General features: G+C 64.1%; 56 protein-coding genes (2 of these 56 only partly in view). 27 read left to right on the top strand and 29 right to left on the bottom strand.

Features of this window, described 5'->3' with window-relative positions; genetic code table 11:
- The 3 genes in view from ACFC2Y_RS05250 to ACFC2Y_RS05240 are tightly spaced (at most 54 nt apart) and all read left to right on the top strand, a layout consistent with a single transcriptional unit that may run on beyond the window.
- Window positions 1-970 carry the 3' portion of an amidoligase family protein gene (locus ACFC2Y_RS05250; RefSeq protein WP_375174301.1) on the top strand. Its footprint begins 2 nt before the window's first position, so only the last 970 of its 972 coding nucleotides appear in the window; the start codon is cut by the window's left edge — 1 of its three bases falls inside, at window position 1; it ends in the stop codon at window positions 968-970.
- Window positions 967-1,680 carry a gamma-glutamyl-gamma-aminobutyrate hydrolase family protein gene (locus ACFC2Y_RS05245; protein ID WP_375174302.1) on the top strand — a complete coding sequence of 238 codons (714 nt, stop codon included), beginning with the start codon at window positions 967-969 and terminating at the stop codon, window positions 1,678-1,680. The genes ACFC2Y_RS05250 and ACFC2Y_RS05245 overlap by 4 nt, the downstream gene beginning before the upstream one ends.
- 54 nt (window positions 1,681-1,734) lie before the next feature.
- Window positions 1,735-2,634, top strand: coding sequence for a cation diffusion facilitator family transporter (locus ACFC2Y_RS05240; RefSeq protein ID WP_375174303.1), 900 nt, complete (start codon window positions 1,735-1,737; stop codon window positions 2,632-2,634).
- A 4-nt stretch (window positions 2,635-2,638) separates the two neighbouring features.
- On the opposite strand, the gene ACFC2Y_RS05235 is transcribed toward ACFC2Y_RS05240, so the two are convergent.
- Window positions 2,639-3,178 carry an invasion associated locus B family protein gene (locus ACFC2Y_RS05235; RefSeq protein ID WP_375174304.1) on the bottom strand — a complete coding sequence of 180 codons (540 nt, stop codon included), beginning with the start codon at window positions 3,176-3,178 and terminating at the stop codon, window positions 2,639-2,641.
- 155 nt (window positions 3,179-3,333) lie between these two features.
- Here ACFC2Y_RS05235 and ACFC2Y_RS05230 point away from each other — a divergent pair, with 155 nt between their 5' ends.
- Window positions 3,334-4,317 (top strand): asparaginase, encoded by a 984-nt coding sequence (locus ACFC2Y_RS05230; protein WP_375174305.1) that lies wholly within the window; start codon window positions 3,334-3,336, stop codon window positions 4,315-4,317.
- A 4-nt stretch (window positions 4,318-4,321) separates the two neighbouring features.
- Here ACFC2Y_RS05230 and ACFC2Y_RS05225 read toward each other — a convergent pair whose 3' ends face one another.
- Together ACFC2Y_RS05225 and ACFC2Y_RS05220 are read right to left on the bottom strand one after the other, a co-directional pair.
- Complete coding sequence (locus tag ACFC2Y_RS05225) at window positions 4,322-4,510, bottom strand: hypothetical protein (RefSeq protein ID WP_375174306.1); 189 nt, start codon at window positions 4,508-4,510, stop codon at window positions 4,322-4,324.
- A gap of 29 nt (window positions 4,511-4,539) precedes the next feature.
- Window positions 4,540-4,833, bottom strand: coding sequence for a hypothetical protein (locus tag ACFC2Y_RS05220; RefSeq protein ID WP_375174307.1), 294 nt, complete (start codon window positions 4,831-4,833; stop codon window positions 4,540-4,542).
- 162 nt (window positions 4,834-4,995) lie between these two features.
- Here ACFC2Y_RS05220 and ACFC2Y_RS05215 point away from each other — a divergent pair, with 162 nt between their 5' ends.
- The gene (locus ACFC2Y_RS05215; protein ID WP_375174308.1) at window positions 4,996-6,567 is read left to right on the top strand and encodes a tetratricopeptide repeat protein; all 1,572 of its coding nucleotides are present in this window, start codon (window positions 4,996-4,998) and stop codon (window positions 6,565-6,567) included.
- 3 nt (window positions 6,568-6,570) lie between these two features.
- Here ACFC2Y_RS05215 and ACFC2Y_RS05210 read toward each other — a convergent pair whose 3' ends face one another.
- From ACFC2Y_RS05210 to ACFC2Y_RS05180, 7 genes are all read right to left on the bottom strand, one after another.
- Window positions 6,571-7,884, bottom strand: a complete 1,314-nt coding sequence (locus tag ACFC2Y_RS05210; protein WP_375174309.1) for a M16 family metallopeptidase — start codon at window positions 7,882-7,884, stop codon at window positions 6,571-6,573.
- On the bottom strand, window positions 7,881-9,272 hold the full coding sequence (locus ACFC2Y_RS05205; protein WP_375174310.1) for a M16 family metallopeptidase: 1,392 nt from the start codon (window positions 9,270-9,272) through the stop codon (window positions 7,881-7,883). The genes ACFC2Y_RS05210 and ACFC2Y_RS05205 overlap by 4 nt, the downstream gene beginning before the upstream one ends.
- Before the next feature lie 125 nt (window positions 9,273-9,397).
- Complete coding sequence (locus tag ACFC2Y_RS05200; RefSeq protein WP_375174311.1) at window positions 9,398-9,943, bottom strand: DUF3035 domain-containing protein; 546 nt, start codon at window positions 9,941-9,943, stop codon at window positions 9,398-9,400.
- Between the two features lie 52 nt (window positions 9,944-9,995).
- The gene (lspA, locus tag ACFC2Y_RS05195; RefSeq protein WP_375174312.1) at window positions 9,996-10,463 is read right to left on the bottom strand and encodes a signal peptidase II; all 468 of its coding nucleotides are present in this window, start codon (window positions 10,461-10,463) and stop codon (window positions 9,996-9,998) included.
- 12 nt (window positions 10,464-10,475) lie between these two features.
- Window positions 10,476-12,077, bottom strand: a complete 1,602-nt coding sequence (gene purH, locus ACFC2Y_RS05190) for a bifunctional phosphoribosylaminoimidazolecarboxamide formyltransferase/IMP cyclohydrolase (RefSeq protein ID WP_375174313.1) — start codon at window positions 12,075-12,077, stop codon at window positions 10,476-10,478.
- A gap of 26 nt (window positions 12,078-12,103) precedes the next feature.
- The gene (locus ACFC2Y_RS05185) at window positions 12,104-13,843 is read right to left on the bottom strand and encodes a heparinase II/III family protein (protein WP_375174314.1); all 1,740 of its coding nucleotides are present in this window, start codon (window positions 13,841-13,843) and stop codon (window positions 12,104-12,106) included.
- A gap of 100 nt (window positions 13,844-13,943) precedes the next feature.
- On the bottom strand, window positions 13,944-15,380 hold the full coding sequence (locus ACFC2Y_RS05180) for an RsmB/NOP family class I SAM-dependent RNA methyltransferase (RefSeq protein ID WP_375174315.1): 1,437 nt from the start codon (window positions 15,378-15,380) through the stop codon (window positions 13,944-13,946).
- Window positions 15,381-15,446: 66 nt separating this feature from the next.
- Between ACFC2Y_RS05180 and ACFC2Y_RS05175 the strand changes: the two genes are divergently transcribed.
- The gene (locus ACFC2Y_RS05175) at window positions 15,447-15,629 is read left to right on the top strand and encodes a DUF1674 domain-containing protein (protein ID WP_375174316.1); all 183 of its coding nucleotides are present in this window, start codon (window positions 15,447-15,449) and stop codon (window positions 15,627-15,629) included.
- Window positions 15,630-15,645: 16 nt separating this feature from the next.
- On the opposite strand, the gene dapB is transcribed toward ACFC2Y_RS05175, so the two are convergent.
- Complete coding sequence (gene dapB / locus ACFC2Y_RS05170) at window positions 15,646-16,455, bottom strand: 4-hydroxy-tetrahydrodipicolinate reductase (protein WP_375174317.1); 810 nt, start codon at window positions 16,453-16,455, stop codon at window positions 15,646-15,648.
- Between the two features lie 84 nt (window positions 16,456-16,539).
- Between dapB and rbfA the strand changes: the two genes are divergently transcribed.
- From rbfA to rpsO, 6 genes are all read left to right on the top strand, one after another.
- Window positions 16,540-16,935, top strand: coding sequence for a 30S ribosome-binding factor RbfA (gene rbfA, locus ACFC2Y_RS05165; RefSeq protein WP_375174318.1), 396 nt, complete (start codon window positions 16,540-16,542; stop codon window positions 16,933-16,935).
- Window positions 16,922-17,677, top strand: coding sequence for a phosphodiester glycosidase family protein (locus ACFC2Y_RS05160; RefSeq protein ID WP_375174319.1), 756 nt, complete (start codon window positions 16,922-16,924; stop codon window positions 17,675-17,677). The genes rbfA and ACFC2Y_RS05160 overlap by 14 nt, the downstream gene beginning before the upstream one ends.
- A 63-nt stretch (window positions 17,678-17,740) precedes the next feature.
- Entirely contained in the window at window positions 17,741-18,646 is a 906-nt protein-coding gene (gene truB / locus ACFC2Y_RS05155) for a tRNA pseudouridine(55) synthase TruB (protein ID WP_375174320.1), read from the top strand.
- Window positions 18,643-19,188, top strand: coding sequence for a DUF1643 domain-containing protein (locus ACFC2Y_RS05150; protein WP_375174321.1), 546 nt, complete (start codon window positions 18,643-18,645; stop codon window positions 19,186-19,188). Before truB ends, ACFC2Y_RS05150 begins: the two co-directional genes overlap by 4 nt.
- Window positions 19,189-19,258: 70 nt before the next feature.
- Window positions 19,259-20,242 carry a calcium-binding protein gene (locus ACFC2Y_RS05145; RefSeq protein ID WP_375174322.1) on the top strand — a complete coding sequence of 328 codons (984 nt, stop codon included), beginning with the start codon at window positions 19,259-19,261 and terminating at the stop codon, window positions 20,240-20,242.
- Between the two features lie 164 nt (window positions 20,243-20,406).
- Window positions 20,407-20,676, top strand: a complete 270-nt coding sequence (gene rpsO / locus ACFC2Y_RS05140) for a 30S ribosomal protein S15 (protein ID WP_375174323.1) — start codon at window positions 20,407-20,409, stop codon at window positions 20,674-20,676.
- Between the two features lie 67 nt (window positions 20,677-20,743).
- Here the strand turns inward: rpsO and ACFC2Y_RS05135 are convergent, their stop codons facing one another.
- Complete coding sequence (locus ACFC2Y_RS05135) at window positions 20,744-22,162, bottom strand: PQQ-dependent sugar dehydrogenase (RefSeq protein WP_375174324.1); 1,419 nt, start codon at window positions 22,160-22,162, stop codon at window positions 20,744-20,746.
- 182 nt (window positions 22,163-22,344) lie between these two features.
- On the opposite strand from ACFC2Y_RS05135, the gene ACFC2Y_RS05130 reads away from it, so the two are divergent.
- The 4 genes from ACFC2Y_RS05130 to ACFC2Y_RS05115 all read left to right on the top strand — a co-directional run bounded on the left by ACFC2Y_RS05130 (window position 22,345) and on the right by ACFC2Y_RS05115 (window position 27,132).
- Window positions 22,345-23,064: a sterol desaturase family protein gene (locus ACFC2Y_RS05130; protein ID WP_375174325.1), complete on the top strand. Its 720-nt coding sequence runs from the start codon at window positions 22,345-22,347 to the stop codon at window positions 23,062-23,064.
- 200 nt (window positions 23,065-23,264) lie between these two features.
- Window positions 23,265-25,397, top strand: coding sequence for a polyribonucleotide nucleotidyltransferase (gene pnp / locus ACFC2Y_RS05125; protein ID WP_375174326.1), 2,133 nt, complete (start codon window positions 23,265-23,267; stop codon window positions 25,395-25,397).
- 185 nt (window positions 25,398-25,582) lie between these two features.
- Complete coding sequence (locus ACFC2Y_RS05120; protein ID WP_375174327.1) at window positions 25,583-26,302, top strand: glycosyltransferase family 25 protein; 720 nt, start codon at window positions 25,583-25,585, stop codon at window positions 26,300-26,302.
- Window positions 26,299-27,132, top strand: coding sequence for an alpha-1,2-fucosyltransferase (locus ACFC2Y_RS05115; RefSeq protein WP_375174328.1), 834 nt, complete (start codon window positions 26,299-26,301; stop codon window positions 27,130-27,132). The genes ACFC2Y_RS05120 and ACFC2Y_RS05115 overlap by 4 nt, the downstream gene beginning before the upstream one ends.
- A gap of 3 nt (window positions 27,133-27,135) precedes the next feature.
- On the opposite strand, the gene ACFC2Y_RS05110 is transcribed toward ACFC2Y_RS05115, so the two are convergent.
- From ACFC2Y_RS05110 to ACFC2Y_RS05070, 9 genes are all read right to left on the bottom strand, one after another.
- The gene (locus ACFC2Y_RS05110; protein WP_375186413.1) at window positions 27,136-27,549 is read right to left on the bottom strand and encodes a PaaI family thioesterase; all 414 of its coding nucleotides are present in this window, start codon (window positions 27,547-27,549) and stop codon (window positions 27,136-27,138) included.
- A 6-nt stretch (window positions 27,550-27,555) separates the two neighbouring features.
- Window positions 27,556-28,590, bottom strand: a complete 1,035-nt coding sequence (locus ACFC2Y_RS05105; protein ID WP_375174330.1) for a phosphotransferase family protein — start codon at window positions 28,588-28,590, stop codon at window positions 27,556-27,558.
- Window positions 28,591-28,602: 12 nt separating this feature from the next.
- Window positions 28,603-29,268 (bottom strand): histidine phosphatase family protein, encoded by a 666-nt coding sequence (locus tag ACFC2Y_RS05100; RefSeq protein WP_375174331.1) that lies wholly within the window; start codon window positions 29,266-29,268, stop codon window positions 28,603-28,605.
- Between the two features lie 106 nt (window positions 29,269-29,374).
- Window positions 29,375-30,577 (bottom strand): acetyl-CoA C-acyltransferase, encoded by a 1,203-nt coding sequence (locus ACFC2Y_RS05095; RefSeq protein WP_375174332.1) that lies wholly within the window; start codon window positions 30,575-30,577, stop codon window positions 29,375-29,377.
- Window positions 30,578-30,595: 18 nt separating this feature from the next.
- Window positions 30,596-31,528, bottom strand: a complete 933-nt coding sequence (locus ACFC2Y_RS05090; protein ID WP_375174333.1) for an SDR family NAD(P)-dependent oxidoreductase — start codon at window positions 31,526-31,528, stop codon at window positions 30,596-30,598.
- Between the two features lie 3 nt (window positions 31,529-31,531).
- Entirely contained in the window at window positions 31,532-31,993 is a 462-nt protein-coding gene (locus ACFC2Y_RS05085) for a MaoC family dehydratase (RefSeq protein ID WP_375174334.1), read from the bottom strand.
- 2 nt (window positions 31,994-31,995) lie between these two features.
- Window positions 31,996-32,829: an SDR family oxidoreductase gene (locus tag ACFC2Y_RS05080; RefSeq protein ID WP_375174335.1), complete on the bottom strand. Its 834-nt coding sequence runs from the start codon at window positions 32,827-32,829 to the stop codon at window positions 31,996-31,998.
- The gene (locus ACFC2Y_RS05075; protein WP_375174336.1) at window positions 32,829-33,953 is read right to left on the bottom strand and encodes an acyl-CoA dehydrogenase family protein; all 1,125 of its coding nucleotides are present in this window, start codon (window positions 33,951-33,953) and stop codon (window positions 32,829-32,831) included. The genes ACFC2Y_RS05080 and ACFC2Y_RS05075 overlap by 1 nt, the downstream gene beginning before the upstream one ends.
- A 12-nt stretch (window positions 33,954-33,965) precedes the next feature.
- A complete protein-coding gene (locus ACFC2Y_RS05070) occupies window positions 33,966-35,171 on the bottom strand; it encodes an acyl-CoA dehydrogenase family protein (RefSeq protein WP_375174337.1) in 1,206 nt (401 codons plus the stop codon).
- 142 nt (window positions 35,172-35,313) lie between these two features.
- Between ACFC2Y_RS05070 and ACFC2Y_RS05065 the strand changes: the two genes are divergently transcribed.
- The 5 genes from ACFC2Y_RS05065 to ACFC2Y_RS05045 all read left to right on the top strand — a co-directional run bounded on the left by ACFC2Y_RS05065 (window position 35,314) and on the right by ACFC2Y_RS05045 (window position 40,311).
- Window positions 35,314-36,549: a branched-chain amino acid ABC transporter substrate-binding protein gene (locus ACFC2Y_RS05065; RefSeq protein WP_375174338.1), complete on the top strand. Its 1,236-nt coding sequence runs from the start codon at window positions 35,314-35,316 to the stop codon at window positions 36,547-36,549.
- Between the two features lie 81 nt (window positions 36,550-36,630).
- On the top strand, window positions 36,631-37,563 hold the full coding sequence (locus tag ACFC2Y_RS05060; RefSeq protein WP_375174339.1) for a branched-chain amino acid ABC transporter permease: 933 nt from the start codon (window positions 36,631-36,633) through the stop codon (window positions 37,561-37,563).
- Window positions 37,560-38,828 carry a branched-chain amino acid ABC transporter permease gene (locus ACFC2Y_RS05055; RefSeq protein ID WP_375174340.1) on the top strand — a complete coding sequence of 423 codons (1,269 nt, stop codon included), beginning with the start codon at window positions 37,560-37,562 and terminating at the stop codon, window positions 38,826-38,828. The genes ACFC2Y_RS05060 and ACFC2Y_RS05055 overlap by 4 nt, the downstream gene beginning before the upstream one ends.
- Window positions 38,825-39,607, top strand: a complete 783-nt coding sequence (locus ACFC2Y_RS05050; RefSeq protein WP_375174341.1) for an ABC transporter ATP-binding protein — start codon at window positions 38,825-38,827, stop codon at window positions 39,605-39,607. The genes ACFC2Y_RS05055 and ACFC2Y_RS05050 overlap by 4 nt, the downstream gene beginning before the upstream one ends.
- On the top strand, window positions 39,604-40,311 hold the full coding sequence (locus ACFC2Y_RS05045) for an ABC transporter ATP-binding protein (protein WP_375174342.1): 708 nt from the start codon (window positions 39,604-39,606) through the stop codon (window positions 40,309-40,311). The genes ACFC2Y_RS05050 and ACFC2Y_RS05045 overlap by 4 nt, the downstream gene beginning before the upstream one ends.
- A 98-nt stretch (window positions 40,312-40,409) precedes the next feature.
- Here the strand turns inward: ACFC2Y_RS05045 and ACFC2Y_RS05040 are convergent, their stop codons facing one another.
- The 3 genes from ACFC2Y_RS05040 to ACFC2Y_RS05030 all read right to left on the bottom strand — a co-directional run bounded on the left by ACFC2Y_RS05040 (window position 40,410) and on the right by ACFC2Y_RS05030 (window position 43,012).
- Complete coding sequence (locus ACFC2Y_RS05040) at window positions 40,410-41,264, bottom strand: DMT family transporter (RefSeq protein WP_375174343.1); 855 nt, start codon at window positions 41,262-41,264, stop codon at window positions 40,410-40,412.
- A gap of 83 nt (window positions 41,265-41,347) precedes the next feature.
- The gene (locus ACFC2Y_RS05035; RefSeq protein ID WP_375174344.1) at window positions 41,348-42,514 is read right to left on the bottom strand and encodes an MFS transporter; all 1,167 of its coding nucleotides are present in this window, start codon (window positions 42,512-42,514) and stop codon (window positions 41,348-41,350) included.
- 3 nt (window positions 42,515-42,517) lie between these two features.
- The gene (locus ACFC2Y_RS05030) at window positions 42,518-43,012 is read right to left on the bottom strand and encodes a PaaI family thioesterase (protein ID WP_375174345.1); all 495 of its coding nucleotides are present in this window, start codon (window positions 43,010-43,012) and stop codon (window positions 42,518-42,520) included.
- Between the two features lie 74 nt (window positions 43,013-43,086).
- On the opposite strand from ACFC2Y_RS05030, the gene ACFC2Y_RS05025 reads away from it, so the two are divergent.
- Window positions 43,087-43,554 (top strand): MarR family winged helix-turn-helix transcriptional regulator, encoded by a 468-nt coding sequence (locus ACFC2Y_RS05025; protein ID WP_375174346.1) that lies wholly within the window; start codon window positions 43,087-43,089, stop codon window positions 43,552-43,554.
- A gap of 89 nt (window positions 43,555-43,643) precedes the next feature.
- On the opposite strand, the gene ACFC2Y_RS05020 is transcribed toward ACFC2Y_RS05025, so the two are convergent.
- A complete protein-coding gene (locus tag ACFC2Y_RS05020) occupies window positions 43,644-45,287 on the bottom strand; it encodes a long-chain fatty acid--CoA ligase (protein WP_375174347.1) in 1,644 nt (547 codons plus the stop codon).
- Between the two features lie 244 nt (window positions 45,288-45,531).
- Here ACFC2Y_RS05020 and ACFC2Y_RS05015 point away from each other — a divergent pair, with 244 nt between their 5' ends.
- The gene (locus tag ACFC2Y_RS05015; RefSeq protein WP_375174348.1) at window positions 45,532-46,497 is read left to right on the top strand and encodes an NADPH:quinone oxidoreductase family protein; all 966 of its coding nucleotides are present in this window, start codon (window positions 45,532-45,534) and stop codon (window positions 46,495-46,497) included.
- Window positions 46,498-46,580: 83 nt separating this feature from the next.
- Here ACFC2Y_RS05015 and ACFC2Y_RS05010 read toward each other — a convergent pair whose 3' ends face one another.
- The 4 genes from ACFC2Y_RS05010 to ACFC2Y_RS04995 form a co-directional block, all read right to left on the bottom strand.
- Complete coding sequence (locus tag ACFC2Y_RS05010) at window positions 46,581-47,402, bottom strand: IclR family transcriptional regulator (protein WP_375174349.1); 822 nt, start codon at window positions 47,400-47,402, stop codon at window positions 46,581-46,583.
- 48 nt (window positions 47,403-47,450) lie between these two features.
- Window positions 47,451-49,130 carry a long-chain-fatty-acid--CoA ligase gene (locus ACFC2Y_RS05005; protein WP_375174350.1) on the bottom strand — a complete coding sequence of 560 codons (1,680 nt, stop codon included), beginning with the start codon at window positions 49,128-49,130 and terminating at the stop codon, window positions 47,451-47,453.
- On the bottom strand, window positions 49,127-49,897 hold the full coding sequence (locus ACFC2Y_RS05000; protein WP_375174351.1) for an SDR family NAD(P)-dependent oxidoreductase: 771 nt from the start codon (window positions 49,895-49,897) through the stop codon (window positions 49,127-49,129). The genes ACFC2Y_RS05005 and ACFC2Y_RS05000 overlap by 4 nt, the downstream gene beginning before the upstream one ends.
- A gap of 84 nt (window positions 49,898-49,981) precedes the next feature.
- Entirely contained in the window at window positions 49,982-51,535 is a 1,554-nt protein-coding gene (locus ACFC2Y_RS04995; protein WP_375174352.1) for a class I adenylate-forming enzyme family protein, read from the bottom strand.
- Between the two features lie 148 nt (window positions 51,536-51,683).
- Here ACFC2Y_RS04995 and ACFC2Y_RS04990 point away from each other — a divergent pair, with 148 nt between their 5' ends.
- The 4 genes in view from ACFC2Y_RS04990 to ACFC2Y_RS04975 are tightly spaced (at most 23 nt apart) and all read left to right on the top strand, a layout consistent with a single transcriptional unit that may run on beyond the window.
- Window positions 51,684-52,907, top strand: a complete 1,224-nt coding sequence (locus ACFC2Y_RS04990; RefSeq protein ID WP_375174353.1) for an acyl-CoA dehydrogenase family protein — start codon at window positions 51,684-51,686, stop codon at window positions 52,905-52,907.
- Between the two features lie 4 nt (window positions 52,908-52,911).
- A complete protein-coding gene (locus ACFC2Y_RS04985; RefSeq protein WP_375174354.1) occupies window positions 52,912-53,676 on the top strand; it encodes an SDR family NAD(P)-dependent oxidoreductase in 765 nt (254 codons plus the stop codon).
- A gap of 18 nt (window positions 53,677-53,694) precedes the next feature.
- On the top strand, window positions 53,695-53,880 hold the full coding sequence (locus ACFC2Y_RS04980; protein WP_375186412.1) for a hypothetical protein: 186 nt from the start codon (window positions 53,695-53,697) through the stop codon (window positions 53,878-53,880).
- A 23-nt stretch (window positions 53,881-53,903) separates the two neighbouring features.
- Window positions 53,904-54,205 carry the 5' portion of an FMN-binding negative transcriptional regulator gene (locus ACFC2Y_RS04975; RefSeq protein WP_375174356.1) on the top strand. The gene runs 118 nt beyond the window's last position, so 302 of the gene's 420 nt are visible here — the first part of the coding sequence; it begins with the start codon at window positions 53,904-53,906; the stop codon falls past the right edge of the window.

Below are 54,205 nucleotides of genomic sequence, written 5' to 3'. Positions count from 1 at the left end.
GACACAAGCTTTTCCGCCACTCCCCCGCGCGACGGACAGTGAGGGAAACGCCAGGCTGACCGGTGTGGAGATCGAATTTTCCGGCCTGGATGCGGACAGGGTGGCGGAGATCGCCTGCCAGACCCTGGGCGGCCGGGCAAAACAGGTGGACAGCCACGCCTGGACAGTTGCCGAGACCGAAATCGGTACGCTCGACATCTATCTCGATACGGCGCTGCGACATGCGGAGAACTCTGCGCTGAAGCGGATCGGCCTGGACATCGGCAAGGAGGTCATTCCGGTCGAGATCGTGACGAAGCCGCTGGACCTGGATGGGCTGGCGGCGCTGGACAGGCTGCGGGCGGCCCTGCGCGATGCGGGGGCCGCGGGGACGCGGGCCGGGCTGGCCTACGGGTTCGGCGTGCATCTCAACCCCGGGATTGCCAGCGCGGATGCCAGCGGGATCACCGCCCCGCTGCTGGCCTATGCGCTGATCGAATCCTGGATGCGGGAGGCGCATCCGATTGATTTCAGCCGCCGCATCCTGCCCTTTACCGATCCCTACCCGACCCGGCTGGTCGAGGCGCTGTGTCATGCGGGGATCGTTGACCCGGGGGCGATGGCGGAGATCTATCTGACGCATGCGCCGAGCCGGAACTACGGGCTGGACATGCTGCCGATCCTTGCCTGGATGGACGAGGATCTGGTGCGCCGGATGCTGGGGGCGGGCGGTTCTGTCTCCGCCCGGCCCGCGTTCCACTTCCGTCTGCCCGACTGCCGCATAGACGAGGCTGATTGGTCTCTGCATCATGAATGGCTGCGCTGGCGGCTGGTTGAACAGCTGGCGGAGGACCGGGATCTGTTGGGCCGAATGATGGCAGAGTGGCAGGAAATGCATGGCTCGGTCGTTCTGCGCCGCGCGCCCTGGGCGGAACGCTGCGGCGCGCTGATGGAGGACGCGGGACTGATCGAAGAGCGGAGCGTCACATGACCCGGCCGCTGATCGGCGTGACCACGTCTTCTCGGTCGGGCTGGCGCATCTTTCCGCTGGTTGCGCTGAATATCTGGTTCGCCGGAGGACGTGCCGTGAGATGGGGGGCGGGGCGCCCTTCCGACGTGGCGGGGATCAACGGCATCGTGATCGGGGGAGGTGACGATATTTCGCCCGATCTCTACGGCGGGGAGATCGTGGCCGCTGCCCGTCTGGACCCGGACCGTGACGCGCTGGAGCAACGGCTGGTCTGCGAGGCGCTGGACCAGGGCAAGCCGGTGCTGGGGATCTGCCGAGGTTCGCAGATGATCAACGTCGCCCTGGGGGGGACGTTGGACCAGAATGCCTATGAAACCTTCGCACAGAGCCGAAAATTCCGCACCATCCTGCCCCGCAAGACGGTGCATGTGCGGCCGGGCACGCGCCTGATGGATATCGCCGGGCCGGAGGAGATGACGGTCAACGCGCTGCATTCGCAGGCGGTCGACGAGTTGGGCGACGGGTTGCAGGTGGCGGCGCGGGATGAGGGTGAGATGATCCAGGCGGTGGAGCGGGTGGTCGATCCCTTCATGCTGGGCGTGCAATGGCATCCGGAGCATCTGATCTACGCACATCGGCAGCGCGCCATCTTTCGCGCGCTTGTCGGGGCGGCGCGGGCAGGAATGCAGGCCGGGGATCAGATCGCGGCGGCGCGCCGGTCGACCGCTTAGCCTGCGCCGGTTTGCGCGGTTGCATCCACACCTGATCACAGGTCAGATCACCCCATGCCGCATGATCATCACCATCACATCCCCGCTGAGGGGGGCGACCGGAACCTCTGGGCCGCGATCGCGGTCAATGGCGGACTGACGGTGGCGCAGGTCGTGGCCGGTCTGATGTCCGGCTCGCTCGCTCTGATCGCGGATGCGGTGCACAACCTGTCGGATGCGATTTCGCTGGTCCTGGCGCTGGCGGCGCGGCGCATCGCGCGGCGTCCGGCGGACGCGGCGATGACCTTCGGCTACGGGCGGGCGGAGGTGGTCGCGGCGCTGATCAACTACACCACGCTGATCACGCTGTCGGTCTGGCTGGCGGTCGAAGGTGTGGGGCGGCTGATCTCACCTCAGCCGGTGGACGGCTGGATCGTGGTAATCGTGGCCGGCTTTGCGTTTGTGGTGGATGCGGTGACGGCTTTGCTGACGCTGCGGATGGCGCGGACAAGTGTGAACATCCGCGCGGCCTTTCTGCATAACCTCGCCGATGCGCTTGGCTCTGTCGCGGTGATCGTCGCGGGGACGCTGATCCTGCTTTACGACTGGCGGCTGATCGACCCGCTGGTGACGCTTTTGATCGCCGCCTACATCTTGTGGCACGCCGCGTCGGAGATCATGCCGGTGATCCGCATCCTGATGCTGGGCAGCCCTGCAGACCCGGGGGCGGAGGAGGTTCTGGCGGCTTTGCGCGATGTGCCGGGGGTGGTTGATGTCCACCATTTGCACCTGTGGCGGATGCAGGAGCATGAGATCTCGCTGGAGGCACATGTGGTGCAGGAAGACGGGGCTGGGGACGCGGTGCGCCAGAAACTGAAAACGCTCCTTTCGGAGCGCTTTCATATCCATCATTCGGTGATCGAGATCGAACCGGTGGACGCGGCCTGCGAGGACGTTCCCGCGATCGGCCATTAACCGCCTATTTGCAGCGGCCCTGCGCGTCCGTCACGGCAGCGGTGTACCCGGAGAGCGAGAAGGTGTCCTTCGTTGTGGTCCCGCGCGAGGAGCGCCCGGTGACGATGGCATTCGCGCCGGCCTTCATTGCGGCGACGATCTTTGCATCCTCGCCCTTGTTCTCCGGCCAGGCCCATTCGCCCTGGGTGATCAGTTCGAATTCTGTGCCGTCCACGTTCAGGTTCACCGTCGATCCGGGGGCGAAGGGATAGCCGCCGGTGAAGGTCACCTGGGCATCCACGCCCGCACCGGGCCGGTAGAATGTCATCAGCAGCATCTGCGACCGGGTCACGGTCACGACGCGGCCATCGCGCGTGTTCACGGTCTCTTTCGGGGCCGCGACGGCCCAGCATTCCTTGGGGTCTGCGTCTTCGTAGACGGCCCAGTCCCCTTGTTCACTCACGATGTTCTCGCTGACCTGCTGTGCGTGCGCATCCCCTGCGCCCATGCCGACCGCTCCGATCACGGCACCCGCGGTCAGACCCAGCATTTTACGGGAAATCATTAATCCAGCCTCCAAGCCGTCCTTGCCTCTGTCCTGCTCTTCCTGCCTTTGCGGCTATCACTCAGAGCTCATTGCTTATCGACATTGCTACAATAATCTCAAAAGTGCCAATGACGAAAGAGCGATTGGCCGGATATTGCAGGGAAGGCGGAAAGATGTCGAGAGCAGTGGAACTGGCGCAGGTCTGGCGGGGCGATTTGCAGGAGAGTGTGCACATGGGGCATGCGGTGATCTGCAATGGCGCGGGCGAAGTGGTTGAGGCCTGGGGTGATCCCGAACTTGTGATGTTCCCCCGGTCCTCCTGCAAGATGATCCAGGCGCTGCCGCTGGTGGAAAGCGGGTTGGAGCTGAGCGAAAGCCAGCTGGCGCTCGCCTGTGCCTCGCACAACGGGGCGGGGGTGCATCTGGATCTGGTGTCGGACTGGCTGGACGACCTGGGGCTGGCGGAGGGCGACCTGCGCTGCGGGTCGCATATGCCGCGCGACGAGGCCGAGAACCACCGGCTGATCCGCGCAGGCGAGTCGCCCTGCCAGATCCACAACAACTGTTCAGGCAAACACGCGGGGTTCCTGGCGCTGAGCCAGCATCTGAAGGCGGGGCCGGAGTATGTCGATGCCGATCACCCTGTGCAGCTGGCGGTGCGCGCTGCATTTGAGGAGATGACGGGAGAGACCAGTCCGACCTACGGCATCGACGGCTGTTCCGCGCCGAATTTCGCCACGTCGCTGACCGGGCTGGCGCGGGCCATGGGCGCCTTTGCCTCGGCACATCGCCGTGACGGGGTGCGCGACAGGGCGGCGGCGCGGCTGGTGCGGGCGATGGCGACGCATCCGGTGCTGGTCGCGGGCGAAGGGCGGGCCTGTACCGAACTGATGCGGGCCATGGGCGGCAAGGTGGCGATCAAGACGGGGGCGGAGGCGGTCTTTGTTGCGATCCTGCCGGAGCAGGAACTGGGTATCGCGCTGAAGGTGGCGGATGGCACGACGCGCGGGGCGGAATGCGCCATCGCGGCGCTGCTGATCCGCGCAGGAGTTCTGGACGCCGCGCATCCTGCGGTGGCGCGGTTCTGGAATACCCCGGTGCTGAACTGTCGCGGCAGGACAACCGGATGGATCCGGCCGGGCGCGGCGCTGGCCTGACGGGTCAGCGCCGGGTTTGCAGGATTGGTGCGATCGCGCTGCGGGCGGAGCGCAGTTCGCGTGCGACATCGTCCAGATTGCGGTCTTCGGCAAAGAGCATGAGGTCTTCGAGCGCGTCGAGCATCCATTTCACGCCGCCGAAGCTTTCGGGCGGGTAGGAGCGGTGCCATTGCGGCTTGGTATCTGTGCACATGTGATTTGGTTTCAACTCTAATACTTGCATCACTCGTTGCACCCTGTTGCTGTGGTTCCGGCGGTATCCGTCTCGGTCTTCTGACTCCGTTCCGCATAGGCCCGGATAAGGGGGTCGAACTCTTCTGGCGTCAGCTCGGCGCAGGCTTTGAGATGCGCTTCGATGGCCCGGCGGGACCAGTCGTCGATCAAGCTCAGCAATGACCGGGTCCCCGCGACCTTTTTGTCGGCATTGCAGGCCTTCATGGCCTGACGCAACCGGGCCAGGGCCCGCAATGCGTCCGATAGGTTCTTGTCGTCCGGTATGGCCGATATCTGCGTCATGTCGCTGAATGCCAGAAGGTTCGTTTATTTTTCTTGGCCACTTCCGTCGCGGCTGAATTGAGTTGCCGCAAATTGACGAGTACGGTCAAACCCAACCCGCGTTGTAACGCACGTGTTAACTCTGTTAATCCCGGCAGGGAAATGTACTCAAGGTTCTGATAAATGGACAATTTCTCAGACGCGGCCAAACTCGATGCCCTGGGGCGGGTTTTGGACGCGATCCGAGAGAACGGCGATACGAATGCCACCCGCATTCTGTCCTACATCGTCACAGAAAGCATCGAAGGCCGGTCCGGGCGCATCAAGGCCTATTCCATCGCCCAGGATGTCCTGCACCGCGGATCCGATTTCGACCCGACGACGGACAGCATCGTCCGGGTCGAGATGAAGCGCCTGCGCGAGTCACTGGAGCATTACTATGCGACGACCGGGCGGGATGATCCGGTGCGGATCGAGATCCCGAGGGGACGCTATGTGCCGGTGTTTGTCGGACAGAATAGTGCGGCAAGCGTGGTGGCCGCAGATACGCCGGGTGAGGGGCGGTCACGGTCCTATCTGGGATGGGTTATTGGGCTGGGCATCGTTGTCCTGTTGGTGACGCTGGCGGTCTACATGGTCCGCGGCGGCAGCGCCCCGATGGATCGCAGCCGGGGCGAACCGTACCTAGCCGTGCAACTGGGCGATCCGGAGGTGCGGCAGGCCTTTGTCGTGGCCCGCAATACGCTGAGCCGGTTCAAGAACCTGCCGACGATTGATGCAGACAGCGCCGGGTCGACCGTGCCTGACTATCTTATGCGCCTGACTGCGGACGGGGCGGTGATCGAAGCTGTCCTGACCCATGTCGAGTCCGGTCAGGTCCTGGCAGGGCGGAGTTTTCATCCCAACGATATCGGGGAAACCACGGCGCCTGACCGTCCTACGTTATTTCGCGTCTGGTTGGGGATGATTTCGTCCCGCGGGGGAATCGTCGAATCCGATTATGTCGAAAGAGATGACTATTCGGGCGACTTTGCCTGCAGTGTTCTGGTCGAAGATTATTTCGCGACCCAGAATGACGAAAACCACTTGATCGCCCGGAATTGTCTGTTGGACAGGCTGGAAGAGGGAATCGAATCCGCGCGGCTCTATTTCGATCTCGCGATGATGGCGCGTGACGAATACATGGACCGCCGGAATCCGCTTCCGACCCATCCGATCGTGCGCTCCGCAGAGTATGCGCACAAGGCCGTGGCTCTCGATCCGTTCGACGCATACGGGCACTACGCACTAATGACCGTCATGTCCGCGGCCGGTGGCTGGGACGAGGCCAGGCTGGCCGGGGAACAAGCGCTTGCGCTGCTGCCCTTCGACTGGCGGATCGTCGGCGGTTATGGCGCGCGCCTTAATACTATGGGAGAGCACCGCCGGGCGCTCGCGCTGTTTGCGCAATCGCGTCAGATGTCGCCGCGTCCGGCCTCCTGGCGGGATTATGGGATCTTCCTCGCGCATTTCGGGCTGGGGGAGATGGATGAAGCGGCGGATGCGGCCTATTCGCTGATCGGCAATCGCAACAGCCTGTATCTTGCCGCGCTGGCCATCGCCTCCGCACATCGCGGGACGCTGACCGAGGCGCGACAGGCAACGCAGCGTCTGCGCGAACTGGTGCCGAATTACGAGGACATCTATGCCCGTCGCGGCTATGCGCCCGAACTGATCGCGCGGCTGGTCGCCGCGCTGGAGGCGATTGATGCCTGAGGCTCAGTTCGTGCTGCTGAGCCCCTTGGGCTGACCGACAACGACAAAGCGCAGGGCATCCGGTTTGAGATAGCGGCGGGCGACATCGTTGACCTCGTCCAGGGTCACGGCGTTGACCTTGTCATTGCGCGTCGCCGGGTAGTCGATCGGCATGTCCTGGATCTGCATACCGGTGATGATATTGGCGATCCGGCCGTTGCCGTCGAAGCGCAGGGGATAGGCGCCGGTGAGGTATTTCTTCGCGGCGTCCAGTTCTTCCTGCGTGACCCCGTTTTCGGCAATATCGGCCCATTGGGCGCGAACGACCTCTATCGCTTCGGCTACGCGGTTGTTGGCGGATTGCACCTGACCCATCCAGAGATCGGCGTGATCCTTGTCGACGAGGAAGCTGTAGACGCCATAGGTCAGGCCGCGCTTTTCGCGAACCTCGGTCATCAGGCGGCTTTCAAATCCGCCGCCCCCCAGGATGGTGTTGAGCAGATAGGCGGCAAAGAAATCCTCGCTGGTCCGTTCCACGCCGGAATGACCGAAGATCGCGACCGACTGCGGCGTGTCGAAGGGGATAACCGTGACGCCGCCGGTCAAGCCTGGCTCGATATCGACGGGTTGGGGCGCGCCGGTTTCAGGCAGATCGCCGAGCAGATCATCCAGCAGGGTGGACAGGTCCTCGGGCGTGATGTCGCCGACCGCACCGATATAGATCCGGTCGCGGGCCATCGAGTCCGTGTGCGCCGTCAGGATGTCCTCGCGGGTGAGGGCAGTGACGCTGTCGACCGTGCCGTTGCTGTCGGTGCCATAGGGGTGATCGCCGAAGGCCTGAGATTTCAGCTCGCGGCTTGCGATGTCCTTCGGGTCCTTCTCGTCGGACCGGATGATCGAAATTACCTGCCCCCGGACCCGGTCGATCGCATCCTGGTCGAAACGCGGATTGATCAGCGTTTCGCGCAGCAGGGCCACGGCCTCGTCCCGGTTTTCGGTCAGGAAGCGGGCCGAGACGGTGAGGGTGTCGTCGCCGACATCATAGTCGAAATCGGCGGCCAGGGCCTCCTTTGCGCGGGTGAAGGCCAGGGCATCCATCTCGCCGGCGCCTTCCTCCAGCGTGGCGGTCATCAGGTTGATGGCACCGCGTTTGCCTGGCCGGTCCAGCGAGGTGCCGCCCCGGAACCAGATTTCCAGCGCAGTGAAGGGGATGGAGTGTTCCTCCACCAGCCAGGCGTTCAGCCCGCCGGGGGTGGTGATCTCCTGGATCTCCACATCGGCGCGGGCGGGCAGGGCGGTGAGCAGGGCAAGCAGAAAGGGCAGGACAAGGCGGATCATTGGCTGACCTCCGGCGTGGCGCTAGTGGCGGCGGGTTGCGGCGCGGGATCGGCGGCCATGAGATAGCCGGTCACCGCGTTCCTGCGGTTCAGGACGCTGCGGGCGGCGTCGAGGATGTCCTCCTCCGTCACCTGTTGCAGCAGATCGGGCCAGGCCTGGATATCCTCGATCGTCAGCCCCTGCGTCAGGGCAGAGCCATAGCGGCGCGCAAGGCGTTCCACGTTGTCGCGTTCATAGACCTGACTGGCACGGATCTGCATCTTGATCCGGTCGAGCTTTTCCGCATCGACCCCGTCTTCGAGGAAACGCGCCAGCGTGGCGTCCAGCGCGGCCTCGGCGTCGGGCAGGCTCACCCCCTCGGCGGGCACGATATAGAGGCCGAAGGTCGTGTCATCCAGCGACTGCCCCCGGTAGTAGGCAGAGGTGTAGAGCGCGGTCTTGTCCTCGAACACCAGTTTCTCGGTGAGATAACCGGTCTGGCCGCCGCCCAGCTCCTCCGAAAGCATGACCAGCGCGGCGGCGGTTTCCTGATCGCCGGGATCGCGTTCCGGGGCCAGGTAGCTGCGGCTGACATAGGGCTGGGCGACGCGCGGGTCGCTGTAGGTCAGTCGGCGTTCGGCGGTCTGTGGCGGCTCTTGCGGGCGGGCGCGGTCGGGCAGGTCGGGATTGGGCGGGATCGGCCCGTAGTGTTCGCGGGCAAGCCGGTCGACCTCCTCGGGGGTGACATCGCCGGCCACGACGAGAATGGCGTTGTTCGGGGCGTAGTAGCGTTCGTAATAGGCCAGAGCGTCCTCGAGGCCGAGGGTCTCCATCTCGTGCCGCCAGCCGATGATCGGCACGCCGTACCGGTGATTGAGGTACTGCGCCGCATTCGCCTGTTCGCCAAAAAGCGCCTGGGGCGAGTTTTCCGTACGCTGATTGCGTTCCTCGATGATGACCTGGCGTTCCGTCAGGATGTCCTCTTCAGTCAGGCGGAGGTTGCGCATCCGGTCCGCCTCCATCGACATCATCAGGCCCAGACGATCGGCCGCGACGCGCTGGAAATAGCCGGTGTAGTCGTGGCTGGTGAAGGCGTTGTCGGTGCCGCCGTTCTCGGCCACGGTCTTGGACAGTTCGCCGGACTCCAGGGTATCGGTCGCCTTGAAGAGCAGGTGTTCGAGGAAATGCGCCACGCCGGAGACGCCGGGCGTCTCATCCGCGGCGCCGGCCTTGTACCAGACCATGTGCACGACGACGGGCGCGCGGTGATCCTCGATCACGACGACCTGCATACCGTTGTCCAGGGTGAAGTCGGTGACCATGTCGTTCGACGCGCTGGCCCATGTGGCGGAGAGAAGCGTCAGGGCGGCGGCCCATCTGGCCAGCCGTGCCGCGATTGGCAGGGGCATCCGAAGTCCTTTCGTCTGGGAAAGTCTGCTGGGGCTCAAGATAAGCGAAAGGCCCGGGTTCGCAACTCGGGCCTTGGCAGATGACAGGAGTTTGAGTGGCGCGTGATTCAGCGCGGCCCGCCGGGTCAGTCCTTCGGCGGGGAGGTCGGGGTGGGTGCCCCCGCGCGCCGCCAGATCCTTTGTGTCTGATAGCGGTCAATCGTCTGGTCTTCGTAGGCGCGGTAGTATTCTTCGCCGCCGAAGATGCGGAAGCGGCTGAAGCGCCATTTGCGCAGGCGGAAGGCCCGGTCTTCTTCTGCCAGGGTGCTGCGGATGTTGGGATCAATACCGCCACGGGCGGCGGCGGTGACCAGAGCCCCGTCCGAGGCGCCGACGCCACGATCCTCTAGCGCGCCGGCCCGCCCGCCAAGGGCAACCACGGCGTCAACCTGCGGTGTCTGGTCGGTGCGGTTGGTGCCGCCCGGCGTGGGCTGCGGCAGTTCGACAAAGCTGGGCGGTGCCTCCAGCGGTTTGCCCGGAACGATGGTGAATTCGTCGGGTCCGTTGGAGGTGCTGCGAATCTTGTGTAGCGGGAACGGCTTGTCGGGATCACGTCCCACACCCCCACAGGCAGCAAGGCCCGTGCAGGCAATGAGGATCAGCGGCAACGCGAGGCGTCTTGTCGCTGGCATCGTAGTCTCCCTAGGTCGTCTGGGCCGGTTCTATCGCATCTCGCAAGAGAGGTCACGCGCCTTTCTCTGCGGGCAGCAGGATCAGGCCGGCCGCCCCGACAAAGATCGCGACGTCTGCGACGTTGAAGGCAAATGGGTTGTCGATGCCGCAGCAGGACATGTTGAGGAAATCCGCCACCGCGCCGTAGATCACCCGGTCTACCACATTGCCGAGCGCGCCGCCGACCAGCAGCCCGGCGGCAATCAGCCCGCCCCGGTGCGGCCGTTCCCTGTGGACCCAGATGAGCACGGCGACGGAGATCACAAGTGCCAGTCCGATCAGCAGCCACCGCGAGTCGGAGGTGCCGTCGGAGAAGAGACCGAAGTTGATGCCGGTGTTCCAGGCCATGCGCAGGGTGAGGAAGGGCGGCGCGACCTCGATCACGCCGCGATTGATCAGGTCGAGGCCATGCACGATCCAATATTTGGAGAGCTGGTCTATCAGAAAGGTCCAGAACCCGGCCCAGAAGACGATCTTCATGCGCGCGTCCGATCAGTGCCGGAAGTGGCGCATGCCGGTGAGGACCATCGCCAGGCCCGCCTCATCGGCGGCCTTGATGACCTCGTTGTCCCGCATGGAGCCGCCGGGCTGGATCACCGCCGTCGCGCCCGCATTGGCGGCGGCCAGCAGACCGTCGGCAAAGGGGAAGAAGGCGTCGGACGCCACGACCGACCCTTTGGCGGGGGTGTCTGGCAGGCCTATTTCCTCGGCCATGCGCTGTGCCTTGAGCGCGGCGATGGTGGAGCTGTCGACCCGGCTCATCTGGCCCGCGCCGACACCGACGGTCGCGCCGTCCTTGACGTAGACGATGGCGTTGGATTTTACGTGCTTGGCAACGGTCCAGGCAAACAGCAGATCGGCCATCTCCTTTTCCGACGGGGCGCGTTTGGTCACGACCTTCAGGTCGTCCATGTCGATACGGCCATTGTCCTTGTCCTGCACCAGCAGCCCGCCGGAGACCTGACGGAGTGTCAGATTGGCGGTGGCGGGATCGGCGAGCGCGGCTGTCGTCAGCAGGCGGAGGTTCTTCTTCTTGGCGAAGACCTCCTTGGCGTGTTCATCCGCGCCCGGCGCGATGACAACCTCGGTGAAGATCTGAGCGATCTCCTCGGCCGTTTCGCCATCAAGCGGCTGGTTCAGCGCGATGATCCCGCCGAAGGCCGAGGTGCGGTCGCAGTCGAAGGCGCGCATGTAGGCCTCGCGCAGCGACCCGCCACGGGCCACGCCGCAGGGGTTGGCGTGCTTGATGATCGCGCAGGCGGGGCCGTTGGCGGGCAGGAATTCCGAGACAAGCTCGAACGCGGCGTCGGTGTCGTTGATGTTGTTGTAGGACAGTTCCTTGCCCTGAAGCTGTTCGGCGGTCGCCACGCCGGGACGCGGGGTGCCGTCGGTGTAGAAAGCGGCGGTCTGATGCGGGTTCTCGCCGTAGCGCAGGGTTTGCGCCAATGTACCGGCAAAGACGCGGCGGCGCGGGGCCTCCTCGCCGATGGCGGCGGCCATCCAGGTCGACACTGCGGCGTCATAGGCCCCGGTGCGGGCATAGGCGGTCTGGGCCAGGCGCTTGCGCGTGGCCAGCGTGGTCTGGCCGTTGTTGGCCTTCATCTCGTCGATCAGGGTCCCGTAGTCCTCGACATCCACGACGACGTTGACGAAGGCGTGGTTCTTGGCGGCGGCGCGGATCATGGCGGGGCCGCCGATGTCGATGTTCTCGATACAGGTGTCATAATCGGCCCCTTGCGCGACGGTTGCCTCGAAGGGGTAGAGGTTGACGATCAGCAGGTCGATCGGTTCGATCCCGTGTTCTGCCATCGCGGCGGTGTGGGTGTCGTTGTCGCGCAGGGCCAGCAGCCCGCCGTGCACCTTGGGGTGCAGCGTCTTGACCCGGCCGTCCATCATTTCGGGAAAGCCGGTGACATCCGCCACATCGGTCACATCCAGTCCGGCCTCGCGCAATATCCCGGCGCTGCCCCCGGTCGACAGAAGCTCGACCCCCATTCCGGCCAGTTCGCTGGCCAGGTCTACAAGCCCGGTTTTGTCGGAGACGGAAATCAGCGCGCGGCGGACGGGCCAGAGGTCGGTGGTTTTGTCGGTCATATCGGTGGCAGGTCCCTTGTCGACGGTCAGAAGGCCACGTCCATTCCATCCCGGTTCAGGTCACGGATCGAGATCGGCGTCTCCTGCGCCTTGGACAATGACCAGCGGATGCGCGTGGCATGGTCCAGGGCGGTTGACGCCAGCACGATCTGGGTGGTCGCACGCGGCTTGAGGCGGTTCTTCTCCAGAAAGACGGAAGGTTCAAGGCGCAATTCGCCGCTGCCGTCATGGCGAAAGACCCAGAGCTCGCCGGATTTCAACGCGAGGGAGACGGCGACGCCGCCCATGTCCAGCTGCGGCTCCACGTCCGGGTGCAGGTGAAAGCGGATGGCGAAGGGGAGGGTCCCGTGCTCTGACGCGCGCAGGGTCTGGGCAAAGACCTGACGGTCCTTCTTCTCCATCGAAACGAGCAGGTCCTCTCCGGCCAGCGCGCGCCCGTCGGAGGTCAGCTCCAGCGTGCGGGCATGGGTCAACCCGTGGCTTTTGAGGTATCCGTCATGCCCGCCCTGAAAACGCAGCCCGTCCGGGGCCTGGGTCAGGCGGACGGGCACGCGGGTCGGCGCGTCGACCAGTTGCGCCTCGTCTCCATCCCTGACAGAGGCGAGCCGGGCGCTGGAAGTGCCGTCGAGGCAGAGGGTCGAATGGCTGGGCGTGGCGCGTCCGGCGCGGCGCCATTCCGGGCCGAAGACCGCGCCGGAGCCGCAGTTGACGATCAGCGGGCGGCGCCCGGAGGTCAGTTCGAAGGCCAGGGTGGAGGCATGGGCATTGGTGGCGTTGCGTCCGGTCGGGGGTGGTGAGGCATCGAGAATCACGCTGGTCCGCCCGGCGGAGAGGCGGGCAAACCCCATGGCCAGCCCCTCGGCATGGCGACGCTTGACCCCGGAATTGGCCAGCGCCGTGTCCAGCCGCCCCTCGACCCCGCGTCCGCCGCCGTGGAACCGGGCCAGGCTGCCGTCCGCGTGGCGCAGAGCGCGCAGCATGGGGGCAATGTGTTCGATCGCCTCCTGGTGGTGTTCACCGGGGGGGATACCGGCCCCGGTCATCGCCGCGTCGCACCAGGTCAGCAGGGTGAAGACTTCCAGCAGGTCTTCGGGATTACGGGTCACCAATCCGCCTTTCGCGTTGATCTCCTCCCGGCACAAATGCTCCAGCGCGCGCGCCGCAGGGGTGACGTGGCGCGAGAGGCCCTCCAGCGACAGGCCCGCATAGATCAGACCGCAGAGCGCCTCGAACCGGGGCAGCCCGGCGGGGGCGGTTTTCCAGCGGCGGGCCAGAAACCGGGTCTGATGCCCGAGGGAGCGGAAGAAGCTGCGGCTGGCGGCATCATCCATCTGGGTCAGCAGGAAGACGCCGTGGTTGATCCAGCGCAGGATGCGACGTCCGGTCAACGCCGGGGTCCAGCCGGGGCCGTGGCCCTTGCCGTATAGCTCTATCCAACCCCAGACCCATTTCTGCGCGCGGTCGCGTGTCGGGATGTCGGCGACGGCGGCCATGTCATCCAGCCAGGTGAAGCCGTGGATTTCGTTGAGAAAGGCGGCATCAGGGAAGGGCAGGGCCCAGATGTCGGCGCCGCTGTCCTCGACCAGGTGGCCGGAGAAGATGAAGTTGCCCGCGACCAGCTGCCGCCCGCGCGCAAAGCTGCCGATCGTGCGCGGCTCGGGGGAGGTCACGAATCCGGCCGGGATCGGCGCCCGCCCGGCGAGGCGTGCGTGAACGCGGTCAAGAAACCGAGGCCCGGAGCCCGCGGGGGAGAGTGTGATCGTCATCCTGCCTGTCGGTGTTGTCGCTCTTTTGGCGTCGAGAGCAACTTAACGGGGGGACGGCGGCTCGTCACCGAAAATCCCCGGATGTCGGCGGATCGGCGGGTCAGCCCGCCCGGCGCAGCACGGCGCAGTAAAAGCCATCCATGCCGCCGAGGTCCGGCCAGTAGTCCGGACGCAGGCGCAACCCGCCTTCGGGCGAAATCCAGTCGGGCGACAGGCCCGGACGGGCAGTCGCGCTGCGATCGACGCTGAGGCCGGGGTGGCGTTCCAGCGCGTCGTTCACCTGCACCTCGCCCTCGTCGGGAATCAGCGAACAGGTGCAGAAGACCAGCCGCCCGCCGGGTTTCAGCAGCGTGAGCGCATGGTCGATCATCCGCGCCTGAAGCGCGATCAATTCGCTGATGGCGCTGCCATCGTTGGCGTGGGGCAGATCGGGGTGGCGGCGGATCGTCCCGGTGGCGGAGCAGGGGGCGTCCAGCAGGATGGCGTCCCATCCAGTTTCGGTGAAGTCGAAGACATCGGCGGTGACGGTGCGCGCCTCCATCCCGGTCCGGCGCAGGTTTTCGGTGACGCGTTCGATCCGGGCGGCGGAGATGTCGAGCGCCGTGACCCGCGCCCCGGCGGCGGCCAGTTGCAGCGTCTTGCCCCCCGGCGCGGCGCAGAGGTCGAGGATCTTTTCGCCGGTTTCGGGGGCGAGCATCCGGACGGGCACCGCCGCCGCTGCATCCTGCACCCACCACATCCCCTCAACATAGCCGGGCAGGGCGGAGACCTGGACCGACCCGTCGATCCGCAGGCTGCCCGTCGGCAGGAGCGTGGCGTTCAGGTCCGCAGCTAGGGCCACTGCCGTTTCGGGATCGCGGGGGGTAAGGTCGAGCGGCGCGCCACGGGCATGGGCGGCCTCGCAGTCGGCGATGGCCTCTTCACCCCAGGCCATGGTCAGCGGCGCGCGCAGCCAGTCGGGCAGGGGCGAGGGCGGCAGCGTCGACAGATCGGCGGGGGCCGCCGCGATCTTGCGCAGGACTGCGTTGACCATGCCCTTGGCACGGTTGTGGCGCGGCATGGAGGCGACCTGGGAGACGGCGGAATTCACCACGCCATGGGCGGCCTCGCCGAGGCAGAGCTCATAGGTGGCGATTCGCAGGACGTTCTGCACGGCAGCGGGCGGTTTATGCGCGATATGCGGGTCCAGCAGCGAATCGATCGGGCCGAGGTGGCGTAGGGTTTCGGTGGCCAGGCGCTGAGCGCGCGCGCGGTCGCCCGGCTCCATCTTCGCCAGCGGGCCGGTGCGTCCGGTCAGGTCGGCCAGGGTGTTGCGCTCGACCAGCACCCCGTTGAGCAGGACGAGCGCGGCACGACGCGGGTCGGAGGGCGGGCGTTTGGGCTGTTCGGTCTGGCCTTGTTGCGGCTTGGCCGGTCCCTTGCCGCCGGCTCGGCCTTTGCCCTTGAACCCCGGTTTGCCGTCCCTGCGCTGCGGGCGTCCCCCCTCGCCACGGGGTGCGGGGCGACGGCCGGAGGATCTGTCGGATGGGGGTTTCAAAGGCGTGCTCCTTGCCCGTGCTCAGGCAGGCCGTATATCATGGGGGCGATCAGAAGGAACCCGGTTATGAGCGACGAGACCCCCCGTGCGGAGCTGCCCCCGGCCGCGCAACGCGCCCTGGCAGAGGCGGAAGAGCGCCGGAAGGTGGCCAAGGCCGAAGACCTGCCGCCCGAGTTGGGTGGGCGCGACGGGCCGGAACCGGTGCGCTACGGCGATTGGGAGAAGAAGGGAATTGCAGTCGATTTCTGAGGGACCCGCGCTTTAACTAAAGCCCCAGCACATCGGTCATGGCATATTCGCCCGGCTCTTTCCCTTGGGCCCAGAGCGCGGCCTTGAGCGCACCCTTGGCAAAGAGCGAGCGGTCGTCGGCGACATGGCGCAGGGTGATGCGTTCGCCCGGCCCGGCAAAGATCACGTCATGTTCGCCCACGATGCCGCCGCCGCGGATGGCGGCAAAGCCGATGTCGCCGCGTTTGCGAGCGCCGGTGATGCCGTCGCGGCCCCGGTCGGCGACCTCCTCCAGGCTCACCCCGCGCCCCTCGGCCGCGGCTTCGCCCAGCATCAGCGCGGTGCCGGAGGGGGCGTCGACCTTGCGGTTGTGATGCGATTCGACGATCTCGATGTCGAAATCCTCGTCCAGCGCGGCAGCCACCTGTTTCACCAGCACGGTCAGCAGGTTGACGCCGAGCGACATGTTGCCGGCGCGGACGATCACGGTCTTCTTGGCGCTTTCGGCGATGGCGGTCAGATCGTCATTGGAGAAACCCGTCGTGCCGATGATATGCGCCGCCCCGGCCTCTGCTGCGGCCCTCGCAAAGGCGACGGTGGCGGAGGGGGCGGTGAAATCCAGCACGGCCTGCGCCCCGGCAAAGGCGGTGGCGGGGTCGTCGGTGACCGTCACGCCCATCTCCGTCCCGCCGAGGCAGAGGCCCAGATCCTGGCCCACCCAGTCGTGTCCGGGCCGTTCCACCGCGCCGCAGATGCGGGCGGCGTTGCTGGCACCGACGGTTTCGATCAGCATCCGGCCCATGCGCCCGGAGGCACCTGTCACCACGATCCCGGGCAGGTCACTCATTTCTCTTGCTCCCATCTGGTCACGCCTTGCTTACCGTCCCGCGTGACGCTTGGCAAAGGGGCGGGATATGTCTAGATGCGGGGCATGAGCAGAAACATCCATCACGACGGGCCCGGCCCCTCGCAGCGTCAGCTTCGCGTCGGCGAAACGATCCGGCGCGCCCTATCGGAGGTTCTGCAGCGCGGGGATATCCACGATCCGGATCTGAACCGCATGTCCATCACCGTGGGTGAGGTGCGGATCTCGCCGGACCTCAAGGTCGCGACGGCCTATGTGCTGCCCCTTGGCGGTCAGGGGCAGGACGAGGTTGTCGGCCTGCTGGCCCGCAACAAGGGCGAGCTGCGGCGCATGATCGGCAAGAAGCTGGGTCTGAAATACACGCCCGACCTGCGGTTCCGGCTGGACGATACCTTTGACCGGATGGACGAAACCCGCCGCCTCTTCAGCCAGGACGACGTGCGGCGGGATGTCGAGGACTAGGGCCTTGCGCGCGCTGCTTGCTGTCGGTCTCTGCCTCTGGGGCGGGACGGCCTGGGCGGTGGACTGCCGCGATGCGGAGGTCGATGGCGTGAGCTATTCGATCTGCGAGGTCGACGCGACGAACGAGGACCTGCGGCTGTTTCTGACCGGTCCGGACGGGGTGCCCTATGGGAGATTCGAGGCGGTCAATGCTGCGCTGGCGGCGAGGGCGGAGCAACTGGTCTTTGCCATGAATGCCGGCATGTATCACGAGGATCGCAGCCCCGTCGGCCATTACCGCGAAGATGGGGCTGAGGTGCGTGGCGTCATTGCCAACGCCGGGCCGGGCAATTTCGGGATGCTGCCGAACGGGGTCTTCTGCATCGGCGACGGCCGGGCCTGGGTGATCGAAACGACGAAGTATGAAGGGCGCGACCCGGCGCTCTGTCCGTCGGCGACGCAATCCGGCCCGATGCTGGTCATCGATGGGGCGCTGCACCCGCGCTTCCTGCCCGATAGCACCTCGCGCTATATCCGGAACGGGGTCGGGGTGAATGCCGATGGCACCCGCGCATGGTTCGTCATGTCGAAACAGCCGGTGACCTTTCATGACTTCGGCAGCCTCTTCCGCGATCACCTCGAAACGCCGCAGGCGCTGTATTTCGACGGCAATATTTCGCGGCTCTATGCGCCGCAGTTGAACCGGAACGATCTGGGATTTCGGATGGGGCCGATCGTCGGGGTGGTGGCCCCGCTCGATTGAACCTGTTCGATTGACCCTGTCGCCCGGACGGGCTAGGCCCGCCCGCCATAGCGGAGAGGTAAGATGGCACGCACACGCAAGGGGCGCGACGTATCGGGCTGGCTGGTGGTGGACAAACCGGCCGGGATCACGTCAAACGCCGTGGTGAACAAGGTGAAATGGGCTTTCAATGCGAAGAAGGCCGGGCATGCGGGGACGCTGGACCCCGAGGCGACCGGCGTTCTGGCTGTGGCCCTGGGCGAGGCGACCAAGACGGTGCCCTTCGTCACCGATGCGCTGAAGGCCTATGAGTTCACCGTGCGTCTGGGCCAGGCGACCAATACCGACGATGCGGAAGGCGAAGTGATCGCGGAGAGTGATCTGCGACCTACGGATGACGAGATCAAGGAGGCGCTGAGCCCCTTTATCGGAGAGATCCTGCAGGTGCCGCCGAAGTTTTCCGCCGTGAAGATTGACGGGCAGCGCGCCTACAAGATGGCCCGGGACGGTGAGGAGGTCGAGCTGGCCGCACGGCCGCTTTGGGTTGAGAGCCTGATCCTGATGGACCGGCCGGATGCAGATCACGTTGTGCTGGAACTGGTCTGCGGCAAGGGCGGATATGTCCGCGCCGTCGCCCGCGATCTGGGCGAGGCGCTTGGCTGCAAGGGCCATGTTCTGCGCCTGCGCCGGGTCTGGTCGGGGCCGTTCAATGCCGCCGAGGGCGTCAGCATGGACCGGATCGAAGAGCTGGCGCGGAGCGAGGAGATCGACGATCTGCTGCTGCCGATGGAGCTGGCGCTGGACTGCATGGCGGAGGTCAAAGCGACCGACGAGGGGGCGGTGCGGCTGCGCAACGGCAACCCCGGCATGGTGATCGCCCGCGATGTCGAATATGGCGAGGAATGCTGGGCCAGCCATGATGGCACCCCCGTCGCCGTCGGCATCTTTCGCGGTGGCGAGTTGCATCCCAACCGGGTTTTCAACCTGTGATCACACGGCATTTCCTCAAGGGGGATGCAGAGAGTTCGGCCCTTTATTCCGACTGTGAGCTCTATCGCTATGCGCTGACGCGGGTCTGGGATGGCGGCGGGCGGAAGGTCCTGTTCCTGATGCTCAACCCCTCCAAGGCGACGGAGGTGCAGAACGACCCGACGGTGGAGCGGTGCGAGCGGCGGGCGCGGGCGCTTGGCTATGGCGGGATGCGGGTGGTGAACATTTTCGCCTTCCGGGCGACGGACCCGCGCGATCTGAAGGTGGCCACGGATCCCGAAGGGCCGGAGAATGACGCTGTGATCCGCGATGGCGTGGCCTGGGCGGATGATGTCCTTGCCGCTTGGGGGGCGCATGGCGCGCATCGTGGGCGCGGGGCCGAGGTTGCGGCGCTGTTGTCCACGTCGGGCGGGCGATTGCTGCATCTGGGTCTGTCCAAGGCAGGGCATCCGCGCCATCCGCTCTATATCGCCTATGCACGTCAGCCCGAGGTCTGGGCGCCGGAGGAGATGGCGCGTCTCTGTTTGGTCACGGACGGTTAACCAGCGCGTCGCATAGGCTTTGAACCGACTCGGCCGCTGGCGTATCTCCGGAACATCTGGGGAACGTGCCATGTTGATGCTCGCAGGATTGATGGGGTTGATGTTTGTCGGGGCGAGCGCCCTTGTCGGCACGGTCGCCCCTGAAGAGGACGAGTCCCCCGACCTGACCGAAGATGAGGAACGCGATCTCAGCCTGCTGAGTGATCCGGACGCGACGGCGGAGGCCAGCCTGATGGATGGTGACATCCACTCCGGGTCGGCGGGGGTGGATGGTCTGACCGGCACCGAGGGTGGCGATCAGATCGGGGGCTATTCCGGTGATGACTGGCTGATTGGCGCATCGGGATCTGATGTCCTTGTCGGCGACGATGGCTCCGACACGCTGGAGGGTGCGGCGGGCAACGATACCCTGCAGGGCGGGAATGCAGATGACCTGCTGCAGGGCGGGTCCGGCGACGACAGGCTGTTCGGGCAGATGGGCAGTGACCTCCTCTCCGGTGGCATCGGTTCGGATGTGCTGATCGGCGGGGCGGGTCTGGACCACATGGTCGGCGGGCGCGATGCGGACGCGCTGCATGGCGGGCTGGGCGGCGACAGGCTGTATGGCGGCCTCGGCGAGGACACGCTTTTCGGCGGGTCGAGCGATGACTGGCTCACGGGTTTTGCGGCCGAACTCGCCGAGGCAGACATGACCGAGCAGGACAGGGATTTCCTGAATGGCGGGTCCGGCGAGGATACGGTCGTCGGGGGCGAAGGTGATGTCCTGACCCTGGGCGAGGGGGCGGATCACGCGGTTCTGGGTGATTGGATCGCGCCAGGGGGCGGGGGTGCTTCGATCCTGGATTTTCTGGCGGGGGAGGATCAGCTTGTCCTGCTCTATTCCGAAGAGGGGGGAGCAGACGCGAATATCGTGATCGACGCGGCGGGCGATTCGACCCGCGTGCTGATGGACGGGGCGATCGTCGCGGTGCTGCCCGCAGAAACGGAGATCGGCATGGAGGATATCGCCTTGCTGCCGGAAAGCGCGGCGGGCCACTTCCTCTATCCCCCGTGACGAGGGGCCATGCGCCGGGGCGATCTGCGTTTTTCGCTTTATTTCCGGCGCGGCATGGCTTATGCGGCCCGAGTTGCCGTCGGATTTCCGGCGGCATCGCAGTTTCGGACCTTGCTGGACGACATCCCGGCTTGCGCCCGCCACCCTTTGAATAGGAGAGACCGATGTCGATTACTGTCGAAGAAAAACAGCGCCTGATGAAGGAATATGCAACCAAGGACGGCGACACCGGGTCGCCCGAAGTTCAGGTTGCCATCCTGTCCTCGCGTATCGCCACGCTGACCGAACACTTCAAAGAACACAAGAAGGACAACCACGGCCGCCGTGGCCTTCTGAAGATGGTTGCTCAGCGCCGGAAGCTGCTGGACTACCTGAAAGGCAAGGACGAAGCGCGCTACACCGACCTGATCAAACGTCTGGGTCTGCGCCGCTGAGGTTCCGATGGGTCCCGAGGACCCATCCTACGCGATCACGCCCGTTCCGGAAGGAGCGGGCTTTTTTTCAGTCCGGGCGCTTGCTTAGGCGCCTGCGTCCGGTAAACAGACCGAACCCGAGGGCAGACAACAGCGCGGGGCCCGTTGCCATCAGTGGCACTGCGGGCAGGACTTCGGTGATGCGATAGGCGTTTCCGGTTTGCTCCAGCAGAACGCCTGCCGACCCGTCCACGAAGTTGAAAAACCTCAGGTCAGCGCGCGTGATGCCAAGAAATTCCTGCAGGGAAGTGACGCCGCTCGCGCCACCTGACACGCCAACCTTGTAGACCGTGTTGAGGGTGTCGTCAGTGGTCGCCATGGTGGCGAAAAGGTTCCCCTTCACCAGATCGCCGAACAGGAGATCAATCAGGTTGAACGAAACATCCGACGCGACCGGCCCGGAAATGGCGAACAACCCGTCCGGGTTGCTGCGTCCCAATTGCGCGTACGGCGTAATGAACCCAGCTTCGGGTATCGTGATTTTGCCGTCCGCGGCAGGTTCCACGCCGGGAAATACACCCGCGTAGGTGCCGGAATTGATGTAGAATGTGCCTTCCCGCGCGTCGCGGTCTCCGTCGACGCCCCAACCGAAATTCTCCACTTTTGTCGTGTCGAGCAGATCGGCCGTGTCGATGACGTTGACCTCTTCGGCGACAGTTCGGCCGATATCCGTGAAGGCAATCCGCGTTTGGTTTTCGTCGGTGAAGATCATGCGCTGCACGTTGCGGATCCCGGTTGCGGCGACTTCGACTGTGCCGTCGGTGTCGATGATCAGCAGCTTGCCGACTGTCGATGCAGGGTCCTGCGGGCCGGTGCTGCCGTCGTAGTGCTGATTGAGATTGTCGCCGCGCGAGAACAGCAACTTGCCATTGCCGAGGGCGAGCATGCCCTCGCCAAAATGCGCCCCGCCCTGCCAGGGGCCCTCCGTGATGCTTTGCGCGGTTTCGAAGGCCGTCACGAAGGTGGGATTCGACAGGGTGCCATCTGATTCACGGTCGTAGGTGTAGATCACCTGATAGTGCGCGGATGGCTTGTGATAATGCGGATCGTCGGGCAACGCGTGGGCGGATTTGCCCTGGGGCAGCGTGGAAGACGTGAACCCTACAAAGACCTGTTGCTCTGACCCGGCCATGTTGATGAAGGCGGATTTGCCCGTCGGTGTTATGCCAGCAGGTTCATCTCCGGCCGAGAGAACGGTTGTGGGGCCTGATTCCCCTTGAATTGTGATTTGCTGACCTGCCTGGTCGACAACATAAAGGCTGTCGCCAATTGCAACGGGCGACGCGATATTCGGTTGGGCTGGCGGGGTGACGTATTGACCGACAAAGTCCAGCTTCACGACCAATCCAGCCTCGATTGCCGGGTCTGGTTGATACGTTGTCGCATTGCCGACCGTTGGAACGCTGATTGCGGCGATGACGAGGGACCGGACAGAAATAAAGGCCATGTGAAATAAACTCCCCAACAATTCCGCAATAGTTTCTGTGTGAATGACAATCGGGTCAAGTTTTACGTTCCCTGCCGAAACTAAGGGTTATGGCGACGGCGGGCGATTTTCTTTGCCGGGACGTCAGGATTGACCGATGCGGTAAGGCGGCGGCATCCTTCCTGGAGAGGGGGAGGAGTACCATGTTACCTGCGCTACGCATCGTCATTCACATGGGCGGGCTGCACCGCCTGTTTCCCTTCTGGCTGGCCGGGGTGGTCGCGCTGGTGCTCTGGTTCCAGGGGGTGCTGATCCTTGCGGTGCTTTACGGTGTGGTGGCGCAATGGGTGCTGGAATACCTGATCCATCGCTTCATCTATCATCGTGAACCCCCGCGCGATCAGGGTCTCTTCAACCGCCTGTACCGGAGCCATATCGGCCATCACGAATTTCCCCAGGACGAGGAGTTCTTTACCGGGGATGACCACTGGTTCCCGCTGCGTGTCGCGGCGGGGTCCTTTGTGCTGCATCTGCTTGCTCTCTGGCCGCTGGTCGGGATTGAACAGGCGGCGCTGCTGTCCTGGGTGGCGCTGTTTGTCGGCTCGGCCTCCGCTTTTGCCTTTTATGAATACTGCCACACGCTGGCGCATCTGAACGTGCCCAAGGGCTGGTTCGGTCAGCGGGTGACCCGCAGCCACGCGGCGCATCATTATCAGGATCACCAGGCGACCTATCATGTGACCTTTGGCATGGGCTGGATCGACCGGCTGTTCGGCACCGCGCATGACCCGGCAAAGGCACGTGAGAGGTTCGACCGGCGCAGCATGATGAGCATCGGGATGGATCCGGACGACCTGCGCCTTGTCACGGCGCGCAAGGCCTATGGGAAGACCGAGCAACCACGACATATGACCAGATCCTGAATGGGCAGTTGGGGTCTGTTTTCAGACCCGGCTGAAACCAGTGCTTTCCAAATCCCTCGCTTTCCTGTATCCGCCGCGCATCTGAGACGTAACGCTCCGGCCCCTGGCGTTGTGCGAAGGATTAGGGGCGGCGGCAATGGGGCCGCCAAGCAAACGGGAGACCCGGCAAGGGGCCGGGAGTGCTCTCTAAAGGATACGACATGTTCAATGTAACTACGAAGACGATGGAGTGGGGCGATGAAACCCTCACTCTGGAAACGGGCAAGGTTGCCCGTCAGGCGGATGGCACCGTGATCGCGACCCTGGGTGAGACCAGCGTGATGGCGAACGTGACCTTCGCCAAGGAACCGAAGCCGGGCCAGGATTTCTTCCCGCTGACGGTTCATTACCAGGAGAAATACTACGCCGCCGGTAAAGTGCCGGGTGGCTTTTTCAAGCGCGAGGCGCGGCCGACCGAAAAGGAAACGCTGACCGCGCGCCTGATCGACCGTCCGATCCGCCCGCTGTTCGTGCCGGGCTTCAAGCATGAAGTTCTGGTGATGTGCACCGTGCTGTCGCACGACCTGGTCAACGACCCGGACGTGGTGGCGATGATCGCGGCCTCCGCTGCGCTGACCATCTCCGGCGCGCCGTTCATGGGGCCGATCGCCGGTGCCCGCGTCGGCTTCGTCGATGGCGAGTATGTGCTGAACCCCTCGGTCGACGACATGCAGGGCCTGCGCAACAACCCCGAGCAGCGGCTCGACCTGGTTGTGGCCGGCACCAAGGACGCCGTCATGATGGTGGAGTCCGAGGCTTACGAACTGACCGAGGACGAGATGCTGGGCGCCGTGACCTTCGCGCACGAGCAGATCCAGCCGGTCATCGACCTGATCATCTCGCTGGCCGAGGATGCCGCGAAAGAGCCGTTCGACTTCACCCCGCCGGATTATTCCGCACTCTACGAGGTCGTGAAGGCGGCGGGCGAAGAGCAGATGAAGGCGGCCTATGCCATCACTGACAAGCAGGAGCGCGTTGCCGCTGTTGCCGCCGCGAAGGACGCCATCAAGGCGGGCCTGACCGAGGAACAGCTGGAAGATGCGAACCTCGGGTCCGCGCTGAAGAAGCTGGAATCCACCGTCCTGCGCGGCACTGTCGTGAAGGATGGCAAGCGGATCGACGGTCGTGCCCTGGATCAGGTGCGTCAGATCGAGGTCGAAACTGGCCTGCTGCCGCGTACCCATGGCTCCGCGCTCTTCACCCGTGGAGAAACGCAGGGTCTGGTCGTGACCACGCTTGGCACCGGCGATGACGAACAGTTCATCGACGCGCTGCACGGCAACTTCAAATCCAACTTCATGCTGCATTACAACTTCCCGCCCTACTCGGTCGGCGAAGTGGGCCGCGTTGGTTCCCCGGGTCGTCGTGAAATCGGTCACGGCAAGCTGGCATGGCGTGCCCTTCAGGCCGTTCTGCCCGCCGCGACCGACTTCCCCTACACGATCCGTATCGTGTCGGAGATCACGGAATCCAATGGCTCGTCCTCGATGGCCTCCGTCTGTGGCGGGTCGCTGTCCATGATGGACGCGGGCGTTCCGCTGAAGGCCGCCGTGGCCGGTGTGGCCATGGGCCTGGTGCTGGAAGACGACGGCTCCTACGCCATCCTGACCGATATCCTGGGCGACGAGGACCACCTCGGCGACATGGACTTCAAGGTGGCCGGGACCGAAGCGGGGATCACCTCGCTCCAGATGGACATCAAGGTTGCAGGCATCACACCTGAGATCATGAAGAAGGCCCTCGCCCAGGCGAAAGACGGCCGGATGCATATCCTTGGCGAGATGAACAAGGCGCAGGCCGGGACGGGTGAATTCTCCGTCCACGCCCCGCGGATCGAGACGATGCAGATCCCGACCGACAAGATCCGTGAAGTGATCGGGTCCGGCGGCAAGGTCATCCGCGAGATCGTCGAGGTTTCCGGTGCCAAGGTCGACATCAACGACGAAGGCATCATCAAGATCGCCTCGCCGAACGGTGACGCCATCCAGAAGGCCTATGACATGATCCATTCGATCGTGGCAGAGCCGGAAGAAGGCCAGGTCTACAAGGGCAAGGTTGTGAAGATCGTCGACTTCGGCGCCTTCGTGAACTTCTTTGGCAAGCGTGACGGCCTGGTGCACGTGTCCCAGATCGAAAACCGCCGCCTGAACCATCCGTCGGATGTGCTGAAGGAAGGCCAGGACGTCTACGTGAAGCTTCTGGGCTTCGACGATCGTGGCAAGGTTCGCCTGGCCATGAAGATGGTCGATCAGGAGACCGGCGAAGAGATCGCGAAAGAGGATGCCGCGGAGTAATCCCGCTGGCATCGTTGAATGGGAGAGCCCCGGCCGGTTGGTCGGGGCTTTTTCTTTGTTTCCTACGCCCAAATGCGTCAGGTTGAGATCACAATTTGTGATCTCAAGGTGTGTGTGATTGCCGGGGGGGGTGGGCCATGCTCAAAGGGCTGGACCGCTAGGGCCCCGCGTCATACGAAGGCGCCATGATCCGCAGCTATATCATCCACCTCGACGGCAGCACGGCGCGTCAGCCTCTGGTCGATACGTTGCAGGGCCTCCTGCCAGCGGCCGAGGTGCTCTCGGCCGTCGACGGGCGGGTGATGAGCGAGGCGGAACGGGCGGCGGTCTGTGTGCCGGTGCTGCACCAGCCGGCCTATCCTTTCCCGCCCAAGCCGGGCGAAGTGGGCTGTTTCCTGTCGCATCGCAAGGCCTGGGAAAGGATCGTCGCCTCCGATGACGAGGCGGCGCTGATTGTCGAGGATGACATTGTCCCGGCCGAAGGGTTCGAGGCGGCGCTGGCGCTGGCTCTGGAAAACGCGGCGCCGAACCGGCTGATCCGGTTTCCCCTGCGCGACCGGGAAGAACCGGAGGAGGTCCTGGCTTCTTCGGGAGACGTTCGGCTGCACCGGCCCCGGGTCGTGGGTCTGACCACCGGGATGCAGCTTGTCGGGCGCGAGGCCGCGGCGCGGTTTCTGGAACTGACAGGGCAGTTTGACCGGCCGGTGGATACGTTCCTGCAGATGCGCTGGCTGACCGGGGTGGAGACGCTGACCCTGTCGCCCGCGCCGGTGCGCAGCGCCGTGGCAGAAACGGGCGGTAGCACGATTCAGAGCCATACCTCGCCCCTGGCGGAGGTCAAACGCAGCTGGCACCGCATGCGCTATCGCGGGAAGGTGGCGCGGCTATCGGGGGCGGACAGATGATCTACACGCGATTTCATGGGCGCACGGGCAACCAGATGTTCCAATATGCAGCGGCGCGGGCGCTGGCGCTGGAACTGGGGACACAGGTCGTGCTGGATGACCGGTTGGCGATTGCGCGGGGCGAACGCTCGATCACCCGGATCTGGGACCTGCCGGTGGTGGCGGGGGATCTGCCGCCCTCGAAACACGACCGGAAACTGGCGCATTACCTGTGGCGGTATTTCGGGTCCTCGCCGAAGTATCACCGCGAAAAGGGGCTGGGATTTGATCCCGCGTTCTTTTCCCTGCCCGATGACAGCTATCTGCACGGCTACTGGCAGTCGGAGAAATACTTCGGGCGCCATGCCGATCAGATCCGGTCCGATTTCGACCTTCCGCCCGCGACGGGCCGCAATGCGGAGCTGGCCGCGCAGATCGGCGAGGGGCTGTCGGTCTCGCTGCATGTCAGGCGGGGGGATTATGTGGCCCTGTCGACGCATGGGGTCTGTGACCAGGCCTATTACGACGCGGCGCTGGCGGCGCTGCTGCCGCGGCTGGAGGCGGAGCCGGTGATCTATGTCTTCTCGGACGAACCGGACTGGGCGCGGGATCACCTTGTGCTGCCAGGGCAGCGCGAGGTGATCGACCACAATGGCGAGGGGGCGGATTACGAGGATATGCGGCTGATGTCGCTGTGCAATCACAACATCATCGCCAATTCCTCCTTCTCGTGGTGGGGCGCCTGGCTGAATGCCGATCCGGGCAAGATCGTGGTCGGCCCGAAGGACTGGTTCGCCAATCCCAAGCTGCGCAACCCCGATATCCTGCCGGAAAGCTGGCTGACTGTCTGAGGCCTATTTGCCGCGTCGTCGGAAGACGCCGGTCGCACGGGCGGCGACGTTGCCGTCTTCATCCTTGATCACGGCCTCGGCGAAGAAGGTCTTGGCGCCTCCGCCGGTGACCGTCCCCTCGGCAATGATCACCTTGCCCTTCAACGGCCCCACATAGTTGACGCTGAGGTTCAGCGTCATGGCCAGTTCCTTGGCCTTTGGATCACCGGTGTAGCAGCCGCAGTAGCCCATGACCGTGTCCGCCATGACAGCGTGGACGCCGCCATGGGGGATGCCGTAGCGATTCATCAGGAAATCTTCCATCGGCAGTTCGAAGCGGGCAAACCCTTCGCGCCATTCGGTGATGTAGAATCCCAGGTGTTTCTGAAGCGGGTAGGGGTCTTCGACGAGGTCGGGGTCGATCATGTGGTCTTTCATTGGTCCTCAGACAGTTTTGGCCGCTTTCAGGCCGGCCTCGGCAAAGCGCGGAACCGAGGCACTCATTTGCTTGGCGCGCTCGGGGTTCGATGCATTGCCGTCCAGCGCGCGTTTGTACACGCCCTGGATGATGCCGGCCATGCGGAAGAAGGTGAAGGCGAGATAGAAGCCGAACTTGTCGATGCCGGGAATGCCGGCGCGTTTGCAGTAGCTCTCGACAAACTCCTCGTCGGTCATCAGCCCTTCCGCCTTGCGGTCGATCCCCGCCAGGCCCCGGCTGTTCGCGCCACCCGGCATGGACCATTGCATGATCACGGCGGCGACATCGGCATAGGGATGGCCGGTGGTCGAAAGCTCCCAGTCGAGGACGGCGGCGACACGGGGGCGGTCCTTTTCGAAAAGCATGTTGTCGATGCGGTAATCGCCATGCGCCAGGGTGCGCAGCCCGTCGTCGGCAGGGATGTTGTTGTTCAGCCACTCGATCAACTCGTCCATCGCCGGGATCGTGTCGGTTTCGCTGGCGCGGTACTGCTTGGTCCAGCGGCCGATCTGGCGTTCGTAGTAGTTGCCCGTGGGGCCGTAGTCGCTCAGCCCCGTCGCGTCGAGGTCGACGGCGTGGATGGCAGCGAGAACGCGGGACATTTCGTCATGGACGGCCCATCTGTCCTCCACCGCCAGTTCCGGCAGCGAAGGCAGATTGAAATGTCGGCCGTCGACTTCGTCCATCACGTAGAACATCGACCCGATGACATCATCGTCCTCGCAGAGCACATGAACCTTGGTCACCGGCACGTCGGTTTCATAAAGCGCCTTCTGCACCCGGAATTCACGATCCACCGCATGGGCGGATTTCAGCAGGACGCCCGGCGGTTTGCGACGCAGGACGTATCTGTGATTGGGTGTGACCAGGCGGAAGGTCGGGTTTGACTGACCGACGTCGAACTTCTCGGCCTCGATCGGGCCTTCAAAGCCGGGCAGGTTTTCGGTGAGCCACGTTTCAACGGCGGCAACGTCGAGTTTCGTGGGGTCCTGTTTGGTCATCGTTACCCTCCCTCAAGCGTAAGTCAGCAGACGGTCGGCATTGGCCGCCGTGATATGCGGGGTTTCGTTGAACCCGTGGAAATAGGTGTTTCGCGGGGTGAAGACGAAGCGCGTGATCGCCGTGTTCTTCATTTGCAACTGCATCTTTGTCTGGTGGATGCCGGGCGTTTCCAGCAGGGCAGACACCGCCTGGGAAATCGCACCGCCGGAGGAGACTGCAAAGACCGTCTCGACCCCGTCGCGCATCAGGGCCTTGCAGGCCGTGTCGACGCGACCGGTGAATTCGGCCCACATCTCTGGCGGGTCGGGGATTTCGTCGCGCTGCCATTCCGCCACGGTGGTGCGCAGTGTGCGGAAGTGGCTTTTGTGATCGGACAGCATGCCCTCGGGTTCGCCACCCGCGGCGTACTTGGCCTTCAGCAGGTTGCTGAAATCGTATTCATCGAGCCCCGCCTGCAATTCGGCTTCAAGCTCAAGCTTCATGCCCTTGAGGATGCCGGCAAGGGTCTCTTTCTGGCGGGTCAGGGTGCCATGCGCCACGACATCGGGAATGATCCCTTCCTGCGCAAACCATTGGCCGAGCGCTTCGGATTGTTCATGGCCTATTTCAGAGAGCTTGTCGTAATTGGCGGCCCCGAAGGACGCCTGACCATGGCGGATAAGGTAGAGTGTGGGCATAGGGGGGACTTGGCGCTTTTCGGTTCGTGTCCCGGCCTTGCGCCGGGACCCCGCGCGGCTCATGCGACGCGAGGCCCCGGCATGAGGCCGGGGCACATCAGTGGTTTCAGAGGACTTCGAAAAGGCCGGCCGCACCCATGCCGCCACCGACACACATGGTGCAGACAACGTATTTGGCACCGCGACGCTTGCCCTCGATCAGCGCGTGGCCGACCATGCGGGCGCCGGACATGCCGTAGGGGTGACCGATGGAGATCGCGCCGCCGTTCACGTTCAGCAGCTCGTCCGGGATGCCCAGGACACGCTGAGACTGCAGAACCTGGCTGGCGAAGGCCTCGTTCAGTTCCCACAGGCCGATGTCGTCCATCTTGAGCCCGTGCGCTTCCAGCAGTTTCGGCACGGCATAGATCGGGCCGATGCCCATTTCTTCCGGGCCGAGGCCTGCGGCCATGACACCGACGTAGCGGCCAAGCGGCTGGAGACCGCGCTTTTCGGCTTCCTTGGCTTCCATGATGACGGAGGCCGAGGCACCATCGGAGAGCTGCGAGGCGTTACCGGCGGTGATGTTCTTGCCTTCCTTGATCTGCTGGCCGTCCTTGAAGACCGGCGCGAGACCCTGGAGGTTTTCCAGCGTGGTGGACGGGCGGTTGCCTTCGTCCTTCTCCAGCGTGACTTCCTTGTAGGAGACTTCCTTCGTCTCCTTGTCGACCACGGCCATGGTCGAGGTCAGCGGCACGATTTCGTCGTCGAACTTGCCGGCCTGCTGTGCGGCGGCGGTGCGCTGCTGCGATCTCAGGGCGTATTCGTCCTGGTCTTCGCGCGATACGTTATAGCGCTCTGCCACGATTTCTGCCGTTTCCAGCATGGTCATGTAAAGCTCGGGCTTGTGTTCCTGAATCCAGGGATCGCGCGCGCGGTCGGTGCGCATGTTCTGGTTCTGAACCAGCGAAATGGATTCGACACCGCCGCCGATCACGATGTCCATGCCGTCATGCACGACCTGCTTGGCCGCCGTGGCGATGGCCATCATGCCGCTTGCACACTGGCGGTCCATGGACATGCCCGCGATGGAGACCGGAAGCCCCGCGCGGATCACGGCCTGACGGCCGATGTTGCCGCCGGTGGACCCCTGCTCGATTGCGCAGCCGATCACGCAGTCGGAGATTTCGGAGCCATCGAGGCCCGCGCGCTCCACGGCGTTCTTCACGGCATGGCCGATCAGTTCCTGAGCCTGGGTGTTGTTGAACGCACCGCGATAGGCCTTGCCGATCGGGGTCCGTGCTGTTGAGACGATAACTGCGTCACGCATTTGATAGTCCTCCTGAGTTTACTTGGTCCGGTCCGGAAGCTCGATGCCGCGGAGTTCCGCAGCCTTCCGGGCGAATTTTCCTGTCTGGGCAAAGGCACCAGGCATGATCTGCTGACCCTCTTCGCTGCGGATCTCCTCCATCCGCGACGCGATTGTGTCGGGGTCCAGCTCGTCGTCGGCAAAGGCGACGCCGTCGGTTTCGTAGATGCGGCATTCGGCAAAGACGCCGCCGCCCGCGCCCATGATCATCCGGTTGGGCGCGTCCTCGTGAAGCAGGGTCAGCACGCCGGGGGTGATCGTTTCGGGCTTGAGCAGGTCAAGCATCTGTTGCGGCAGCAACTCTTCGGTCATCCGGGTCGCGGCTGTCGGCGACAGGATGTTGGCCTTGATGTTGTACTTGTTGCCCTCCTGGACCAGCACGTTCATCAGCCCGACCATGGCCGCCTTGGCCGCACCATAGTTCGACTGGCCGAAGTTGCCGTAGAGGCCCGAGGACGAGGTGGTGTAGACGATCCGGCCGTATTCGTTCTGGCGGAAATGTTCCCACAGGGCCTTGGTCGGGATGACCGATCCCATCAGGTGCACGTCGACCACCTTTCGGAAGTCGTCCAGCTCCATCTTGGAGAATGTCTTGTCGCGCAGGATACCCGCGTTGCAGAGCAGGATGTCCACCTTGCCAAATCGGTCGATGGCCTGATCGACCATGTCCTGAACCTGCGCCTCGTCGGTGACGTTCGCACCATGGGCCATGGCTTCGCCGCCCATGGCCTCGATCTCCTTCACCACCGCTTCGGCCTGGGCGCTGGACGACCCGGTGCCGTCGGTGGCAACGCCCAGGTCGTTGACCACGACCTTTGCGCCGCGGGCCGCCAGGCCCAGGGCATGGGCGCGGCCAAGGCCGACGCCGGCGCCGGTGACGATGGCCACGCGGCCGTCGAAACGAATGCTCATGTATTATCCTCCGAAATATCTGCGGCCCAGCCACTCGGCAACGAGGGCGGGCTTGTCTTTGCCGTCGATCTCGACCGTGACGGTCGTGGTTGTCTGAATCTCGCCCGGGCGGATCTCCTCGACCTTGTCGAGGACGAAGCGCCCCCGGATCTTTGAGCCGACCGGGACAGGCGAGACGAAGCGCATCTTGTTCATGCCATAGTTTACGCCCATGACCACCCCCTCGACCGAGGGCATCTGATAGACCATGGCCGAGAGCATCGACATGGTCAGGAAGCCATGCGCGATTGTCGTGCCGAAGGGGGTCTTGGCGGCCTTTTCGGGGTCAACATGAATGTACTGCCAGTCCTCGGTGCAGTCGGCAAAGGTGTTGATCCGCTCCTGCGTCATCTCGAACCAGTCGGAGACACCGATCTCCTGGCCGACCATGGCCTCGTATTCTTCGCGGGTGACGGTCTTGCTCATCTTCAATCCTCCTGAACCGATGCGGCTTTGGCGGCGACCGCGGCGTTGAGCCCGCCTGCCACCGGTATCGTGTGACCCGAGACATAGGCCCCGGCGCGGGAACAGAGGTAGAGAACCACCCCCGCAATATCCTCCGGCGTGCCGACACGGCCAAGAGGGATGTTCTGACCGGCCTTTTCACGCTGTTCCTCCGTGCCGATGGCAAAGGCCATCATCTTGGACAGGAAAGGCCCGGGCGCGAAGGCGTTGACCGTGATGTACTGCGGCGCCAGTTCGGACGACATGAGCGTCGTCATGTGATGCACCGCACCCTTGGAAACGCCGTAGCTGTAGGCCGTGCCGCCGCGCGGCTGGATACCGACGATGGAGCCGGTGTTGAGCACGCGGGCCGGGTCTTCGAAGCTGGCCGCCTTGCGCAGCAGGGGCAGCAGTTTCTGGGTCAGGTAGAACATGCCAGTGACGTTGACGTCCAGCACGCGGGACCATGCGTCATAGGGAAATTCCTCCATAGAGGGTGCGCCCCAGGTCTTGCCCGCGTTGTTGAGCAGGATCGGCAGGCTGTCGGTGCGTTTCTCGACCTCTTTCACGAGGGCCAGAACACCCTCTTCGCTGCCGACATCCCCGGCAAAGCCCTCGGCCTTGCCGGTCAGGCCCATCTGGTTCAACTGATCCGCCGCGCCTTCGCAGGCGTGGACCTTGCGCGAGGCGATCATGACGTCGCAGCCCGCGCCCATCAGCGCCTCGGCCGCCATCAGGCCGATGCCCGAGGCGCCGCCGGTGACCAGTGCTTTCTTGCCCGTCAGGTCGAAAAGTTTGGAAACCAGTAGATCCGACATCAGAAGCCCCTCGCTACTGCCACGCGGGCGGCATGATAGCCATAGTCGCCCAGCCATTCCGCGCCGACGCGCGCGCGCTTCATGAAGAAGCCCATGTCAAATTCGTCGGTCATGCCGATGCCGCCGTGCATCTGCACGCCCTCGCTGACCGCCAGTTTTGCGGTCTGGGTCGCGCGGGCCTTGGCGATGGAAACCGCGATGTCCGATCCTTCGGGGTCCTCGTCCATGACGCGGCCCGCGTTGGTGATGGCCGACGCGGTAATCTCGATTTCCGCGAACAGATGCGCGGCGCGGTGTTGCAGCGCCTGGAAGGATCCGATGGTGCGTCCGAACTGCTTACGCTCCTTCAGGTAGCCGGTGGTCATCCCGAAGGCCCCGGCAGAGACGCCGAGCAATTCGGCCGACAGCGCGGCCTGACCGGCATTCAGCGCGGCGTGGACAGCGGCCATGCCGCAATCGACCTCGCCCACGACGTCGTCGCCGGTGGCCTCCACATTGTCGAAGTCAATCTGGGCGTGGTCCCGTTCATCCACCGTGCGCTTGGCGGTGCGGGTCAGGCCCGCGCGCCCCGCGTCGATGTCGAAGAGGGTCAGCCCCTCGGCCTCGCCCGCCGTGCCGCCAGTGCGGGCCAGGACCAGCACGCGGGTCGCGGCGCCACCATCGGCGACAAAGACCTTGCGACCGGACAGTTTGAAGGCGTTGCCGGATTTCTCGGCCCGCAGGTCGGTGCGCAGGGGGGCGTGTTTCGGCCCTTCGTCCACGGCCAGCGCGTAGATCGCATCGCCGGAGGCAATCCCCGCCAGCCGATCATTCGCCGCGCCCTTCAGCGCGGTGGCGGCCATCACGGCGGTGGAGATGAAGGGGGAGGCGGCCAGAACCTCGCCCATCTCCTCGCTCAGGATGCCTGCGGCACGGTGGCCCATGTCGGAGCCTCCGGCCTCTTCGGGCAGCAGGACCCCGGTCCAGCCCATCTGGGCCATCTCTTTCCAGAGACCGGGGTCGTAGGTGCGCCCGGCATCGCGGTTGGCGCGGAAGGCGGTAACGGGGGAGCTTTCCTGCAGAAAGCCGCGCGCAGCGTCGCGCAGCATGACTTCATCCTCGGTCGGGACAAGCGAAGCAACCATGGTGATAATCCTTTACGAAGACGGCAATTCGAGAACGCGTTTGGACAGGATGTCGAGCATCACTTCGCTCGTCCCGCCCTCGATCGAGTTCGCCTTGGTGCGCAGCCATTCCGGCGCCAGGGTGCCATGATCGCCCTTCCACTCCACCCCTTCGGAGCCGGTGATAGACATCAGGATTTCATAGCGGCGCTTGTTCAGCTCCGTCCCGGAGTATTTCAGCATGGCAGAGGCATGGCCGACGCCGCCCTGTTTCGCCATGTCCTTGTAGCGTTCCATCGTCATGCCCATGGCCAGCGTGTCGATCTCCAGCTCCATCGTCTGGGCGCGGATCACCGGATCGTCCATGATATGTTCGTCCAGCGTGTCGATGAAGGCGCCGAGGGAGCGGCCGCCAAGGATGCCGCCCGCCGCGCCGGAGCCGCCGCCGCCGATCATCTCGCGCTCGTGCGTCAGAAGATGTTTCGCGACATCCCAACCGCGGTTGAGCTCGCCCACGATGCGGGAATTGCCCTCTTCGTCGGTCTTGGGGACCATGACATCGTCAAAGAAGGTTTCGCAGAAGGGCGAGGCGCCGGAGATCAGCTTGATCGGCTTGGTGGAGACGCCGTTGGCCTCCATGTCGATCAGCATGAAGGAGATGCCCTTGTGCTTTGGCGCGTCCTTGTCGGTGCGGACGAGGGCGAAAATCCAGTCGGCCTTGTCGGCGTAGGAGGTCCAGATTTTCGAGCCGTTGACCACCCAATGGTCGCCCTTGTCCTCGGCCCGGGTCTGAACTGACGCAAGGTCACTGCCCGCGCCGGGTTCGGAATATCCCTGGCACCAGCGGACGCGGCCGTTGGTGATATCTGGCAGATACTTCAGCTTCTGTTCGTGGGTGCCGAAGGCCAGCAGCGCCGGGCCAAGCATCCAGAGGCCGAAACTTTCCAGCGGCGAGGGCGCCCTGGCCTTGGACATTTCTTCGCGGAAGATCTTTTCCTGGGCCCGAGTCAGTCCGGCACCGCCGTATTCCGTCGGCCATCTGGGGGCCGTCAGCCCGACCGAAGCGGCATTTTCCATCCAGATTCGCTGCTCGTCGCAGGAGAAAGTGAAGCGTTTGCCGCCCCAACAGATCGTCCGTTGATCGGCGGGCATAACCTTCAGTTTTTGAGGGCATTTTTCGGCGATAAAAGCCGCGACCTCGGACCGAAACTGGTCCAGGTCGTCCGAAAATGACGACATATCCGCTCCTCCCAATCAGCGCATGTTTTGCATTGCAGAATAGAATTTCACAGTTTGCTTGACAAGGCGGGTCGGAAACCTTTTGATCGGGTTCAGAAACCATCCGGGTGAGAATCCGGACTTTCGTAACGGGAGGAAATCCATGTCCATCAAGAAAGCCGCACTCGCGGCTGCAGTTTCTTTTGTCGCCGTGACGGCCGCGCAGGCCGACATCAAAATGGCGTTCATCGACCCGCTCTCCGGTCCGTTCGGTCCGTCGGGTGAAGCGGCCTACACCAGCTTCATTCTGGAAGCCGAGCGAATCAACGAAGCAGGCGGCGTGAACGGTGAGATGATCGAAGTCACCGGCTACGACAACAAGGTCAATCCGAAGGAATCGCTGGTTCAGCTGCAGAAGGCGATCGACAGCGGCGCCCGCTATATTTTCCAGGGCAACGGTTCTTCGGTGGCTGCGGCGATCATCGACGCTGTCAACAAGCACAACTCGCGCAACCCCGGCGAAGAGGTTCTCTTCTTCAACTACGCGGCCGTGACGCCGGCCTTCACGAACGAAGACTGCTCTTTCTGGCACTTCCGGTTCGATGCGCATGCCGACATGAAAATGGCGGCGATCACCGACTATATCAGATCGCAGGATGACATCAAAAAGGTCTACCTGATCGGTCAGGACTACATCTTCGGCCAGGCCGTCGCAGCTGCTGCGGAAAGCCAGCTCAAAGAAAAGCGTAGCGACATCGAAATCGTCGGCAACGAACTCCACCCGCTTGGCAAGGTTAAGGACTTCACCCCCTACATCCAGAAGATCATCTCTTCGGGTGCGGATGCCGTGATCACCGGCAACTGGGGCGCCGACATGCAGCTGCTGATGAAAGCCGCTGCGGAATCCGGGTCCGACATTCCCTATCTGACCTTCTACGGTGGTTCGCTTGGTGCGGTGTCCGCACTTGGTGATGGCGCCAAGGACCTGCTGTACCAGGTTACCGAAGGCATCACGAACCTTGAAGCCGACGAAGGCCAGTACGAGCTCATCGAGACGTACAAAGAGCGTTTCCCGGAGTATGACTACTACTACCACCGGGCACATGTCGCGATGCGCATGTTCAAAAAGGCCGCTGAAGAAGCCGGTTCCGTGGAGCCGATCGCCGTGGCCTACGCCCTCGAAGGCATGACCCACGAGGACGCCTATGGTCCGGTCACCATGCGTGCAGACGACCACCAGGTGCAGCAGAACCTCTACATCTCGACTGTGTCCGACGACGTGAAATACGGCGTGGACAACATCGAGCTGGGTTGGAAGATGGTCGACGGCGGCAAGATCGAAGCCGCAGCCGCCGAGCAGCCGACGACCTGCGAGATGGAGCGCCCCGAGAAGCCGTAATCTCGGACGTCAGTCTAACGATCTAAATGGGGCGCCGTGCCGTGAAAGCTCGGCGCCCCAACTACACTCAACGAGGTCATCATGGAAACGATCGTATTCGCGCTGCTGAATGGCGTGATCTACGGGCTCCTGCTGTTCATGCTGTCGTCCGGCCTGACCCTCATCTTCTCGATGATGGGCGTGCTGAACTTCGCACATGCGAGCTTCTACATGCTGGGCGCTTATTTCGCCTTCACCATTTCAGGCTCGTCCAGTTTCTGGATCGCGCTATTCGTCGCCCCGGTTCTTGTCGGGCTGGTCGGTGCGCTGGTCGAACGCTACGGGCTGCGCAAGGTCCATGCCAACGGGCATGTGGCCGAACTGCTGTTCACCTTCGGCCTTGCCTATCTGATCGAGGAAGTCGTCAAGATCTTCTACGGCAAGACCTCCGTGGACTATCGCATCCCCGAACTGCTGAATTTCCCTGCGTTCACCGTCTATGGCGCGTCCTTCCCGGCTTACCGGATCTTCATGCTGTTCATCGCGATCGGGATGCTGGTCGGTCTGTGGTACCTGCTGAAGAAGACCCGCGCGGGTCTGATCATCCAGGCGGCGCTGACGCATCCGCATATGGTCGGCCACCTGGGCCACAACGTGCCGCTGATCTTCATGACCGTCTTTGGCATCGGCTGTGCGATGGCCGGCCTCGCCGGTGTGATCGCGGGCAACATCTTCGTGACCGACCCGGCCATGGCCGTGCAGATGGGGCCGATCGTCTTCGTGGTGGTCGTTGTCGGTGGCATCGGTTCGCTCGAAGGGGCGTTCCTGGCCTCGTTGCTGATCGGACTGATCCAGAACTTCGCCGTGGGCATCAATGCCTCCTTCGCGGAAATCTTCTGGTTCACCGGGCTCAGCCCGACCTCTGAAATCGGGGATATCACCATTTCCTCGCTGGCGCCTGTCATGCCCTTCCTGCTGCTGGTGCTGATGCTGATCTTTAGGCCGCGTGGCCTGATGGGGGAGCAAGACCTATGAGCGATACGACGCAAACTCATGGCAATCTCGCCCCCTCCGTGGGCGAGAAGTTCCGCCAGCGGGCTCTGCCGTTCCTGATCTTCATCGCGATCATTCTGCTGATCCCGCTGACAGACCCGTCGCGGACAATGCTGGCGGTCATTCACCAGATGGCGATCTACATCGTCTTCGCGGTGGCCTATAACATGCTGCTCGGAAAGGGGGGTATGCTCTCCTTCGGGCATGCGGTCTACTTCGGCCTCGGCGGGTACTTCTGCATGCATGCGATGAACTGGATCGAAGACGGACGCGGCCTCTGGGGCAGCTATCCGACCTTCTTCCTGCCGCTGATGGGCTTTCTTGCCGGCGCGGCCGCGGCCGTGGTGATCGGGTCCTTCTCCTGTCGTCGGGCAGGGACCACCTTCGCGATGATCTCACTCGGTGTGGCCGAGCTGGTGTTCTCCGGGGCCTTCATGTTCGACAGTCTCTTCGGCGGCGAACAGGGGATCAACGGCGACCGGATGAACGGGCCGGAGGTCTTCGGCCTGACCATGGGTCCGATGCAGGATATCTACTGGTTCATGGCCTTCTGGACGATCCTTGCGGTCCTCGCGATGTATGCCTTCACCCGGACGCCCCTGGGCCGTCTGTCCGAAGCGACCCGCGACAACCCGCAGCGCGTTCAGTTCATCGGCTACAACCCGACGCGCGTACGCTGGCTGGTCTTCTCGATTTCCGGTGGCTTTGCAGGTCTCGCCGGGGGCATGTCCGCCGTAAACTACGAGATCTTCACACCTGAGGCACTGTCGCTGATCCCGTCGGGCTTTGTCCTGATCATGGCTTATGTGGGTGGCATCACCTACTTCGCCGGTCCGATCATGGGGGCGATCCTGCTGACCTACATGTCCTCGATGATGTCCGACTTTACCGAAGCCTGGCTTTTGTACCTGGGCCTCATGTTCGTGATCATCGTGATGTACGCCCCGCGCGGCATCGCCGGGATCGTCTTCGGCTTCTGGGAGGGTATTCGCGGCAGTAATCCGGGCGAGTTCCTGAAGAAGTGGCTGATGCAGCTGGTGGGCTGCGGACTGATGCTGGTCGGCCTGATCATCCTGGTCGAAGTGGCGGTTCGCTGGTCCAATGGCTGGGGCGAGTCCTTCGAACCCTATGGGCTGCACTTCCCGATCGACAGTGTCGTGACCTGGATCGCGATTATCGTGCCGCTGGCGGCGGGGGTCTCGATCCTCCGTTTCGTCGGCCGCAAGAAAGAGGAGATGCCGGCATGACCGCTCCCGCCCTTTCACTGAAGAACCTGAGCAAGAGCTTCGGTCCGGCCAAGATCATCAATGACGTCTCGCTCGACATTCCCGCGGGCGAACGTCATGCGATCATCGGTCCGAACGGCGCGGGCAAGTCGACATTGTTCAACCTGATTTCGGGGCTCTACACCCCGTCCTCGGGCACGGTGTCGCTGAATGGCACGCTGATCTCGGGCGTCCCCCCGTTCGAGATCAACCGGATGGGCCTGTCACGGTCCTTCCAGGTGTCCAACATCTTCGCCAACATGACCGTGCGCGAAAACGTGCGCTGCGGCGTGCTGCACTCGCTCGGGCAGGGCTATTCCTTCTGGAAAAGCGTAACCTCCTCCAAGCAGGTGCAGGAGAAGACCTACGAGGTGCTGGAACACTGCGCGCTGGTCGACAAGGCCAACATGCCTGCCGCGCTGCTGCCCTATGCGGATCAGCGCGCGCTGGAAATCGCGATCACCATCGCGGGCGGGGCGAATGTCATCCTGCTGGATGAACCGACCGCGGGCATGAGCCATTCGGAAACCGACCGCGCGGTGGAACTGATCCGCAAGTCGAGCGAAGGCAAGACGCTGGTGATCGTCGAACACGACATGGGCGTGATCTTCGACCTGGCGGACCGGATCTCGGTTCTGGTCTATGGCGAGATCATCGCCTCGGCCCCGCCGTCCGAGATCCGGGGCGATCCCAAGGTCCGCGAAGCCTATCTCGGGGATGAAGCCCTGCCAGAAGAAAACGGGGCGGAGGAAACCGCATGACCCAGCCAATGCTCGAAGTCAAAGACCTCCATGCCTTCTACGGCAAGTCGCATGTGCTGCGCGGCGTGAACATGGAAATCATGCCGGGCGAGGTGATCGCGCTTCTGGGCCGCAACGGGGTGGGGCGCTCCACCACCGCCAAGGCCATCATGGGCGAGGTCGCGCCGAAGGGCGAGATCCTGTTCAAGGGTCAGCCGATCTCGGGGCTGGAAAGCCACAAGATCAGCCGTCTGGGTCTGGGCTATGTGCCGGAAAGCCGGGACATCTTCCCGACGATGACGGTGCGCCAGAACCTGATCCTCGGCGTGAAGGACATGAAGAACCCGGGCAAGTACAGCATCGACCAGATGCTGGACATGTTCCCCAACCTGCGGGCGCGGGCCGACAATCCCGCCGGTGTCCTGTCGGGCGGCGAAAAGCAGATGCTGACCATGTGCCGGACCCTGATGGGCGATCCGGAGCTGATCATCATCGACGAGCCGACCGAGGGCCTGGCGCCGAAGATCGTGCAGCAGATCGGTGACACGATCGCGGAGATCGCCAAGACCGGTGTCGCGATCCTGCTGGTGGAACAGAAGCTCTCCATCGCGCTGCGCATCGCCAATCGCGTCTATGTGATGGGCCACGGCGAAATCGTCTACGGCGGCACGCCGGAGGAATTCGCCGGCCGTGACGATGTCCGCAAGGAGTGGCTGGAGGTCTGATCCGCCCGGTATAGTGACATATGAAGGGGGCCCCGTTAGGGCCCCTTTCTTTTGGTCGATAGCACCGGCCCGGCGACCCCCGCCCCATGGGCGACGACCTACCGCCCCATCCCCGCCAGGCGCAGCCCCGCCAGCCCCGACGCGAGGATCACCACCAACCCAATCAGCGCCAGCGCGTCCGGCCAGTCGCCAAAGACGGCGAGCCCAAGAAGCATCGCCCAGAGGATCTGGGAATAGACGAGCGGAGCGACGACATTGGCGGGCAGGCTGCGGCTGGCGATCAGCAGTAAGTAATTGCCCAGGGCCGACCCGAAAGCCGACAGCGGGAAGGCCCAGGCGAAGCCCGCGGGCAGGGTCGCGGGCCAGGTGACGACGGCAAGGGGCGTCAGCACCAGCGCCCCCAGGGCCAGTTGCGAAAAGAGCAGCAGGCGCGGGCGGTAGACCCCGGCGATCAGCCGGGTCGCCACCAGATAGCTGCCGTAGAATGTCCCGGCCAGCAGGGCCATGGCCATGCCCAAGGACATGCCGAACCCGGGCTTCACCACCAGCAACACACCGGCAAAGCCGATCAGCAGCAGCGTCGCGCGGATCAGCGTGACCCTTTCGCGCAGCAGCAGGGCAGAGCCGAAATAGGCCACGACCGGCCCGACGAAGAAGGCGCCGAAGACGTTCGCGATCGGCTCGGTCTTCAGGGCGGTCAGGATGGCGCAGATCCCGGCGACGATCAGGCCCGTACGCAGCAGCACGCGCCAGTCCCGCAGCGCGGGCAGATCGGCGCGGGTCAGCGCGGCAAAGGGGGCCAGGGCCACGGCGGCCAGGGCAAAGCGGCCCCAGGCGGCGAAATAGGGGCTGATCCCCTGCGATGTCATGGTCTTGCCCCCGGTGTCACCCAGGACGATGCAGGCCATGGCGGCCACGACAAGCAGGGCGTAGGGGAGGGAGATGTCGCGCATGGGACCAGTGATCCCATTCCCGCAGTCTTGTCAAACAACCGCCCCGCCGATGTCCGGCGGCGGGGCGGTCTCGGTCCCTCGGGCTATTGCGCAGGCAACGGGAGGTCGCGCTGCGCCTTGAGCCTGAGGGCGAGGAGGAGGCCGATCGTGGCAACGGCGATCCCGGCGGTGCTGATGTAGGCCAGACCGAGGGTCGACAGGACGGCGCCGCCCAGGATCACACCGCTGCCCTGGCCCAGGTAGACCATCGACCCGTTCAGGGCGAAGGCCAGCATGGCAGCGGGGCCTGCGGCTTCGGCCAGTCGAGACTGCACGATCGGCGCTGTGGCGAAAAGCGAGGCGGAGCCGATGAAGATGGCGACGACGGAAGCGGCGAGCCCGGGCTGGCCGTACCATCCGCCGATCAGGGCCGTGGCAAAGACCACCTGCGCCGTCGCGATGGCCGCGAAGAGCCAGACCAGCGGACCACGCGCCCCGGATTCCACCAGCCGCGTGCCAATGATGAGGCCGAGGAAACTGCCCAGCCCCGGGACCATCTGGACCATGCCCACGCCCCGCCCGTCGAACCCGGTGAGGGAGGAGACGACCGGGCGGACAAAGCCCATGACGACGAAGATCGCGGTGAAGGCGATGAGCGTGACCAGAAGGTAACCGGTCGTCGGCCAGCGCATCACCGCCCTGAAGGCCCCCTTGGGTGGTGCGGGGGGCGTCGGAACCCGCGGCACGAAGGCGCCGATCATCACTAGGGCTGCGGCGCAGAGGCCGGAGGCCAGCCAGAAGCTGGCGCGCCAGCCGTAGATCTCGCCAATGATGGAGCCGAGCGGGATGCCCGACAGGAACGCCAGAGTGACGCCGCCGTAGACCACGGCAAGCGCCCGGGCGCGTTTTTCCGGCCCGACCAGCGCGATCGCCATAGCGGATGCCAGCGGCAGGGCCAGCGCCCCCAGGGCCCCGGTCAAAGCGCGGCTGACGGCGAGGCCTGCGAAGCCGGGCATCAGGGCGGAGACGCCGTTCATCACAGTGAGATAGGCCAGCGTGAGCAGCAGCAGCGACTTGCGGTCGAACCGCCCGGTGAGCAGGGCCAGGAGCGGGCCGCAGATCGCACAGGTGACGGTGAAGAGCGACTGCAGCTGACCTGCCGCGCCGATGCTGGTGCCCAGGTCTTCGGCCATCGGGGTCAGCACGCCTGCAAAAACGAAGGCGCCGGTGGTGAAGGCCAGGGGCGCCAGCATGAGGGCGAAGAAGCGCATCTGTCAGCCCCCGGCCTTCTGGATGAAGCAGGAGGTGGTGCCGGTTGCCAGGACGCGGCCCTTCTGATCCTCGATCACCCCCTCGGCGGTGGCAATCCGGCTGCCGCGCGACTGAACCCGGCCGATGCAGCGCACCTGCCCGGTGTCGGGTGTGATCGCGCGAATGAAGCGGACCGAGGTGTCGAGGGAGACAAAGATCTCTCCCTTGGCCAGAGTGGTGTGGACGGCGCAACCGAGCGCGCTGTCGAGCAGGGTCATCGCCCAGCCCCCGTGCACCAGCCCGGCGGGGTTGAGCACATCGGCCGAAGGCTGGCCGCGGAATTCGACCTCGCCGTCGCCCACATGGTAGATCCAGTGGGTCAGGGTGCGGGCCATGCTGGGGGCCGGGGTTTCCTCGTCGATGATGCCCTGCATCAGGTCCTTGCCGGTCCGGCTGAGCACCTCGGACATCGCGGCGAGGCCGACGTGGTATTCGGGGATTGGCGCAGGGTCGAACATCGGGTACTCCTCGGATGAATGCATATGCAGATAATTACATGCATATGCATGAGATTCGCAAGGAGGTCAAGAAAATGAACTCGGCACAAACCCCGGCGCTGGCGGATCTGCTGTCAGGATCGTGCTACTGCCTGGCCACGCGGCGAGCGTCGCGGCGGATGATCCGGCTGTATGACGCGGCGTTGGAGCGGCATGGTCTGACGATTTCGCAACTCGCGACACTGGCCTGGGTGCGGTTCCTGCGCAAACCGACCGTTCAGAAGATCGCCGACCTGATGGAGATGGATCAATCCGCCCTGTCGCGCGGGCTGATGCCGCTGGAGCGGGAGGGGCTGGTGACCTCTGCCCCGGACGAGAAGGACCGGCGCAAGAAGGTCCTGTCGCTGACCGAAGAAGGCGACACAAGGCTGGTCGCGGCGGCGGAGGACTGGAAGCGCGCGCAGGAGGACGTCGAGCGGCAACAGCAAAAGCTTGGCGCCGATATCTCGGCCCTGATGGCGGGTATCAACGAGCTTGCCGTGGCGGAGACGGAGGAGGGCTGACCCAAGCGGAGTGGCGCTGGATCAACCCACAGGCAAAGGAAAAGGGCGCCCCGTGGGACGCCCTTCGCCGGAGTGTCAGCTCCGATGGATCACGCGGTTTCGCGCAACTCCGGGTGAACGTAGTCTGCCAGTTCCTTGCGCAGGTTCAGCTTGGAGAACTTGCCCGTCGCGGTCAGCGGGATGGCATCGACCCAGACGATGTCGTCGGGCAGCTGCCATTTGGCAAACTCGCTGCTCAGATGGTCGCGCATTTCTTCGATCGACGGCTTCTCGGCCCCTTCGGCGGCAACGGCCACGAGGATCGGGCGTTCGTCCCATCTGGGATGCTTGACGCCGATGGCAGCAGCCTGGGCAATGGCGGGATGCGCCATGGCGAGGTTTTCGAGGTCGATGGAGGAGATCCATTCGCCGCCGGATTTGATCAGGTCCTTCGCGCGGTCCTGGATCGACAGGAAACCGTCCTTGTCGATGGAGGCGACGTCGCCGGTGCCGAACCAGCCGTCCGCATCCAGCGCCTTCTCGCTGGCTTCCTCGTTGCGGAAGTAGCCGGAGACGACCGTGTTTCCGCGCACGAAGAGCTCTCCAACGGCCTTGCCGTCATGGGGCAGGCGATTGCCGTCCTCGTCCACCAGCTTCAGTTCGACGCCAAGGCAACGCCGCCCCTGGAGTGACTTGTAGTCGATCCGGGTTTCGAAGGATTCCTCCTCCATCCACTTGGGCATGATGCCATGGGTTCCGACGGGCGACATTTCGGTCATGCCCCAGGCGTGGCCGACGCTCACATCCAGCTTTTCGAAGGCTTCGATCATCGAGCGCGGCGCGGCGGAGCCGCCGACGACGACATCGCCGAAGTTCTCCGGCTTGCGGCCCTGTTTCTTGATCTCGGCCAGGAGCCCCTGCCAGATCGTCGGTACGCCCCAGGCGGAGAAGACCTTTTCCTCATCCATCAGCTTGAACAGCGACGGGCCGTCCATCGCCGGTCCGGGCATCACCATGTTGAGGCCGGAGATCAGCGAGGAATAGGGCAGGCCCCAGGCGTTGACGTGGAACAGCGGCACGACCGGGAGGACACTGGCCCCTTCCTGGAAGGTCGTGGTCTGCATCACGGAGATCATCATCGCGTGCAGATAGGTGGAGCGGTGCGAATACAGCGCGCCCTTCGGGTTGCCCGTGGTGCCGGAGGTGTAGCACAGGCCGCAGGCGGTGTTTTCGTCGAAGACGGGCCATTCGATCTCGGTCGGCTGGCCCTCCAGCATTTCTTCGTAGCAGAGCGCGTCAAAGGAGGTTTCCGGCATATGCGCCCGGTCGGTCATGATGACATAGACCAGGTCCTTGGGCAGGTGATCCTTCACCGCCTCGATGATCGGAACGAAAGTGGTGTCGAGGAACAGCAGTTTGTCTTCGGCGTGGTTCACGATGTAGATGAACTGCTCGGCCGAGAGGCGCGGGTTGATCGTGTGGCAGATCCCGCCTATGCCCGAAATGCCGTAGTAGAGCTCCATGTGGCGGTAGCCGTTCCAGGCCAGGGTCGCGACGCGATCGCCGAGTTCGACACCGTGCTTTTTCAGCGCGTGGGCCAGCTGGACAGTCCGGTCGCGGAATTCCACATAGGTTTCGCGATGAATGTCGCCCTCTGTCCGGACGGAGACGATTTCGGCACGGGGATAGGCGCCGACACCGAATTCCAGAATTTCCGACACCAGCAGCGGCTGGTGCATCATCATGCCTTTCATGGCAATTCCTCCCGTTTTGATCTATGGGTTTGTAGCGTTGCACGGGGCCATGTGGAAGGGTCTTCCGCGAGGGCTACGTAGCGTTTTATCCGCTTGGCGGAATAATCTCGCCCGCATTGCGGAATAAAGGCAAATACCTGCCAAAAACATCTGATTTCAATGGCCTAGAGCGTGAAATCCGGTAGTAAGGAAGGCAGGAAACGGGCCGGTTTCGGCCCTCTGGATTCGCATTGGGAGGCATGACATGAAAGCAATCATCTGTGAGGAATTCGGGCCGCTGGACGATCTGAAATACGGCGAGGTGGCTGACCCTGTCGCAGGCCCCGGCCAGGTCCTGATCCGGACCGAGGCATCGGGGGTGAACTACCCCGACGGGCTGCTTGTTCAGGGTCTTTACCAGTCCAAACCGGACCGCCCCTTCACCCCCGGCAGCGAGGTCGCGGGCGAGATCATCGCGGTCGGCGAGGGTGTGACGCGGTTCAAGGCGGGCGATCGGGTCGTCACCTATTGCTCCGCCGGGTATGCCGAACTGGCCGTCGGAAGCGAACAGACCTGTTTCGCCCTGCCCGAGGGAATGGATGCGGCGGATGCCTGTGCCATGATCATCGCCTGGGGCACCTCGCATCACGCGTTGAAACAACGCGCCAACCTGCAAGCGGGCGAGACGCTGGTGATCTTTGGTGCCGCCGGGGCCACCGGCACTGCGGCGATCCAGATCGGCAAGGTGATGGGCGCCAAGGTCATAGCGGTCTGTTCGTCCGAAGAAAAGCAGAAGATCGCGCTGGAGCAGGGGGCGGATCACGCCATCGGCTATGACAACCTCAAGGACGAGGTGAAGGCGCTGACCGGGGGCAAGGGCGCGGATGTGGTCTATGACTCCGTGGGCGGCGATGCCTTCAAGGCAGCCTCGCGGTTCATGGCGCCGGGCGGGCGGCTGCTGATCATCGGGTTTGCCAGCGGCGAGATCCCGCAGCTGCCGGTCAACCTCACCCTGGTGAAGGAATATTCGGTGGTCGGCGTCTTCTGGGGCAACTGGACCCGGCGGGAGCCGCAGGCCTATCTGGCCAATATGGACGAGCTTTTCGGCTGGTACACTGCCGGGAAGATCAAACCGCTGATCGAAGGGCGCTATCCCTTGGCCGATGCGGCGGAGGTTCTGAAGCGCGTTCTGGGGCGCGGCGCGGTCGGCAAGATCGCACTGGTGCCGTAACTGCCCCCGCCAGATGTGGGACATGATTGCTCCCGTCGGATGCCTCCGGCGGGAGTATTTTGGGGAAGGTGAAGATCAGGGCGTCAGTAGCCGACGCGGTTCACCATCCGGACCAGTTCGACCAGTTGCGGGCCGAGATCCCCCTCCAGCCGCTCGCGCGGCAGAGCGAAACTGTAGCCGCCGAGGTTGAAGGCCAGCATCGGCGTGTCGGGCTGCTGGCTGCGGTACGGTACGGCCACGGCGTTCACATCACGCTGCCAGCCGCCGATCATGGTGAAGAAACCCTTCTCCGCCACCTGTTCGCGCGCCTCTTCCAGGCTTTCGAGGATCTCGTTGACGCGATCCGGTTCATAACGCGTGCGGATGCGTTCGACGATTTCGGCGCGTTCGGCCTCGTTCGTGCCGACGATATAGGCCTGACCGATGGCCGAACGGGCGAGCGAGATGCGCGAGCCGACGGAGAGCTGGAGCGAGATCACACCCTTGGACCGGGCCGCCGCGATATAGGTCATTGACATGTCATCGCGCCCGCCGAGGGCGACAAGCACACCATCGCCGGCACGGTCGGCCAGTTCCTGCATGTAGACCTGCGCGGTTTCCCGGACCTGCATGCCCGCGAGGCAGGCATAGCCAAGCGACAGGACCGGCACGCCCATACGGTAGCGTCCGGTGCCGTCGTCATAGACCAGGTAGCCGGACTTCAGCAGGGTGAAGGTCAGGCGTGAGACGGTGGAATTCGGCAGGCCGGTGCGTTCGGCCAGTTCGGAATTGCCCAGGCCCGCCTTGTCGGCCGGGCGGAAGGCGCGCAGGATTTCCAGGCCGCGATGCAGCGCCGTGACGAATTGCCGGTCACCATCGGGGCGGTCTCCGCCCTCCGGGGTCATGTCGGTGGCTCTTTTCCGCATGTCTGTTCCTCCGCCTCCCGGCCCTGGGTGGGCCAGGTTGCTTCCTCTCTATGTTCCTGTCCGGCCTGTCGCGTTCTGCGTTTCGGCTTCGGCAAGTTCGCGCCACTGTACCTTGCCTGACCCTGTCTTGGGCAGCGTGTCGACAAATACGATGTGTCTGGGGCATTTATATGCTGCCATGTTGTCATGACACCACTGGATGACGCCGGTTTCCGTCAGATTTTGTGCATTGCGGCGTGGGACGACATAGGCCTTGACCGTTTCGCCCCGTCTCGGGTCCGGCGCGCCGATGACGCAGGCCTCGGCGATGTCGGGGTGGTGATGCATCAGCGCCTCGACCTCCGCGGGCCAGACCTTGAAGCCGGAGGCGTTGATCATCCGTTTGACCCGGTCGGTCATGTAGAAGAAGCCGTCCTTGTCGTAATAGCCGATGTCGCCGGTGCGAAAGAAAGGCTTGCCGTCGATCTGGGTGAAGGCGGCGGCGGTCGCCTCTTCGTTCTGCCAGTAGCCGTCAAAGACCTGCGGGGCGTTCATCACGATCTCGCCGGGCTGGTCGGGACCAAGCTGTGCGTCGGTGTCGACGTCGAGGATTCGGGCGTCCACATCGAAGAGGGGAATGCCCAGGCATTGCATCCGGGGCGCCTGGGGCGGGTTGATATGGGTGGCGGCGATGGTTTCAGACAGGCCGTAACCTTCGATGAAGTCGAGGCCCGTGGCCTCCTTCAGCCGGGCGGCGACCGCGGCGGGCATGGCTGCGCCGCCGCCGCCGATGGAGGTCAGGGTCGAGAGGTCGTAATCGGCGAAGTTCGGGGCGTTCAGCACGTCGATCATCATGGTGGTGATCGAGCGGAACATGGTGACCCTGTAGCGGGCGATCAGATCCGCGGCGAGGTCGCGGTCCCATCTGGTCATCAGGACCAGGGTCGATCCGGCGAGGATCGGCGCGTTCATCGAATTCTGCATGCCGGTGACGTGGAAATAGGGCAGCACGGCCAGCAGGGTCACATCCTCGGTGAACGGGGTCCAGTGGTAATAGGCATGGACCGTCGCCTGCACGGAGCGGTGGCGGTGCACGCAGCCCTTGGGGTTGCCCGTGGTGCCGGAGGAATAGGGGATCACCGCGAGGTCATCCGGCCCGGCCTCATGCGGGCGGGGGGCGATGTCATCGGCGATGGCGTCGCGCCAGCGGGTCACCCCGGGGCCGGATGCGTCGGTGTCGGTCAGGGCGGCCAGCGCCTCCGGCAGGCGGATGTCGCTGTCGGGGTCGGCCATGTCGGCATAGGCGGCGGCCAGGACGTGGTCGAGGTCGCCAGAGGCGACCAGCGGCTGGATATGGTCGACCAGTTCCGAGCCGCAGATGGCGAGCCGGGCCCCGGTATCGCGCGCCAGGTGTTCCAGTTCCGCGTGACGATTCATCGGGTTGACCGGGATCACGGCGGCGTCGGCGCGCAGGATGGCATAGTATCCGATGATCCATTGCGGGGAATTCTGTAAATACAGAAGAACGCGATCCCCGCGTTTCAATCCCCTTGTTTGCAGCCATCCTGCAATACGCTCGACCTGATCCAGAAGCTGGCCATAGGTGATCTGCGTGCCGTAGTAATGGATCGCAACCTTGTCCGGCAGGCGCGTCGCCGTGTCGATCAGGTTCTGCGCCACGGAGTGCGGCGGAACGTCGATCCGGTGCGGCAGGCCTTCGGGCCAGCTCTTGAAATGCAGGTCGGTCATACCTTCATGCCCGGCAGGTTGAGCGAGGCCGTGTTGCCCCCATCCACCGGCAGGGCCTGCCCGGTGATGTAGGAGGCATCGTCAGAGGCGAGGAAGCAGATCGCGGCGGCGATTTCCTCCGGTCGGCCATAGCGGCGCAATTCGCAGCGGGAGCCGAGCTTTTCCTCCACACCCTTGTCGCGGGCATAGTCGAAGACGCGTTTGGTCATGCCGGTTTCGATCAGTCCGGGGCAGACCGCGTTGACCCGTACGTTGAAGCTGCCCAGATCGCAGGCGGCCGTCTGGGTCAGGTTGATGACCCCGGCCTTGGAGGCGGAATAAGCATTGCCGCCCGCGCCCGACCGGATGCCGGCGACGGAGGCGGTATTGACGATGGCGCCCTGGCCCTGATCGCACATGACCTTGCCGGCATGTTTGATGACATGGGCGACGCCGATCAGATTGACGCCCAGGACCTTGGTCCAGGCCTCCATCGGGTTTTCGGTGATCGGTTCCTTGTTGCAGGCGACGCCGGCGTTGTTGGCCACCGCGTCGATGCGGCCCCATTTGTCCATGACCGCCTTGATGACAGCCTCGACCTGCGCTTCGTCGGAGACATCGCAGGACATGACCATGTGATCGCCCTCGGGCAGGCTTTCGGCCAGTCCGGCTTCATTGACATCGACGAGGCAGACCTTCGCCCCTTCGGATGCAAAACGACGAGCGGTGGCGCGGCCGATGCCGCTGCCTGCGCCGGTCACGATCGCGACCTTGCCTTCAAATCTCACGATGTCTCCTCCCCGTTGTTGGAAAAGATGGCACAGTCCCCCGTGCCGATCAATATTTTTGGAATTAGGTTCCGCGATGCGGATTTATGCGGTCTGGCCTTCCCAATAGGGCTCTCGCAGCTCCCGTTTCAGGATCTTGCCGATCTCGGACCGGGGGAGATCTTCGCGGAACTCCACCGCCGACAGGCGCTGCGTCTTGCCAAGCTGTGCGTTGGCCCAATCGCGGATCTCCTCTGCCGAGGCCGCGCCCTTAGGCACCACGAGGCCAAGCGGCGTTTCCCCCCAGTCGCGGGAGGGGATCGCAATGACAGCCACATCGGCGACGTTGGGATGCTTGCGCAGCACCGCCTCAAGATCGGCGGCATAGATGTTGAACCCGCCGGAGATGATCATGTCCTTCTTGCGGTCCAGCAGGTGCAGGAAGCCGTCTTCGTCGAAACGGCCCATGTCGCCGGTGCGAACGAAATGCTCGCCCTCCGGGCTGACCCAGGTCGCCTCCCGGGTCTTCTCCGGATTGTTGTGATACCCCGGCATCATGGAACCGGAGCGGCCCACGACCTCGCCATAAGACCCATAGGGCAGTTCATTGCCGTCCTCGTCGATCACACGCATATCGGCGCCGGGCTGGGGCTGGCCGACGGTGTCCCATTTGTCGGGATGAGCGGCGCAGTCCAGAACCGTGGCGGGCCCGCCCTCGGTCATGCCGTAGAATTCCATGATATTGCCCGGCCAGCGCTTCATGCACTGTTCGATTACCACGCCCGGCAGGGGTGCGGAGGTGGACATCTTGCACTGGTAGGCGCTCAGGTCGAACTCGTCGAACCGCGGCTCGTCCATCAGGCGCATGTATTGAACGGGCACCAGCATCGCATGGGTGGCCCGGTGTTTCTCGCTGAGTTCAAGGAAGCCGATGGTGTTGAATTTCTTCATCGACACCAGGGTCGCGCCCCGCACCATGCAGGCGATGGCGGCGACCAATGTGGTGTTGGAATAAAGCGGTGTCGACATCATCAACACGCCGTCTTCTTCCAACCCGTAGGAGGAGGTGCGCGAGAACTGGCGCGAGCGGAACAGGTGATCATGCACGATCCCCTTGGGCGTGCCGGTCGTGCCGCTGGAATAGATCATGTCGAAGAGGTCTTCGTCGGTGACCGCAACCGGGTCGATCGCCGGGGCATCGCCGATCCAGTCGCGCAGATCGGCCAAATCAACCAGGGTGTCCGCGCCCAACCTTTCAGCCATGTCGTGGTATTGCGCGGTGGTGAAAAGCAGCGAGGCCCCGCAATCGGCGCGTTCCTTGATAAGGGCCTCTTCGGTGGCGGAGAAGGGCAGCGGCACCATGCAGGCGCCTGCGTACAATACGCCGGCGTACATCACCACATTCATGGCAGAGTTTTCGGCCAGCGAGGCCACCATATGCCCGGGGCCGATTCCCATGCTCTGAAGCCGCCCGGCGACCCGCGCGACGAGGTCCCCGAACTCGGCCCAGGTGAGGGTTTCGACCTCGTCGATCACACAGGGCTTGTCGCCGAATTTCTCTGCGTTTTCCTTCATCCGGGGGCCGAAGCGGACCAGTTCCTCGCCCTCGATGATCTTGGGCTTCAACCTGTCCACACCTGTCACGCCGCTGGTCGTCATCGCGCTCTCCTCCTCCCCGAGTCCGAATGAGGCGCTACATTACTGCGCGGGAAGGGGAGGTCAATATTCCGCGTGCCGGAAAAGTTTTCCGCTGGTTGACAGGCCCGCGAAAGCGGTGTTCCTTTGCGCCAACGAGGAGGAGGACCCGATGCTCTACGATCATTTCCCGATATCGGACCGCGCTAAGAAGATGCGCGAGACGCTTCTGAAGTTCATGGACGACCACGTCTATCCGGCCGAAAAGACCTATTCGGAACAGGTGGCGGAGGGCGATCGCTGGCAACCGGTCCCGATCATGGAAGAGCTCAAGGCAAAGGGCCGCGAGACCGAGCTCTGGAACATGTTCCTCACCCATGAGGCGGGCGGCTACAAGGGCGCGGGCCTGACCAACGTCGAATACGGCACCATGTGCGAAATCATGGGCCGCTCCTCCATCGGGTCGGAGCCGTTCAACTGTTCCGCCCCCGACACCGGCAACATGGAAACGATCTTCATGTACGGCACGGACGAGCACAAGAAGACCTGGCTGCAGCCGCTGCTGGACGGCGAAATCCGCTCCTGCTTCGCGATGACCGAACCGGCGGTGGCCTCCTCCGACGCGACGAACATTGAAACGCGGATCGTGCGGGATGGCGACGACTATGTGATCAACGGCCGCAAGTGGTGGTCCTCGGGTGCGATGGACCCGCGCTGCAAGATCTCGATCCTCATGGGCAAGACAGACCCACAAGCCGAAACCTACCGTCAGCAGTCGATGATCCTCGTGCCGTTCGACACGCCCGGCGTGAAGGTGATCCGCCCGCTCTCCGTCATCGGGTATGACCACGCGCCGCACGGCCATGCCGAGGTCGAATACAAGGACGTGCGTGTCCCGGCGTCGAATATCCTGCTCGGTGAAGGGCGCGGGTTTGAAATCGCGCAGGGCCGCCTCGGACCGGGTCGCATCCACCACGCCATGCGTTCCGTCGGGCAGGCGGAACGCGCGCTGGAGATGATGTGCGAACGCGCCATGGGGCGCACCTCCTTCGGCAAGCGTATCGCCGACATGGGCGTGACCAAACACTGGATCGCGGAAAGCCGGATGGAGATCGAACAGGCGCGCCTGCTGGTTCTGCACGCGGCCTACATGATGGACACCGTCGGCAACAAGGTGGCGCGGAAAGAGATCGCGATGATCAAGGTCGTGGCGGCCAACATGGTGCAGCGCGTCGTTGACCGGGCCATTCAGGTGCATGGCGGCGCCGGTGTCAGCCAGGACACTACCCTGGCCTCGGCCTTCGCCAATGCGCGGACCATGCGGCTGGTCGACGGCCCGGACGAGGTGCACCGCGAAACCGTCGCCAAACTCGAACTCAAGCCGTATCGGAACTGATCCCATGACTGACATGCTGAACCTCAAGGACAAGGTTATCCTCATCACCGGGTCGTCGCGCGGCATCGGACGTGCAATGGCCGAAATGTTCGCCGAAGCCGGGGCCAAGGTCGTCGTCTCCTCGCGCAAGCGCGAAGCCTGCGAACCGGTGGCCGAAGCGATCCGTGAAAAGGGCGGGGAGGCGCTGGTTGTCCCTTGCCACATCGGCAATACCGAAGACCTGCAGAACCTCGTCGACACGACGATCCGCGAATGGGGCCGTATCGACGTGCTGGTGCCCAATGCGGCGATCAACCCGGTCTACGGCCCGATGCAGGACCTGGACGATGCGGTCTTCGACAAGATGCTGGTGACCAACGTCCGCACGATCAACACGATGTGCAAGATGGTGCTGCCGCAGATGGCCGAGAACGGCGGCGGCTCCGTCGTCATCATCTCCTCCGTTGCGGCGATCAAGGGCTCGACCACGCTTGGCGCCTACGGCGTGACAAAGGCCGCGGATGCGGCCGTTGCCCGTGCGCTCGCGCTGGAATGGGGCCCCAGCAATATCCGCGTCAACGCGATCGGGCCGGGTCTCATCAAGACCGACTTCGCCCGCGCCCTCTGGGAAAACCCGGAGCGGATCGAGCGGATCAACAACGCCAACCCCCTGCGGCGCATGGGCACGGTGGAGGAGATCGCGGGCACCGCGCTCTGGCTCGCCTCGCCGCTCTCCGGCTACGTCAATGGCCAGCTGATCATCGCGGATGGGGGCCAGTCGCTGGCCTGAGCCGGAAGGACCGGATCAATGCATAACTACCCGCCCTTCGAGATGACATCGGACGTAGACAAAAGCGCTTTCATCGAAGGACGGCGGTTCGGCATGATCATCGCCAACTCCGGCGGCGCGCCGGTGGTCGCGCATGTGCCGATGATCCTCATCCCCGGCACACCGCTGCTCATCGAGGGCATGTCGCGCGGTCCAACGCCCTAGATGCTCTGCTGCAGGAGGGGCCGGTGGATGCACTGGCCGTCTTCAACGGACCCGACGCCTATGTCAGCGCCGGTTTCTACCCCTCCAAGCTGCGCCATGGCCGGGTTGCACCAACCTGGAACTATGTCGCGGTCCATGCCACCGGTCGACTGACGGCCTTTCGCGAGGCGGACCAGCTGGTCGATCACCTGACACGGCTGTCCGACCACCTCGAACAGGAACAACCTCAGCCGTGGGCGGTCTCCGACGCGCCGGAAGGGTTCACGGACCGTCTGGTCACCGCGATCACCGGCTTCCGTCTGGAGGTTTCGCAGCTCGACGGGAT

Origin of the sequence: Pseudooceanicola sp. (genome assembly GCF_041987405.1) — a bacterium.
In the GTDB taxonomy this organism is placed as follows: domain Bacteria; phylum Pseudomonadota; class Alphaproteobacteria; order Rhodobacterales; family Rhodobacteraceae; genus Pseudooceanicola.
Note: the sequence above shows the minus strand (reverse complement) of the source record. Positions and strands in the feature narration are given on the sequence as shown.

Bases quoted from the DNA above. Each gene is read 5' to 3' on its own strand.
- ACFC2Y_RS05060 (WP_375174339.1), top strand. From the start codon at position 36,631: ATGGAAACGATCGTATTCGCGCTGCTGAATGGCGTGATCTACGGGCTC.
- ACFC2Y_RS05120 (WP_375174327.1), top strand. From the start codon at position 25,583: ATGATCCGCAGCTATATCATCCACCTCGACGGCAGCACGGCGCGTCAG.
- ACFC2Y_RS05185 (WP_375174314.1), bottom strand. From the start codon at position 13,843: ATGACGATCACACTCTCCCCCGCGGGCTCCGGGCCTCGGTTTCTTGAC.
- ACFC2Y_RS05080 (WP_375174335.1), bottom strand. From the start codon at position 32,829: ATGTCGGATCTACTGGTTTCCAAACTTTTCGACCTGACGGGCAAGAAA.
- ACFC2Y_RS05010 (WP_375174349.1), bottom strand. From the start codon at position 47,402: ATGCGGAAAAGAGCCACCGACATGACCCCGGAGGGCGGAGACCGCCCC.
- ACFC2Y_RS05025 (WP_375174346.1), top strand. From the start codon at position 43,087: ATGAACTCGGCACAAACCCCGGCGCTGGCGGATCTGCTGTCAGGATCG.
- ACFC2Y_RS05210 (WP_375174309.1), bottom strand. From the start codon at position 7,884: ATGATCCGCCTTGTCCTGCCCTTTCTGCTTGCCCTGCTCACCGCCCTG.
- ACFC2Y_RS04985 (WP_375174354.1), top strand. From the start codon at position 52,912: ATGACTGACATGCTGAACCTCAAGGACAAGGTTATCCTCATCACCGGG.
- ACFC2Y_RS05035 (WP_375174344.1), bottom strand. From the start codon at position 42,514: ATGCGCTTCTTCGCCCTCATGCTGGCGCCCCTGGCCTTCACCACCGGC.
- ACFC2Y_RS05215 (WP_375174308.1), top strand. From the start codon at position 4,996: ATGGACAATTTCTCAGACGCGGCCAAACTCGATGCCCTGGGGCGGGTT.
- purH (WP_375174313.1), bottom strand. From the start codon at position 12,077: ATGACCGACAAAACCACCGACCTCTGGCCCGTCCGCCGCGCGCTGATT.
- ACFC2Y_RS04990 (WP_375174353.1), top strand. From the start codon at position 51,684: ATGCTCTACGATCATTTCCCGATATCGGACCGCGCTAAGAAGATGCGC.
- lspA (WP_375174312.1), bottom strand. From the start codon at position 10,463: ATGAAGATCGTCTTCTGGGCCGGGTTCTGGACCTTTCTGATAGACCAG.
- ACFC2Y_RS05115 (WP_375174328.1), top strand. From the start codon at position 26,299: ATGATCTACACGCGATTTCATGGGCGCACGGGCAACCAGATGTTCCAA.
- ACFC2Y_RS05245 (WP_375174302.1), top strand. From the start codon at position 967: ATGACCCGGCCGCTGATCGGCGTGACCACGTCTTCTCGGTCGGGCTGG.
- dapB (WP_375174317.1), bottom strand. From the start codon at position 16,455: ATGAGTGACCTGCCCGGGATCGTGGTGACAGGTGCCTCCGGGCGCATG.
- ACFC2Y_RS04980 (WP_375186412.1), top strand. From the start codon at position 53,695: ATGCATAACTACCCGCCCTTCGAGATGACATCGGACGTAGACAAAAGC.
- ACFC2Y_RS04995 (WP_375174352.1), bottom strand. From the start codon at position 51,535: ATGACGACCAGCGGCGTGACAGGTGTGGACAGGTTGAAGCCCAAGATC.
- ACFC2Y_RS05050 (WP_375174341.1), top strand. From the start codon at position 38,825: ATGACCGCTCCCGCCCTTTCACTGAAGAACCTGAGCAAGAGCTTCGGT.
- ACFC2Y_RS05045 (WP_375174342.1), top strand. From the start codon at position 39,604: ATGACCCAGCCAATGCTCGAAGTCAAAGACCTCCATGCCTTCTACGGC.
- ACFC2Y_RS05055 (WP_375174340.1), top strand. From the start codon at position 37,560: ATGAGCGATACGACGCAAACTCATGGCAATCTCGCCCCCTCCGTGGGC.
- ACFC2Y_RS05220 (WP_375174307.1), bottom strand. From the start codon at position 4,833: ATGACGCAGATATCGGCCATACCGGACGACAAGAACCTATCGGACGCA.
- ACFC2Y_RS05160 (WP_375174319.1), top strand. From the start codon at position 16,922: ATGTCGAGGACTAGGGCCTTGCGCGCGCTGCTTGCTGTCGGTCTCTGC.
- ACFC2Y_RS05085 (WP_375174334.1), bottom strand. From the start codon at position 31,993: ATGAGCAAGACCGTCACCCGCGAAGAATACGAGGCCATGGTCGGCCAG.
- pnp (WP_375174326.1), top strand. From the start codon at position 23,265: ATGTTCAATGTAACTACGAAGACGATGGAGTGGGGCGATGAAACCCTC.
- ACFC2Y_RS05230 (WP_375174305.1), top strand. From the start codon at position 3,334: ATGTCGAGAGCAGTGGAACTGGCGCAGGTCTGGCGGGGCGATTTGCAG.
- ACFC2Y_RS05205 (WP_375174310.1), bottom strand. From the start codon at position 9,272: ATGCCCCTGCCAATCGCGGCACGGCTGGCCAGATGGGCCGCCGCCCTG.
- ACFC2Y_RS05135 (WP_375174324.1), bottom strand. From the start codon at position 22,162: ATGGCCTTTATTTCTGTCCGGTCCCTCGTCATCGCCGCAATCAGCGTT.
- ACFC2Y_RS05065 (WP_375174338.1), top strand. From the start codon at position 35,314: ATGTCCATCAAGAAAGCCGCACTCGCGGCTGCAGTTTCTTTTGTCGCC.
- ACFC2Y_RS05015 (WP_375174348.1), top strand. From the start codon at position 45,532: ATGAAAGCAATCATCTGTGAGGAATTCGGGCCGCTGGACGATCTGAAA.
- rbfA (WP_375174318.1), top strand. From the start codon at position 16,540: ATGAGCAGAAACATCCATCACGACGGGCCCGGCCCCTCGCAGCGTCAG.
- ACFC2Y_RS05200 (WP_375174311.1), bottom strand. From the start codon at position 9,943: ATGCCAGCGACAAGACGCCTCGCGTTGCCGCTGATCCTCATTGCCTGC.
- ACFC2Y_RS05090 (WP_375174333.1), bottom strand. From the start codon at position 31,528: ATGAGCATTCGTTTCGACGGCCGCGTGGCCATCGTCACCGGCGCCGGC.
- ACFC2Y_RS05225 (WP_375174306.1), bottom strand. From the start codon at position 4,510: ATGTGCACAGATACCAAGCCGCAATGGCACCGCTCCTACCCGCCCGAA.
- rpsO (WP_375174323.1), top strand. From the start codon at position 20,407: ATGTCGATTACTGTCGAAGAAAAACAGCGCCTGATGAAGGAATATGCA.
- ACFC2Y_RS05110 (WP_375186413.1), bottom strand. From the start codon at position 27,549: ATGAAAGACCACATGATCGACCCCGACCTCGTCGAAGACCCCTACCCG.
- ACFC2Y_RS05040 (WP_375174343.1), bottom strand. From the start codon at position 41,264: ATGCGCGACATCTCCCTCCCCTACGCCCTGCTTGTCGTGGCCGCCATG.
- truB (WP_375174320.1), top strand. From the start codon at position 17,741: ATGGCACGCACACGCAAGGGGCGCGACGTATCGGGCTGGCTGGTGGTG.
- ACFC2Y_RS05030 (WP_375174345.1), bottom strand. From the start codon at position 43,012: ATGTTCGACCCTGCGCCAATCCCCGAATACCACGTCGGCCTCGCCGCG.
- ACFC2Y_RS05070 (WP_375174337.1), bottom strand. From the start codon at position 35,171: ATGTCGTCATTTTCGGACGACCTGGACCAGTTTCGGTCCGAGGTCGCG.
- ACFC2Y_RS05130 (WP_375174325.1), top strand. From the start codon at position 22,345: ATGTTACCTGCGCTACGCATCGTCATTCACATGGGCGGGCTGCACCGC.
- ACFC2Y_RS05095 (WP_375174332.1), bottom strand. From the start codon at position 30,577: ATGCGTGACGCAGTTATCGTCTCAACAGCACGGACCCCGATCGGCAAG.
- ACFC2Y_RS05020 (WP_375174347.1), bottom strand. From the start codon at position 45,287: ATGAAAGGCATGATGATGCACCAGCCGCTGCTGGTGTCGGAAATTCTG.
- ACFC2Y_RS05005 (WP_375174350.1), bottom strand. From the start codon at position 49,130: ATGACCGACCTGCATTTCAAGAGCTGGCCCGAAGGCCTGCCGCACCGG.
- ACFC2Y_RS05235 (WP_375174304.1), bottom strand. From the start codon at position 3,178: ATGATTTCCCGTAAAATGCTGGGTCTGACCGCGGGTGCCGTGATCGGA.
- ACFC2Y_RS05075 (WP_375174336.1), bottom strand. From the start codon at position 33,953: ATGGTTGCTTCGCTTGTCCCGACCGAGGATGAAGTCATGCTGCGCGAC.
- ACFC2Y_RS05145 (WP_375174322.1), top strand. From the start codon at position 19,259: ATGTTGATGCTCGCAGGATTGATGGGGTTGATGTTTGTCGGGGCGAGC.
- ACFC2Y_RS05100 (WP_375174331.1), bottom strand. From the start codon at position 29,268: ATGCCCACACTCTACCTTATCCGCCATGGTCAGGCGTCCTTCGGGGCC.
- ACFC2Y_RS05240 (WP_375174303.1), top strand. From the start codon at position 1,735: ATGCCGCATGATCATCACCATCACATCCCCGCTGAGGGGGGCGACCGG.
- ACFC2Y_RS05175 (WP_375174316.1), top strand. From the start codon at position 15,447: ATGAGCGACGAGACCCCCCGTGCGGAGCTGCCCCCGGCCGCGCAACGC.
- ACFC2Y_RS05105 (WP_375174330.1), bottom strand. From the start codon at position 28,590: ATGACCAAACAGGACCCCACGAAACTCGACGTTGCCGCCGTTGAAACG.